General features: G+C 55.9%; 45 protein-coding genes and 1 pseudogene (1 of these 46 cut by a window edge). 14 read left to right on the forward strand and 32 right to left on the reverse strand.

All coding sequences use genetic code 11. The annotated features are described in order from the left end of the window. Both Q1B13_RS15760 and pyrF read right to left on the reverse strand, forming a co-directional pair. Positions 1-387, reverse strand: partial view of a DNA polymerase IV gene (locus Q1B13_RS15760; protein WP_299082147.1) — the start only. The gene continues 867 nt to the left of window position 1, outside the view; 387 of the gene's 1,254 nt are visible here — the first part of the coding sequence; its start codon is at positions 385-387; its stop codon lies beyond the left edge, outside the window. Between the two features lie 343 nt (positions 388-730). Further along, positions 731-1,435 carry an orotidine-5'-phosphate decarboxylase gene (gene pyrF / locus Q1B13_RS15765; protein ID WP_299081912.1) on the reverse strand — a complete coding sequence of 235 codons (705 nt, stop codon included), beginning with the start codon at positions 1,433-1,435 and terminating at the stop codon, positions 731-733. A 141-nt stretch (positions 1,436-1,576) separates the two neighbouring features. On the opposite strand from pyrF, the gene Q1B13_RS15770 reads away from it, so the two are divergent. Then, positions 1,577-1,894 carry a hypothetical protein gene (locus Q1B13_RS15770; protein ID WP_298937979.1) on the forward strand — a complete coding sequence of 106 codons (318 nt, stop codon included), beginning with the start codon at positions 1,577-1,579 and terminating at the stop codon, positions 1,892-1,894. A 128-nt stretch (positions 1,895-2,022) separates the two neighbouring features. Beyond that, entirely contained in the window at positions 2,023-4,641 is a 2,619-nt protein-coding gene (clpB, locus tag Q1B13_RS15775; RefSeq protein WP_299081909.1) for an ATP-dependent chaperone ClpB, read from the forward strand. Between the two features lie 206 nt (positions 4,642-4,847). Here clpB and Q1B13_RS15780 read toward each other — a convergent pair whose 3' ends face one another. From Q1B13_RS15780 to Q1B13_RS15815, 8 genes are read right to left on the reverse strand one after another with little or no spacing between them, the layout of a single operon-like run. After that, positions 4,848-6,143 carry an aminotransferase class III-fold pyridoxal phosphate-dependent enzyme gene (locus Q1B13_RS15780; RefSeq protein ID WP_299082145.1) on the reverse strand — a complete coding sequence of 432 codons (1,296 nt, stop codon included), beginning with the start codon at positions 6,141-6,143 and terminating at the stop codon, positions 4,848-4,850. 52 nt (positions 6,144-6,195) lie between these two features. After that, entirely contained in the window at positions 6,196-7,758 is a 1,563-nt protein-coding gene (locus Q1B13_RS15785) for a trimethylamine methyltransferase family protein (protein ID WP_299081906.1), read from the reverse strand. Beyond that, positions 7,751-8,983, reverse strand: a complete 1,233-nt coding sequence (locus Q1B13_RS15790; protein ID WP_299081903.1) for an aromatic ring-hydroxylating dioxygenase subunit alpha — start codon at positions 8,981-8,983, stop codon at positions 7,751-7,753. Before Q1B13_RS15790 ends, Q1B13_RS15785 begins: the two co-directional genes overlap by 8 nt. Continuing rightward, the gene (locus Q1B13_RS15795) at positions 8,983-11,058 is read right to left on the reverse strand and encodes an FAD-dependent oxidoreductase (protein ID WP_299081900.1); all 2,076 of its coding nucleotides are present in this window, start codon (positions 11,056-11,058) and stop codon (positions 8,983-8,985) included. The genes Q1B13_RS15790 and Q1B13_RS15795 overlap by 1 nt, the downstream gene beginning before the upstream one ends. Before the next feature lie 56 nt (positions 11,059-11,114). Next, positions 11,115-12,176, reverse strand: a complete 1,062-nt coding sequence (locus Q1B13_RS15800; RefSeq protein WP_299081898.1) for an extracellular solute-binding protein — start codon at positions 12,174-12,176, stop codon at positions 11,115-11,117. A 22-nt stretch (positions 12,177-12,198) separates the two neighbouring features. After that, a complete protein-coding gene (locus tag Q1B13_RS15805) occupies positions 12,199-13,293 on the reverse strand; it encodes an ABC transporter ATP-binding protein (RefSeq protein ID WP_299081895.1) in 1,095 nt (364 codons plus the stop codon). After that, positions 13,293-14,078, reverse strand: coding sequence for an ABC transporter permease (locus tag Q1B13_RS15810; protein ID WP_299081892.1), 786 nt, complete (start codon positions 14,076-14,078; stop codon positions 13,293-13,295). Before Q1B13_RS15810 ends, Q1B13_RS15805 begins: the two co-directional genes overlap by 1 nt. Then, positions 14,075-14,878: an ABC transporter permease gene (locus tag Q1B13_RS15815; protein WP_299799983.1), complete on the reverse strand. Its 804-nt coding sequence runs from the start codon at positions 14,876-14,878 to the stop codon at positions 14,075-14,077. The genes Q1B13_RS15810 and Q1B13_RS15815 overlap by 4 nt, the downstream gene beginning before the upstream one ends. Positions 14,879-15,054: 176 nt before the next feature. On the opposite strand from Q1B13_RS15815, the gene Q1B13_RS15820 reads away from it, so the two are divergent. Further along, positions 15,055-15,708 (forward strand): TetR family transcriptional regulator C-terminal domain-containing protein, encoded by a 654-nt coding sequence (locus Q1B13_RS15820; protein ID WP_299081888.1) that lies wholly within the window; start codon positions 15,055-15,057, stop codon positions 15,706-15,708. A gap of 650 nt (positions 15,709-16,358) precedes the next feature. Here Q1B13_RS15820 and arcC read toward each other — a convergent pair. From arcC to Q1B13_RS15845, 5 genes are all read right to left on the reverse strand, one after another. Beyond that, positions 16,359-17,270 (reverse strand): carbamate kinase, encoded by a 912-nt coding sequence (gene arcC, locus Q1B13_RS15825; protein ID WP_299081885.1) that lies wholly within the window; start codon positions 17,268-17,270, stop codon positions 16,359-16,361. Between the two features lies 1 nt (position 17,271). Beyond that, positions 17,272-18,273 (reverse strand): ornithine carbamoyltransferase, encoded by a 1,002-nt coding sequence (gene argF / locus Q1B13_RS15830; protein ID WP_299081883.1) that lies wholly within the window; start codon positions 18,271-18,273, stop codon positions 17,272-17,274. A 20-nt stretch (positions 18,274-18,293) separates the two neighbouring features. After that, on the reverse strand, positions 18,294-19,523 hold the full coding sequence (locus tag Q1B13_RS15835) for an arginine deiminase (RefSeq protein ID WP_299081881.1): 1,230 nt from the start codon (positions 19,521-19,523) through the stop codon (positions 18,294-18,296). Positions 19,524-19,546: 23 nt separating this feature from the next. Next, positions 19,547-20,998 carry a YfcC family protein gene (locus Q1B13_RS15840; RefSeq protein WP_299081879.1) on the reverse strand — a complete coding sequence of 484 codons (1,452 nt, stop codon included), beginning with the start codon at positions 20,996-20,998 and terminating at the stop codon, positions 19,547-19,549. Positions 20,999-21,421: 423 nt separating this feature from the next. Next, positions 21,422-24,154 (reverse strand): cation-transporting P-type ATPase, encoded by a 2,733-nt coding sequence (locus tag Q1B13_RS15845; RefSeq protein WP_299081877.1) that lies wholly within the window; start codon positions 24,152-24,154, stop codon positions 21,422-21,424. A gap of 413 nt (positions 24,155-24,567) precedes the next feature. Here Q1B13_RS15845 and Q1B13_RS15850 point away from each other — a divergent pair, with 413 nt between their 5' ends. Next, entirely contained in the window at positions 24,568-26,361 is a 1,794-nt protein-coding gene (locus tag Q1B13_RS15850) for an alpha/beta fold hydrolase (RefSeq protein ID WP_299081875.1), read from the forward strand. 30 nt (positions 26,362-26,391) lie between these two features. On the opposite strand, the gene Q1B13_RS15855 is transcribed toward Q1B13_RS15850, so the two are convergent. The 10 genes from Q1B13_RS15855 to Q1B13_RS15900 form a co-directional block, all read right to left on the reverse strand. After that, positions 26,392-26,820, reverse strand: a complete 429-nt coding sequence (locus Q1B13_RS15855; protein WP_299081873.1) for a phasin family protein — start codon at positions 26,818-26,820, stop codon at positions 26,392-26,394. Between the two features lie 130 nt (positions 26,821-26,950). Continuing rightward, on the reverse strand, positions 26,951-28,075 hold the full coding sequence (locus Q1B13_RS15860; protein WP_299081870.1) for an ABC transporter permease: 1,125 nt from the start codon (positions 28,073-28,075) through the stop codon (positions 26,951-26,953). Further along, positions 28,076-30,769 (reverse strand): ribosome-associated ATPase/putative transporter RbbA, encoded by a 2,694-nt coding sequence (gene rbbA, locus Q1B13_RS15865; protein WP_299081868.1) that lies wholly within the window; start codon positions 30,767-30,769, stop codon positions 28,076-28,078. After that, the gene (locus tag Q1B13_RS15870) at positions 30,766-31,761 is read right to left on the reverse strand and encodes an HlyD family efflux transporter periplasmic adaptor subunit (RefSeq protein WP_299081865.1); all 996 of its coding nucleotides are present in this window, start codon (positions 31,759-31,761) and stop codon (positions 30,766-30,768) included. Before Q1B13_RS15870 ends, rbbA begins: the two co-directional genes overlap by 4 nt. A gap of 578 nt (positions 31,762-32,339) precedes the next feature. Beyond that, the gene (locus tag Q1B13_RS15875; protein WP_299799971.1) at positions 32,340-33,050 is read right to left on the reverse strand and encodes an energy transducer TonB; all 711 of its coding nucleotides are present in this window, start codon (positions 33,048-33,050) and stop codon (positions 32,340-32,342) included. 113 nt (positions 33,051-33,163) lie between these two features. Beyond that, positions 33,164-33,556, reverse strand: a complete 393-nt coding sequence (locus Q1B13_RS15880) for a biopolymer transporter ExbD (protein WP_299081860.1) — start codon at positions 33,554-33,556, stop codon at positions 33,164-33,166. Next, on the reverse strand, positions 33,556-33,978 hold the full coding sequence (locus tag Q1B13_RS15885; RefSeq protein ID WP_367180708.1) for an ExbD/TolR family protein: 423 nt from the start codon (positions 33,976-33,978) through the stop codon (positions 33,556-33,558). Before Q1B13_RS15885 ends, Q1B13_RS15880 begins: the two co-directional genes overlap by 1 nt. After that, positions 33,917-34,585 (reverse strand): MotA/TolQ/ExbB proton channel family protein, encoded by a 669-nt coding sequence (locus Q1B13_RS15890; protein WP_299081853.1) that lies wholly within the window; start codon positions 34,583-34,585, stop codon positions 33,917-33,919. Before Q1B13_RS15890 ends, Q1B13_RS15885 begins: the two co-directional genes overlap by 62 nt. A gap of 4 nt (positions 34,586-34,589) precedes the next feature. After that, positions 34,590-35,036, reverse strand: coding sequence for a hypothetical protein (locus Q1B13_RS15895; protein WP_299081851.1), 447 nt, complete (start codon positions 35,034-35,036; stop codon positions 34,590-34,592). Between the two features lie 20 nt (positions 35,037-35,056). Continuing rightward, positions 35,057-37,081 (reverse strand): TonB-dependent receptor, encoded by a 2,025-nt coding sequence (locus Q1B13_RS15900; protein ID WP_299799974.1) that lies wholly within the window; start codon positions 37,079-37,081, stop codon positions 35,057-35,059. Positions 37,082-37,375: 294 nt separating this feature from the next. Between Q1B13_RS15900 and Q1B13_RS15905 the strand changes: the two genes are divergently transcribed. The 5 genes from Q1B13_RS15905 (at position 37,376) to Q1B13_RS15925 (ending at position 42,004) form a co-directional block, all read left to right on the forward strand. Then, positions 37,376-38,431 carry a ChuX/HutX family heme-like substrate-binding protein gene (locus Q1B13_RS15905; protein ID WP_299081846.1) on the forward strand — a complete coding sequence of 352 codons (1,056 nt, stop codon included), beginning with the start codon at positions 37,376-37,378 and terminating at the stop codon, positions 38,429-38,431. Continuing rightward, positions 38,428-39,294, forward strand: a complete 867-nt coding sequence (locus Q1B13_RS15910; RefSeq protein ID WP_299081843.1) for a hemin ABC transporter substrate-binding protein — start codon at positions 38,428-38,430, stop codon at positions 39,292-39,294. Before Q1B13_RS15905 ends, Q1B13_RS15910 begins: the two co-directional genes overlap by 4 nt. After that, positions 39,291-40,367: an iron ABC transporter permease gene (locus Q1B13_RS15915; protein WP_299081840.1), complete on the forward strand. Its 1,077-nt coding sequence runs from the start codon at positions 39,291-39,293 to the stop codon at positions 40,365-40,367. Before Q1B13_RS15910 ends, Q1B13_RS15915 begins: the two co-directional genes overlap by 4 nt. Positions 40,368-40,370: 3 nt before the next feature. Next, on the forward strand, positions 40,371-41,159 hold the full coding sequence (locus Q1B13_RS15920) for a heme ABC transporter ATP-binding protein (RefSeq protein ID WP_299081838.1): 789 nt from the start codon (positions 40,371-40,373) through the stop codon (positions 41,157-41,159). 209 nt (positions 41,160-41,368) lie between these two features. Further along, positions 41,369-42,004, forward strand: coding sequence for an exonuclease domain-containing protein (locus Q1B13_RS15925; RefSeq protein ID WP_298937986.1), 636 nt, complete (start codon positions 41,369-41,371; stop codon positions 42,002-42,004). A 179-nt stretch (positions 42,005-42,183) separates the two neighbouring features. On the opposite strand, the gene Q1B13_RS15930 is transcribed toward Q1B13_RS15925, so the two are convergent. The 5 genes from Q1B13_RS15930 to Q1B13_RS15950 all read right to left on the reverse strand — a co-directional run bounded on the left by Q1B13_RS15930 (position 42,184) and on the right by Q1B13_RS15950 (position 46,287). Then, positions 42,184-42,792: a dihydrofolate reductase family protein gene (locus tag Q1B13_RS15930; protein ID WP_299081835.1), complete on the reverse strand. Its 609-nt coding sequence runs from the start codon at positions 42,790-42,792 to the stop codon at positions 42,184-42,186. 12 nt (positions 42,793-42,804) lie between these two features. Next, the gene (locus Q1B13_RS15935; RefSeq protein WP_299081832.1) at positions 42,805-43,296 is read right to left on the reverse strand and encodes an SRPBCC domain-containing protein; all 492 of its coding nucleotides are present in this window, start codon (positions 43,294-43,296) and stop codon (positions 42,805-42,807) included. Further along, a complete protein-coding gene (locus tag Q1B13_RS15940) occupies positions 43,289-43,627 on the reverse strand; it encodes a helix-turn-helix transcriptional regulator (protein WP_298937948.1) in 339 nt (112 codons plus the stop codon). The genes Q1B13_RS15935 and Q1B13_RS15940 overlap by 8 nt, the downstream gene beginning before the upstream one ends. A 478-nt stretch (positions 43,628-44,105) precedes the next feature. After that, positions 44,106-45,185: an alpha/beta fold hydrolase gene (locus Q1B13_RS15945; protein WP_299081830.1), complete on the reverse strand. Its 1,080-nt coding sequence runs from the start codon at positions 45,183-45,185 to the stop codon at positions 44,106-44,108. A gap of 274 nt (positions 45,186-45,459) precedes the next feature. Next, positions 45,460-46,287: a LysR family transcriptional regulator gene (locus Q1B13_RS15950; protein WP_299081827.1), complete on the reverse strand. Its 828-nt coding sequence runs from the start codon at positions 46,285-46,287 to the stop codon at positions 45,460-45,462. A 66-nt stretch (positions 46,288-46,353) separates the two neighbouring features. On the opposite strand from Q1B13_RS15950, the gene Q1B13_RS15955 reads away from it, so the two are divergent. From Q1B13_RS15955 to Q1B13_RS15965, 3 genes are all read left to right on the forward strand, one after another. Further along, positions 46,354-47,550, forward strand: coding sequence for an MFS transporter (locus Q1B13_RS15955; protein ID WP_298937945.1), 1,197 nt, complete (start codon positions 46,354-46,356; stop codon positions 47,548-47,550). Then, the gene (locus Q1B13_RS15960) at positions 47,532-47,915 is read left to right on the forward strand and encodes a RidA family protein (protein ID WP_299081824.1); all 384 of its coding nucleotides are present in this window, start codon (positions 47,532-47,534) and stop codon (positions 47,913-47,915) included. The genes Q1B13_RS15955 and Q1B13_RS15960 overlap by 19 nt, the downstream gene beginning before the upstream one ends. A 198-nt stretch (positions 47,916-48,113) precedes the next feature. Continuing rightward, the gene (locus Q1B13_RS15965) at positions 48,114-48,620 is read left to right on the forward strand and encodes a GNAT family N-acetyltransferase (protein ID WP_299799978.1); all 507 of its coding nucleotides are present in this window, start codon (positions 48,114-48,116) and stop codon (positions 48,618-48,620) included. A gap of 5 nt (positions 48,621-48,625) precedes the next feature. Here Q1B13_RS15965 and Q1B13_RS15970 read toward each other — a convergent pair whose 3' ends face one another. Both Q1B13_RS15970 and Q1B13_RS15975 read right to left on the reverse strand, forming a co-directional pair. Continuing rightward, entirely contained in the window at positions 48,626-49,039 is a 414-nt protein-coding gene (locus tag Q1B13_RS15970; protein WP_299081818.1) for a class I SAM-dependent methyltransferase, read from the reverse strand. A gap of 267 nt (positions 49,040-49,306) precedes the next feature. Continuing rightward, complete coding sequence (locus Q1B13_RS15975; RefSeq protein ID WP_299081815.1) at positions 49,307-49,714, reverse strand: RidA family protein; 408 nt, start codon at positions 49,712-49,714, stop codon at positions 49,307-49,309. Between the two features lie 101 nt (positions 49,715-49,815). Here Q1B13_RS15975 and Q1B13_RS15980 point away from each other — a divergent pair, with 101 nt between their 5' ends. Together Q1B13_RS15980 and Q1B13_RS15985 are read left to right on the forward strand one after the other, a co-directional pair. Then, on the forward strand, positions 49,816-50,724 hold the full coding sequence (locus Q1B13_RS15980) for a LysR family transcriptional regulator (RefSeq protein ID WP_299081812.1): 909 nt from the start codon (positions 49,816-49,818) through the stop codon (positions 50,722-50,724). A gap of 210 nt (positions 50,725-50,934) precedes the next feature. Next, positions 50,935-51,138 (forward strand): annotated as a pseudogene (locus Q1B13_RS15985) (BCCT family transporter); the annotation flags it as partial. Between the last annotated feature and the right edge of the window lie 85 nt (positions 51,139-51,223).

The raw sequence follows: 51,223 nt of genomic DNA on the forward strand, positions 1-51,223 counted from the left end.
TTCCACATCCGGGGTCAGCTCATCCATCATCGCCCGGATATCGCGGGACACTTCGGCATAGACCGACATGCGCGGTTTGATCACCACGGCCTCGGGGCAAAGCTGCAAGGCCTTGAACATCGGCATGGCCGATCGCACGCCCCGAATCCGCGCCACGTAACAGGCCGTCGACACGACACCCCGTTTGCCGCCCCCGATGATGACCGGTTTATCCGCCAGTTCAGGATTGTCGCGCTTTTCGACCGAGGCGTAGAAGGCATCGCAATCCATATGCGCGATAGACAGATCAAACAATTCGGCATGCAACGTTACGCGGGGGCTACCGCAGGACGGGCAGCGCCGTTCGTCTGTCAGAGAGGTCAGGCAATCTCGGCAAAGACCGGGCATCTGCGTTCCCACACGTTCCGCGGATAGTTCGGGCAGCCCTTTATACCATCGATTTCCAGCGATCAAAGGTCCTGTAAATCTGCTCATAAAGAAACCCCCCGCAAGTGTGCGGGGGGAAAGTAACGAACCTCAGGAAGAAACGGTTCGTTGGGGAGTGTCTCAAACCCAGACTCCCGTAATTCTCAATATTTAGATAGGTTTAAGCTTTGTGACCCTAAAAGTTGGGTTTCTCATGTGTATTTTGGGGCACAGGGGAAATCCGGCGTGAATCCCCTGAGATTGACGTAAGGTCAAGATTTCGTGGATATTTCCCGGCTTGCCGGCCTGCGATTCCCAAAGGCGCTCAGTGCCGTGTCAAAGAATTTAACTCATTAAGAACCGCCTGTGCCGCCGCCTTCGGGTCGTCCGCCTGATAGATTGGGCGTCCGACAACGATGTGGTCTGCCCCGTCGCTGATGGCACTGGCGGGGGTCGCCACACGCTTCTGATCGCCCAATGCAGCACCTGTCGGTCGCACGCCGGGGGTGACGATCAAGCGCCCTTCGGATTGTGGCAGGGCGCGGATCAGTGCAGCCTCTTGCGGGCTGGCAATGACGCCGTCCGCACCTGCCTCCAACGCTTTGGCGGCGCGCTCGACAACCAGGTCCTGCACGTCGCCTGATTTCAACAGGCTGGCATCCAGATCGTCGCGGTTCAGAGAAGTCAGGATCGTCACCGCTAGAATTCTCAAGTCTTTGCCTGAGGCCCCTTCTTTCGCCGCGCGCACCACATGCGGATCACCATGGACTGTCAGAAAATCCAGATCAAACTGCGTCAACCCGCGCACCGCGTTTTCGACGGTGTTGCCAATGTCGAACAGTTTCATGTCTAAGAAGATGCGCTTGCCGTGGTCTTGTTTCAGTTCATTGGCCAGCGCCAAGCCACCACCGGTTAGCATGCCCAGCCCGATCTTGTAGAACGAGACGCTGTCACCCAGCCGCTCGGCCATGGCCAGCCCCTGCAGCGCGTTGGGAACATCAAGGGCAACGATCAGACGGTCATCGGACATGGGGCAGGCTCCTTTTGGCAAACGCCTGCGTCCTAGCCGGTTCAGGCAGATGTGTCCATGCAGGTTGGCTGCCGCAGCGGATTTGGATCTGTGCTATGGTGGCGCAAATTCAAAGTAAAAACTCACAAAAAGGGACAGGATATGAAAAAACTGGTTTTGCTGGGGACAGTACTTGCATTGGCCGCGTGCAACGAAACCCCGACCGATCCGTCGGACACAGGTGCGGCGCCTGCACCCACAAATGATGACCTGCGTCTTGTGGGGGGATATCGGTCCGAAGATGATTGGTGCCAGCTCACGGGTGAAACCGCCTTTACAGGCAATTTTCTAGATCACACTGCAGACCTAGTATCTTGCCCTACAGGCAGCAACGCGGCGCAGACACTAGTGGACGATCAGGGTGCGGCACAGGTGGCTGAAACCGGTGGTTACACGGTATATACAATACAGCGCGAATAAGGTCTGATTCTGTGCCCTAGCCTCTTGAACCGGCAAAGATATCTCCCAGATTGAATGTGAGGCCCAGACAGGAGCGTGCTGCCAAGCGGGCGCTTCGCATTTAGGGCGCTTGGAAAAGGAGAATAGCAATGGACTTAAACAAGTTCACCGAGCGGGCACGGGGATTCGTGCAAGCAGCGCAGACAATTGCGCTGCGTGAAGGGCACCAGAGGCTGGCACCCGAGCATATTTTGAAAGCATTGATGGATGATGATCAGGGGCTGGCGAGCAACCTGATCACACGCGCCGGCGGCGCGCCCGGCCGCGTGGTCGAAGCGTTGGATGCCGCGATGGCCAAGATTCCGAAGGTCAGCGGTGATGCGAGCCAGATCTACATGGACGGCCAGACCGCAAAGGTTCTGGACGAGGCCGCAAAGATCGCCACCAAGGCGGGCGACAGCTTTGTGCCGGTCGAGCGCGTGTTGATGGCGCTGTGCATGGTGAAATCCAAGGCCAAAGAGGCGTTGGATGCCGGTGCCGTGTCCGCCCAGAAACTGAACGAGGCGATCAACGATATCCGCAAGGGCCGCACTGCTGACACCGCATCGGCGGAAGAAGGCTATGACGCGCTCAAGAAATACGCGCGCGACCTGACCGAGGCCGCAGCTGAGGGCAAGATCGACCCGATCATCGGACGGGATGAGGAAATCCGCCGCTCGATGCAGGTTCTGTCACGCCGCACCAAGAACAACCCGGTCCTGATCGGGGAACCCGGCGTCGGTAAAACCGCGATTGCCGAGGGTATGGCCCTGCGCATCATCAACGGTGACGTGCCGGAATCGCTGAAGGACAAGAAGCTGCTCGCGCTCGACATGGGTGCACTGATCGCGGGTGCGAAATATCGCGGTGAGTTCGAAGAGCGCCTCAAGGCTGTTCTAACCGAGGTGACCGAAGCCGCCGGTGAAATCATCCTGTTCATCGACGAGATGCACACGCTTGTGGGTGCCGGTAAATCCGACGGCGCAATGGATGCTGCCAACCTGATCAAGCCCGCGCTTGCCCGGGGGGAGCTGCACTGTATCGGCGCGACCACGCTGGATGAGTATCGCAAGTACGTGGAAAAAGACGCGGCCCTTGCACGACGATTCCAGCCCGTTGTGGTGCAAGAACCGACCGTCGAGGACACGATCAGCATCCTGCGCGGCATCAAGGAAAAGTACGAGCTACACCACGGTGTGCGTATCTCAGACTCGGCTTTGGTGTCGGCAGCGACCCTGTCGCATCGCTACATCACCGACCGCTTCCTGCCCGACAAGGCCATCGACTTAGTCGATGAAGCGTCGGCTCGCTTGCGGATGGAAGTGGACAGCAAGCCAGAGGAACTCGATCAACTGGATCGCCAGATTCTGCAGATGCAGATCGAGGAACAGGCGCTGAAGCTGGAAGACGATGCAGCCTCCAAAGATCGTCTGGAAACCTTGCAAAAGGATCTGGCCGATCTGCAGGAGCAATCTGCCGAGATGACTGCCCAGTGGCAGGCAGAACGCGACAAGCTGGCTGGCGCACGGGATCTAAAAGAACAGCTCGACAAGGCGCGCGCTGATCTCGAGATTGCCAAGCGTGAAGGCAACCTCGCCAAAGCGGGGGAGCTGTCTTACGGCGTCATCCCAGAGCTTGAGAAAAAGTTGACCGAGGCCGAAAATGCCGAAAGCAGCCAGATGATGGCAGAGGAAACGGTGCGTCCGGAACAGATCGCTTCAGTGGTTGAACGCTGGACTGGTATCCCGACCTCGAAGATGCTGGAAGGCGAGCGCGAGAAGCTGCTGCGGATGGAAGACGATCTGCATTCCCGCGTGATCGGTCAGGATGCGGCGGTCACTGCTGTGGCCAATGCTGTACGTCGTGCGCGTGCGGGCCTGAACGACGAAGGCCGCCCGCTGGGCTCGTTCCTGTTCCTCGGGCCCACGGGTGTAGGTAAGACCGAGCTGACCAAAGCTGTGGCGAACTTCCTGTTCGACGACGACAACGCGATGGTGCGTATCGATATGTCCGAGTTCATGGAGAAACACGCGGTTGCCCGTCTGATCGGCGCCCCTCCGGGCTATGTCGGCTACGACGAAGGCGGTGTGCTGACCGAAGCCGTGCGGCGCCGACCCTACCAGGTGGTGCTGTTTGACGAGGTTGAAAAGGCGCACCCGGATGTGTTCAACGTGCTGTTGCAGGTTCTGGACGATGGCGTGCTGACCGATGGCCAGGGTCGCACCGTGGACTTCAAACAGACGCTGATCATCCTGACGTCGAACCTTGGGTCTCAGGCGCTCAGCCAGCTGCTCGAAGGCGCAGACAGCGCGCAGGCGCGGCGGGATGTGATGGATGCGGTCCGGGCGCATTTCCGGCCCGAATTCCTGAACCGATTGGACGAAACCATCATCTTTGACCGGCTCAAGCGGGCCGACATGGATGGCATAGTTGATATCCAGATGGCGCGTTTGCAGAAACGCTTGGCCGCCCGCAAGATTGAGCTGGTCTTGGACGGCGCCGCCAAGGAATGGCTGGCCGACGAGGGCTATGACCCGGTCTTTGGGGCTCGCCCGCTGAAACGCGTGATCCAGCGCGCCCTGCAGAACCCGCTGGCCGAAGCGCTGCTCGCTGGTGAGATCAAGGATAGCGAGACGGTGCCGGTCTCAGCCGGACCCGAGGGTTTGATCATCGGTGATCGGTTGGGCACATCCGAACGACCGCGTCCGGACGATGCCGTCGTACATTGATCGGGGCTTGAAAACTGAAGAACCCGCCTATTCGGCGGGTTTTTTTCTGTTGACGACCACCTAACGTGACAGTTGACCTTACGAATGGTTTGTCGCGAACTTTGGTGTGCTGAAAGCTACGGCTTTGACTGCACGTCATTATACAGTGAGCTCTGCAAATTGACGGAATCCGCTTGTCGAAGAAGCTTGGCCTGCTCAAAACCTTGCTAAGGGTTCTTAGCCAGGCTCGTTGCTGCCTCGATCCCTTCTTTCAATATGTCAAACATCTGATGGATCTCGGCTTCCGTTATTATCAAAGGTGGCGAGAAAACACACATATTGATGATCGGACGAAGGATCAGGCCGCGCTTTTGACATTCTTGATCGATCAATGCGCCGATCTCATAGTCTCGTCCCAGGTCGCCGCGGGCCTTGCCTTTTTCCGAACATTGCACACATCCCATCAATCCCATTCCGCGCACATCAGCAACGATGTCGATGTTGCGCAACTCCTCTAATCGGCCCTGAAAAATGGGTGTCACGCGGCGCACATGTTCCAGAATTCCGTCATGTTCTATTATCTCCATGCTCTTCAAACCAGCAGCAGCGCTAACGGGGTGGCCTGAGTATGTGTAACCATTTGAAAAAGCAGCGTCCCCGCCCGCCACATCATCAATCAACCGATCTGAGATGATCGCGGCTCCCATAGGCGCATAGCCCGAGGTGAGGCCCTTGGCGCAGGTGATGATGTCCGGCTCAATGCCAAAGACGTCTTTAGAGGCGAACCAATGACCGAGACGGCCGAAAGCGGTGACCACTTCGTCAGAGATATAGAGAACATCGTGCTTGTGGCAGACCTCAAGGCAGCGTTTGTGATAGCCTTCGGGGGGCACGATAACGCCGCCTGAGGCGAGGATCGGTTCGGCGATAAAGGCTGCTACTTTGTCCGCGCCGAGTGATTGAATTGCTTCTTCCAAGTCCGCAATTTTTTCATCGAGAAATGCATCGATGCTTTGACCTTCGCCCCGGTGCAAGGGGTTCACATCGGGCAGAAAATGCGCCAGGTGATCGGCCTTATCCAGCCAAAGACGGTCCCGTTCTTTGCCGCTGACGCTGGCAGCCAGATACGTGCTGCCGTGATAGGCTTTTTGGCGTGAGATGATGATTTTCTTCTTTGGTTTGTTCAGCAGGTTGTTGCGGAAGTGGGTGAACCGAATGGCGGTATCCACCGCTGTTGATCCGCCGGTAGTGAAGAAGACGTTGTTCAGATCCCCCGGCGCGCGTTTGGCGATCTCACGGGCAAAGTGGCTGGCAGTAGAATTGGTGGCATTGAATGGCGAGAAATAAGCAAGTTTACGAGCTTGCTCGGCCATTGCTTCGGCCATCTCCTCACGCCCATAGCCGATCTGAGTACACCACATGCCGCCAGGCCCATCGATCAGCCGTTCACCCTTGTCGTTCACCACATGAATGCCGCTGGCCCCTTCCATAAACGTGCGATCGTTCTGACGAAGCGTTTGCATCCCCTCCCACGGGTGGAGGAAATGGTCATTGTCCCATTGTTTGGCGTCGGAGTTATCCACGGCGAGCCATATCCTCAGTGCTCATGACGATCGAAAACTCTTCACGCACCTGCGCGTCGGCAGCTCCGAAGTAGTTGGGGAAGTGAGTGTCGAGGATGGAATTGGCCTTATCTCGGGCGCGATCCAGCAGGTCAGTTTTACCTTCATTTTCCCAAGTATCTGTGCGTTCTCGATCCATCAGCTCGGGGTAGATGAATTCGCTCGTCATATAGTTCAAAGTGTGAGGGTTCCCTAAAAAATGGCCCGGGTCGATGGCGCATTTGTGGATGATGTCAACCGCCATGGTCTCGTCGGTCACTTCGATGCCACGCAAGGAACGCAAAATCATTCCACCCGCCTCATCGTCGATCACCATGCTTTCAAAACTGCAGCCCATGAGTGAACCGATCATGCCGCCGAATTCACAAAGGCGATTGGCACCGGCATGGGCGGCCAGGGTAAAGGTCAACGCCTTTTCCAACCCGTATTGGGCGTCCGGAATTTTGGCGTCGGTCATACCCGCGCCCACAGAAGTGGGCAGGTTATAGAAATTGCCCATTTGAACGGCTGCCGCTGCGATCAAGGCCTGTTCGCCGCTGCCGCCGGTGAACGACCCGCTGCGCAGGTCGGTTATAAAGGGCCATGCAGCAAAGCAGATTGGACAGCCAGGTGTGATCAGGTTGACGATGGCCACGCAGGCGAGCGTTTCGGCGACGGTTTGCACCAGCGTCCCGGCAAGGGTTGCGGGCGCAGTAGCACCCGCCTGAGGTGGAACGGCCAGATCGACGGTCAAGCCCAGTTTAGCGGTGTCGATCATTATCTCCATGTTTTCTTTGCCGATCCTTAGCGGCGAGACCATGGGGCAGCCGCCAAAGATGACGCTGGGCTTTTTCATGAAACTGCCTTCACCACCCTGGGCGAGATCAAACATACGGATGGCATGGGGGATATGGCTGCGGTCGCGAAAGGTCAGACAGGCGGGTTTCTGACTGCCGGCCAGCATCGCATAGATGGTGTTCATATCGTGCGAAAGGTCGTCAGTTACATCGGTCGCCAGCACCGTGTCACCCAGCATATGAATGTTTTCCAGGCGGTCCACCAGCCGGGTGAAATCATAAACATCACGCAATACAGAAGGGCGATAGCTTTTGGTCTCAGAATCAAACGTGGTCACGGCTGTACCAGAGTTGGCGAAATAAACGCTTTCCGCCGTGCAATGCATATCGTCTTTGCCTTCTCGCTCACCACGGGCATAAACATAGAACTCGTTGCCAGCTCCGGCGAGGATGTCTTCAATCAGGGCGCGCGGGAAACACAGGCGGTTATGTTCATTCATCACCGCGCCTTTGGGCAAGACGAGGTCGAGGAGTTCCGGGAAATGATCGGAGACACCGGTTCTCTCCAAAACTGTCAGGGCAGCATTGTGGATGTTTTCAATATCAACCTGCATCAAAGGCCGATAGCGCCCTCCGCTCAAGCCGCCACCAACGGCTTCGTTGCCGGTTGTCGCCTCTTGCACCTTGATGCGCGCCGCGCGCCCGCCGCCGCCCCGGCGTCGTGTTCTAGCTTCAGCCATGGATCGCGATCCTTTGTTCTTGTTCCGATCCGATCATGGCGAAATAGAAATCGTAAAAAGCCTGTAGCGAGGTTTCCATTTCGCCCAATGGCCCAGGTTGGAAGTGGTGAGAGTTTACGCCCGATTGGTTGTGGCGAATGATGCGTTCGTCGTCCAGCGATGTGACATGCCACAGCCAGGCCAGAACATCCTTGTCATAGTCAGCGCCATCTTCAGCATCGCTGCGCACGAACCAAACCACCTGAATATCTGTTTCCTGCAGCTTGCGGGGAATGAAACGATAACCGACCATGTGATCGGAGTAGATGAGGAACCAGTTGAGCGGGCCGATGCCGAGATCGGTTGCGCCGCCGTCGAACGACATCAGCGATCCCAAAAGCGGTGCAAGGGCTTCACCCGTTTTGCTGCCGGTTTTGTAACCTTCGTAAAGGGGATAGCGGCGGTAATAGGCACTGGTGAAGGGGGTTGTGGCCGCTGCCCCAATCAGCTCCAATTCATCTGCCGAAAGACCCGCGTCTTTCGCGCGTTCCCTCAATGGCCCGACCAAACCCTTCATTTCCTGCGGTGATTTCAGGCTGTGTGAGCGGGAGTATTCCTTGTGTGCCGGGCCGCAGTGATAGCATTCAAGATAGTTTTCAACCGCTAGTTTCCAGTTGGCAGGCACAGGGAACGATGCTGTGTGAGCGATTTTAAGATCATTCAAACCATAAGGCGCCGTGAGCGGAGCAAGCTGCGCTAAGACAGTGTCTAGGGCTGGTGTTGCGGCGTCAGCACAGGCAAAAATCAACCCTTGAAAAACGGAGATCTGTACCGGGAACAATCCGTATTTCGATGGATCGAAATCGGCTCCCATGTTCTGACCTGCACGCAGCTTTCCAGAAAGCTCAAACGTCCAGGCGTGATAGGGACAAACGAAAACGCGCGCGCGGCCCTCCGCTTTGGTGCAGACCCGTGATCCCCGATGTCGGCAGACGTTTTGATGGGCGCGGATTTCTCCATCAAGGTCGCGAACGACGATTATTGATTCTGGGCCATAGTCAAACAGGAAATAGTCGCCCGGATTGGGAATTTGGCTTTCATGCCCGACCCACAGCCAATTGCGATTCCAGACCTGAGCTATGTCATAGTCATAGATATCTTGCGACGTATAGAACCCACGGGGCATGGCATGGCCGAGCCTATGCGAGGCGATCAGATCATCCAAGTCAAGTGTACGGTTGGGCATTACGCCTCCTCCAGATCGATGATTTCACGACGGAACCAATCTTTTTCGGCCTCATTCTTGGGGCGTTCGAAATTCCGCGCCGCGCGGTGCCCTGAGAAAACGGCGTCGACGATTAGACCGGGTTGGGCGGCGTCGCCGATCAGTTCCAGAGTTTTGAGTTCCAGAGTTTTGAGTTCCAGGGGTTTCAAAGCGTCGTATAGCGCAGTTTCGCGCGTACGCTCGGTGATCAAAACAACCGATGAGCAGACGATTTCAGTTTCGCGACCTGAAAACATGCAGGTAAGCGTCGCCGTTTCACCAGAGAGAGCTCCCAAGGATTGATTGCATCGAATGTCCACACCCAATTCAATGAGCCGCGCTTGAATTCGGTGTTGCTCAAGCGTGTAAGTCGTAAAGCTGGAGATCAGGCTCTCAGGTGTGGCAAAAACAACGTCGTGGCCTGCCCTCGCCAGTTTTTCAGCGAGTACGCCAGCGATGTAAATATGATCATCGTCATAGATCAGTACCGGACCATTGGGGGGAATTTTGCCGGACAATATCTCGTCTGGCGTCAGAATGTTGGCGCTACTGTCGATCTCAGGCGCATTGCGCATGGTGTTGCGTCCTACACCGTCACGTCGCCACTTTGATCCCGTGGCCAAAAAGACATTCCGAATGCCCAACTCCATGACTTGCTCTGCGCCCAATGCACTCTCGGTGAACATCTCAACATTGCTACGTTGTGCTAGATCGTTAAGCCGGTAATCCATCACGCGGCCCCAGGCGGAAAGTCCGGGCAACTTACTTTCTTTCGCAACCCGCCCGCCAAATTCGCTGGCGCCCTCTGCCAAGGTTACACCATAGCCGCGACGGGCTAGCTGCATGGCGCATTCAAGGCCTGCTGGACCACTACCAATGACCAAGGCTTGCTCCTCGGACCCTCGCTTCTGAATAATCTCCGGGTGCCAGCCGCGCCGCCATTCTTCACCCATTGTGGGGTTTTGGGTGCAGCGGATCGGGATACCGATGTTGTCTGAGGCCACGCAAATGTTGCAGCCAATGCATTCACGGATTTCGTCGATGCGACCTTCTTCGATTTTCTTCGGAATGAAAGGGTCGGCTATGGAAGGGCGGGCGGCTCCGATAAGATCGACAATGCCTTTCTTCACCATCGACAACATCATATCGGGCGACGTCAGGCGGCCCACACCAACCACCGGTTTTCCGGTGACTTTTTTGACGAAAGACAGATAGTCATTTTGATACCCGTCTTGGGGCTGAAAGCGTGTTGTGGCGCTGTCGTTTTCCCAACCTGAAACGTTCACGTCCCAAAGGTCCGGCAGGTCTGACAACAACTCCACAACCGCTCGGCCTTCCTCTGCCGCCTGCATCCCATCTGGGCCTTGCATTTCGTCAATGGCAAACCGGAGGGCGACGGCGCAGGTATCTCCGACAGCCTCGCGCGTATCTTCCAACAACTCACGCGCCAAACGCACGCGGTTTTCCAGAGAACCGCCATATTCATCGGTCCGGCTATTCATGTGTGGCAGCATGAAATGCTGGGCAATGGACATTGAGTGACCAGCATAGACATAGATGATATCGGCGCCCGCAGCCTTCGCTCGCAGCGCGGCGTCCCGATGCCAGCGACGAAACACGCGAATGTCTTCTTTGTCCATGGCGCGGGCCTGTTTGGGCATGGCGGAATCGGAGCTCATTTCGGAGGGCGCGATCAGGGGCGCGCGGCTAAGATGATTGGGCGCATGATTGCCATTGTGCACCAATTGAATGGCTGCCAATGCGCCGTGTTTATGAACGGCATCGGTCATCAGGCGCAGGGCAGGAATATCGCGCTCGTCCCAAAGACGCCCTTCTGGAAATGGAGACAGGTCAGAACTGGGGTGGATTTCAGTTTCCTGGTTCGCAACCACCGCCCATCCGCCTTCCGCCTTCATTCCCCGAACCGCCGCATCTGCGCGCGGGCGCATGTGCCCTAAGCCGGTGCAATGGGGCACTTGGTAGAAGCGGTTCTTGGCCTTAACTGGACCGATCTGTACCGGTTCAAATAGCAAGGCGTATGGGTTCGCGTCCGACATTTCGCGCGTTTCCTGTGGTTTAAGGGCCCGGGCCGTAGCCCCGGCCGATTTGCTGTCTAGAAACCTGCTTTGATCCGCTCGAACTCGGCCAACATCTTGGCTTCCAGTTCAGGGTTCACAGCATCAAAGAACAAGCTGCCTTTAAAGAAGCTTTTTGGATCGGCAAAACCGTAGGCCTCAATGCTGGCTTGATCGGCAATTTCAAACGCTCTTGCATTGGCATGGGGATAACCCCAATTCTCGATGATGTACTGACCAGAACCTGGTTCGGTCAGGGCGTTCAACAGGTCATAAATCTGTTCTTCATCTGTGGTCGAGGACTTCAGATGCACATACCCGCAAACCCACGTAGCAATGCCTTTGTCTACATCACGCATCATGGCAGCGGGCACTTCGTTCCAGATCAGGTTCAGTTCCGATTGGTTCCAGGCCCAGCCCATCTCAATCTCACCACTGGTCATTGCCTGGTCCAACTGACCTGCATCGGACCAGTAGAAGCGCATGTTGGGGTGGATTGCACGCAGGAAGTCGGAGGCTTCCTTGAACTGTGCATCGGTCAGGTTGGTATAGTTGTCAGCGTTGCCGGTTGCGAGCGAGGCTAAAGCATAGGCGGAAGAGGCCGCGTCTGGGATCGAAATTTTTCCTGCATAGGCCGGGTCCGACAAAAGCTGCAGCGAGATATCATCGCCTGAGATTTTATCGGTGCGATAGATCAATCCGGTGTTACCCCATTCAAAAGGCAACATGTACAGGTTGCCGTCGATGACAATGCCGTCGACCTCCTTGATTTCGGGCAACATGTCCGCCCAGTTGGTCAGCCTGCTTTCGTCCAAGGGCTGGATCAGGTCCGCTGCCACCCATTTGCGCACGGCGTCCGAGCAAGGGTGTGCCAGGTCGGCTGTGAAGCCGGACATCAGTTTGGTGAATGCCTCTTCCTGGCTGCCAAAGTAGGAATAGCTTGGCGCTTCATTTCCATGTTTGGCCATGTAGTTGGCGAAAAAACCCGGGTCTTCATAACCCGACCAGTCAAATACGCTTAGATCAGCGCCACCAGCGCTAACACTGCCAGCACTGGTGACGGTTGCAAACGCAAACGCCGCAATTCTCTGAAGTTTCATTTTTTCCTCCTGTTGGTTGTATTCATTTGCCGCGGCCAAGGTCGATTGCGCTAGCAGCTTGCAAGCCCAGCCAAACCGCGTCACCACGATTGAAATCGACGGTGTGAAAGTAGTTGGGAACAGAAACAGCGATTGGTTTGTCATGGCCATCGACCGTGACGTGATAGTGAATGTTCTCGCCATAGAAGGCGACGTTGATGACCTTGCCTTGTACTGTCGCGGGGTAATCCGCGGGCTTTTCGGATTTGATCTCCAGCTGCTCAGGTCGGATACCGATGATAATGTCTTTGCCCGGGTTCGTGGCGTTGGGATTGCGGTCGATCTGCATGTTTCCAAATGCAGCAACATTGACTGAGAGAGCATTGTCTGATTCGCCGGCGACTGAAGCGGGAAGGATGTTCATTTCACCAATAAAACTCGCCACCTCTTCGTCACATGGGCGTGCATAAAGTGAAGCGGGGGTGTCGACCTGCGCCAAGCGCCCGCTGAACATGACACCGATGCGGTCGGACATTGTCATTGCTTCGTATTGGTCGTGAGTGACCATCACGAACGTGATCCCGAGCGACTGCTGTAAGTTGCGCATTTCAAACTGCATTTGTTCGCGCAGCTTTTTATCAAGCGCTGAAAGCGGTTCGTCGAGCAAGAGCACCTTGGGCCGCATGATGAGCGCGCGCGCAAGCGCTACGCGCTGCCGTTGCCCTCCGGAAAGCTCATTCGCGCCACGCAACTGCAGCCCGCCAAGTTCGACCATCTCCAGCGTTTCCGCCACTCGGTTTTCGATTTCGGCTTTCGGGGCGCGACCGCGAAGACCATAGGCTACGTTGTTTCCAACATTCAGATGCGGGAAGATAGCGTAGCTTTGAAAGACCATGTTGGTGGGGCGGTTGTTTGCGGGGACCCCTTCCATGTTTCGTCCGTCGATTGTGACTGTGCCTTGGGTTGGGTCCTGAAACCCGGCGATCATGCGAAGTACAGTGGTCTTACCGCAGCCTGATGGCCCGAGGAGTGAGAAGAATTCACCTTCCTTCAGGTCCAGATTGATACCCGATGCTGCTGCAAAGCTGCCGTAGCGTTTCTCGACCCCGGAAAGTTCTATGATATTTTTTTCGATCATCAGGTTCCTTTCCCGGAGGAGCGGCGGCGGAAATATTCGGCCAAAACGAGAAGCAGTACCGATGTGAAGAGGAGAATCGAACCTAGCGCCAGAACGTTCGGGAGTTTGGCCGGGAAGCGGATTTGGCTCCAAATATAGACCGGCAGAGTTGGTTGGTTGCCGGATAGGAAGAAGGCCAGGACGAACTCATCAAAGCTGACAGTGAAGGTCACAAGAATGCTGGCGATAATCCCTGGGGCGACGACCGGAAGCGTCACGCGCCGAAAGGTTTCGAAAACGCCAACGCCTAGGTCGTATGAGGCTTCCTCCAGTGAGGCGTCGAAGTCGTCGAAGGCGGATTTTAGGATTGAGACAGCGAAAGGCAACGCCAGGAAAATGTGGCCAAGCGCCACTGTTACAAGAGACGGTTTGAGGCCCAGGAATAAGAACAGAACCAGCATTGAAGATGCGACGATGATGCCGGGAATGACGAGGGGCAGCATGACCAACCCCTCCGCTGCGCGCTGGCCTTTGAAACGGTAGCGTACGAATGCGCGAGCGGCGAATAGGCCTATGGCGGTGGAGAGCAGCGCGGCAACAAAGCCGACGCCGATAGAATTCCACAGCGCTTGAATAAGCGTGTCCTGTTCACCCAGTTTTCGGTACCAGTCCAGCGTCCAACCCTTGATCGGGAATGCAACAATAGTACCAGAATTGAAGGAAAACAGCGGCAGGAAGAGAACGGGCAGATAGAGAAATGCCAGATAAAGGAGGGCATACCCAGTGAGGGTTGAAGGGCGTTTCATCTTATGCGCCTTCCCAAACGGTTTCCGGTGATGACGAAGACGATGGCGACAAAGCCAACCGAGAGCATGGCTAAAAGCGAGAGCGTTGCTCCAAGTGGCCAGTTATTGGCCGCGCCAAACTGTACCTGAATGAGGTTTGCGATCATCTTGCCGTCACTACCGCCCACCAAAGCGGGGGTAACATAATCGCCAACAGTTGGGATGAAGATGATCAGGCAGGCGGCGATGATCCCGGGGATCGTCAGCGGCAAAGTCACCCGCATGAAGCGTTGAAAAGCGTTATTGCCAAGGTCAGTAGCAGCTTCCAAAAGGCTCGGGTCGATCTTTTGCAAGCTCACATAGATCGGCAAAATCGCGAAAGGCGCCCATGCATGAGCAAGAGTCAAGACCACTGCGAACTCGTTGTAGAGAAGGAAACTCAGGGGTTCATTGATTAGCCCGAGCCCCAGCAAGGCTGAGTTCATCACGCCATTGAAGCCAAGGATGAGCTTCCATGCAAAGACGCGCAGGAGATAGCTGGACCAGAAGGGAATGGTGATCAGCAAAAGCCAGATGGTCTTTTTGTGTGCCTTCATCGCGATGAAGTAGGCAATAGGATACGCGAGCGCGACGGTAACAATGGTGACGGCCCCAGCGATCCAGATCGAACGCAGCATGAGATGCTGAACCAGGGGGTCGGTCAAGGCTTCGCGGTAGTTATTCAGTGTCATGCTTTTGTCGAGCGTGACGTAGGTCTGCGTCCAGAAAGAATAGGCAATCAATATCGCCAAAGGTGCAGCCACCAGAAAGCCCACGTAAATCGTGGCGGGCGCGCTGAGGCTATAGCCTTTGGCAGCATCACTTCTAAAAATCACCGACCCTCCCTTTCCGGTCGCGCGATCATCACTAATGGACGATCGTCCATTAATTGTTGCACCGAAGGGGGCTTTTGTGTCAATCTTCCTCTTGAATAATCGAGAACCGAAAATTTAAGTGCATGACAATAAAAGATAAGCTCCCCGAGGGACTTCGCGAAAAGCCCGCTGCAAAGCGAGATCCGGCGGCGAAAAAGCAGGCGTTGATTAAGGCAACACTGGATACAATCGCTGAAATTGGAATCACCGATACCTCGGTAAGTCGGATTATTGAGCGCGCGGGCCTGTCCCGCGGAATGATCCATTTGCACTTTGGCGGAAAGGACAATTTGCTGACAGTTGCGGCCCAGCAGTTCAGTGAACAGTACTATGCGGAAATGGATCGAATGACCGATCTTGGTCCGAATGCGTCGCCAGAAGATCGGGTGATGGCTGTTATCGAGGCTGATTTATCTGAAAGCTTGCTCAACCCGCGAAGTACGAAAATTTGGCACGCCTTCCGGGGCGTCTCAAGCTCACACCCTGGGATTGCCCGCTATAGCAGCACTCAAGACGAGAGACTGGTGTCCACACTGCGCCAGGCATTTGACGAGCTTGAAAAGGTAGGGTGCTATCCCCCAAATCACGCGGAAGATGCAACAAGCGGAACGTTGGCCCTTCTAGAGGGCATGTGGGTGAATTATCTGACTGATATGGCTGGATTTTCACGTGAACGTTCGGTGGATTTGATACGCAGATTTTTGTCAGGCTTGTTTCCAGGTAGTTTTCTGAGATGAAAACCTATGGATTTGAGAACTGCCAACAGTATTAGATTGGTCAAGAGCATTGCTGAGGGTGTTGTCGCCAGTCAATTGTGTGTGCTCATCACTTCGATCCGCTAGTCATAGTCGCGATTGAGATTTGACGTTGCTAGCCAGATGCCCTTGATCCGAATGGCAACGATCCTCCCCCACTGAATTGGTCCGACCCCAAGGCTAGGAAACAGAGGATCAAATATGGGAAGCAAGCGACCTAAAACGCGGCGTCTTCCGAAATCGTACGGCCTAACGTACGGAGAGGTAGCGATATCTGCGTGTCGAGAATATGTATTTGTCAGTCTGTCGAGCATGGAAATCGAAAGCGGTGTGGCTAGTGCCCAGAGTTACTCGTCAATGCGAGCCTCGAATGATCTTTGTACAGTAACCTAAGATATACCCTCAGAACATCACCCAAGAAGTCATCAGGGGACGGTTTTACTAGCGGCTTCTTTTCAGGGGCCTTTCTGAAAACTAGTGTCATTGACGATAAGCGAACAATCCTTCCAACATCACTACAATAATGCGGGCTCCGCCAGATCGAGTACACAATCCAACCTATCTGAGCGCAAAGCTTGCGACAGATATGCTTCGGATTGGTTTGGCAAATGAACGTCGCACCATTGCGACCGTCATCCCACACCCGAGATACAAGTGCCGGCCCGATTTTCGAGAATGGCAAATGCATCTGTCAATTTCCCGATGCCAGAAAAACCGCCTTTGGCGGCGAATGTCGCGGCCGCCGCGACCTTAGGACCCATAGACCCCGATGGCAGTTTCAGAGCCCCGGCCGAGTCTGGAGTCAAGTCTCTGATGACGCGGGCTTCGGGCATGCCGAACCCCTCATAAACCGCATCCACATCAGTCAAAAGCAGCAGTGCGTCGGCGCCTAGCTGTTGCGCAAGCATGGCACTGGCGGCATCTTTGTCGATCACCGCCTCGATCCCGATCAGGTTGCCATCATCACGTCGCATCACTGGGATACCTCCGCCGCCGGCACAAATCACGACTACTTTATGGTCCAGCAGCAATTGCAACACTCGCAGATCAGGGATTTCTTGAGGCTTGGGCGAGGGAACGACACGCCTCCAGTTGTCCCCATCGGGTGCGATGTTCCAACCTGCCGCCTTGGCGCGCGCTTCGGCCTCGGCGCGCTCATAAACCGGACCAACAAGTTTCGTTGGATTTTGGAATGCCGGATCACGCCCGTCCACCAGGATCTGCGTTAGCAACGTTGCAACAGATCGGTCGTGACCCAGCACGTTTTCCAGTTCCTGTTCGATCATGTAGCCAATCATGCCCTCGGTCTCGGCCCCGAGGACGTCAAGTGGACTGGCGGTCGCTGGATCATAGGCGGCGCCCTGCAATGCCAACAGGCCAACCTGCGGGCCGTTGCCATGGGTGATGACAAGCTGATGGCCGGCATTCAGGATTTCCGCCAAAGCCGGCATTGCGGAACGTACGTTGTCACGTTGAACCTCCGCGTTCAACGGCTCACCACGTTTCAACAGGGCATTGCCGCCCAAGGCCGCTACAACCAACATCTCAACCTCCCAAAGTGGCGACCAGAACCGCCTTAATTGTATGCATCCGGTTCTCGGCCTGATCGAAGACGATCGAGGTCGGACCTTCGAACACCTCTTCGGTCACTTCCATGGCGTCGATCCCAAACTCTTTGCTGATATCTGCTCCCACCGCGGTCTCGGTGTTGTGAAAGGCTGGCAGGCAATGTAAGAAACGCACCCGAGGATTGCCGGTTTTGGCCATCACGTCGGCATTGACCTGATAGGGCAGCATCTGATCAATGCGCTCGCGCCATTTTTCCTTGGGCTCACCCATCGACAGCCAAACATCGGTATAGACGAAATCAACACCCTTCACGGCCTCGTCCAAATCCTCGGTCACCGTGATCTGCGCGCCCGTGGTTTCGGCGATTGTCCGCGCTTCGGCCTCGACCACGCGGTGGGGCCAGCAGCCTTTCGGGCCGCACAACCGCACATCCATGCCCATCTTGGCCCCGCCCAGCATCAGGCTGTCGCCCATGTTGTTGCCAACATACCCCAGAAAAGCGAAGGACACCTCGCGCAGCGGCTTTTCCACGTGCTCTTGCATGGTCAGGAAATCAGCCAGAATCTGAGTCGGGTGAAACTCATCCGTCAACCCGTTATAGACGGGTACACCCGCGTGTTCGGCGAGTTCCTCGACGATGGTTTGGCCGAAGCCCCGATATTCGATCGCGTCATACACCCGACCCAGAACCCTGGCGGTATCCTTGACCGATTCCTTGTGACCGATATGCGTGCCGGTGGGCCCCAGATAGGTCACGCGCGCGCCCTGATCATAAGCTGCGACCTCGAACCCCACGCGGGTGCGGGTGGAATCCTTTTCAAAGATCAGTGCGATGTCCTTGCCTTTAAGCACCGGCACCTCGGTGCCCGCGTATTTTGCGGCCTTCAGATCGGCTGCCAGTTTCAGCAGAAAGGCGATCTCGCCAGGCGCGAAGTCACGCAGTGTCAGGAAGTGCCGGTAGCGCAGGTTATAAGCCATGTCGGTGTCCTTTCTAGGTCTCAAACCGCGTCGCGGATGGTGGGGCACGTCATGCAGTGACCGCCGCCACGACCGCGGCCCAACTCGGCGCCGGGCATCTCCAGCACCTCGATCCCGGCGGCTTTGAGCGCGGCATTGGTGTCGTCGTTGCGGTCATAACCGACCACCACGCCAGGGCGCAGGGCGATCACGTTGTTGCCGTCGTTCCACTGCTCGCGCGCGCGCTCCTCCTCGGTCTCGCCGCCGGTGGGGACCAGTTGCAGCCGCTTGTAGCCCAGCACCTCGGCCACGATGTCGAAGATCGGGCGCGTGTCCCGGCGGAATTCCAGCGGGGCCTTGCTTTCGCCGGGCCGGATGTCATAGCAGATCAGCGCATCGGCCACTTCCTTGAAGGTGGTCACCACATCGCCGCCGCAAAGGGTAAAAACCGTGTCGAGATGCATTGCGGCGCGTGATTTCGGCATCTGGAACGCTAGCAACCGTTGCGCCGCGCCGGTGTCGAACAGCGCCTCGGCCAGCAGGCCGATGGCCTGCGGCGACGACCGCTCGCCCATGCCGACAAGAACCGTGCCATTGCCAATGGGCATGATGTCACCGCCCTCAAGCGTGGCAAGCCCGTGATCGCGGGTCGGATCGCCCCAATGGATCGTCGTCTGGCCAGCAAACTTGAGGTGGAATTTGTAGATCGCCGCGTTGAGCAGGGTTTCAGGACGCCGGGCGGGCCAGAACATCGGGTTCACGACGACCCCACCATAGATCCAGGCGCTGTTGTCGCGGGTGAACAGTGCGTTGGGCAGGGGCGGCAGAACAAAACCGTTGTGGCCCAGATATCCGCCGAAGAGGCCGGTCGGCGTGAACGGTAGTTCGTTAACCGCCAGCCCGCCAATAAGGTGTCTGGCCAACACCTCTGCCGGGATCTCATTCATCCAGCCTCGCAGTTCGGGCAGCATGCCGACCCCGATCTGATGCGGGGTGATCCGGTGGTCCAGCACCCAGGCGCGCGCTTTCGTATCCTCCAGCGTCTCGGCCAGCAGATCGTTCACGTCCAACACTTCTACCCCTTCGCCACGCATAAGTTCGCAAAAGTCATCGTGGTCTTTCTGCGCCCGCTTGACCCAGAATACGTCGTCGAACAGCAAGTCCTGACAGTTGGCGGGAGTCAGACGGCGATGCGCCAAGCCAGGTCGGCAGACGATGACCTGCCGCAGGCGTCCGGTTTCCGAATGAACGCCAAGATTCGTGTCGGCCATATCCAAAGCTCCTTTCCGGCAGATCAAAGAACTGCGCCGATGCTGAGCACGGCCATGACAAACACCGTAAGCACGATCAGCAAAGGCCAGATGAAAGCGATCCAGCGGTCATAAGACACGCGCCCGATTGCCAACCCGCCAATCACCACTGCCGAGGTCGGGGTGATCAGGTTTACCAGCCCGCTGGCCGCCTGATAGGCAGTGACCACCAGATCGCGCGATACACCGGCGAAGTCCGAAAGCGGGGCGAGGATCGGCATCGACAACACTGCAAGCCCAGAGGTGGAAGGCACTAAAAAGCTCATCCCAACCTCGATCCACATCATCAGATTGATGAAGGCCAGTTTGTGCAGCCCGCCCAGACTCTGCTCGGCACTGTGCAGGATCGTGTCAGCGATCAGCCCCTGTTCCATGACGACCACGATGCCGCGCGCCAGCCCTATGATCAGCGCAACTCCCAGCAAGTCGCGCGCACCGTCGACGAAATGGCCAGTGAGAGCCTTTTCGCCCATGCGGGCAACAATCCCGACCAGTATTGCAGATCCAAAAAACAACGCGCCCATGCGAGCCATCCACCAGCCCTGAGACGACACGCCCCAGATCATGACCAGAAAAGACAGCGCGAAAATGAGCAGCACGATCTTTTGGTTGCCTGTCAGGACATCGGCCGCTTTACCGGTATCCGATCGATCTTGCAGGAAGATCCGGCGATGCTCGTCAAGTTGTTTTGCCACGATAGACGCGCCTGGGTCCGCCTTGACCCGCCGGGCGTAACGCATGACATAAGCCGTACAAATCGCCAGCCCGCCGAGTAACAGAACGAAGCGTAGAACGATCCCTTCGGTGAAGGGAACACCGGCAGCATTCGAGGCAATGACAGTGGCAAATGGGTTGATGGTCGAACCCAATACCCCTACCCCGGCACCGATAAGTATGATTGCCACGCCAGTAACCGCGTCATAGCCCGCGGCGATCACGACCGGGATCAGAATGGCATAGAACGCGAGGGTTTCCTCGGCCATACCATAGGTGGTGCCGCCCGCGGCAAAAAGCGCCATCAGGATCGGGATCATCCAGATCTCACGCCCCTGCAGCTTGCGCATGGCTGCACGAATGCCAGTATCGATGGCTCCGGTGGCGTTGACAACGCCCAGAAAACCACCCAGCAGCAAAACGAACAAAGCAACGTCGATAGCCCCAGCCTGATAACTGTCAGGATTGTAGAACCCGGCGATCGGCGCGAGCATGATATCGACAAAACCCTGAGGGTTTGGCTCAACCGTTCGGTAGGTCCCGGCGACCGCGATCTCGCGCCCGACTGTTTCACTCATGATGCGTTCATATTGTCCGGCGGGGATGACCCAGGTCAGCGCCGCGACCAGAACGATGAGCAGGAACAGAATCGTATAGGCGCTTGGGAATTTTGAGGAAAAGCGCTGATCCGACGCTGCTTGGTGTTTGGTTTCGTCAGACATTTTATATGCCTCGCACGGGTTGTGAATGGTCGGAGTCAACCGCTTTGGACCTGCTTGAACGCAAAAGCTCGAAACGAGCCAAAGTGTAAGAAGTACGCCCAAACTAGCAGGCCGGCGACCTCTTGCCTTTGACACGGATCAACCACCGTCATCTAAATCTGCGTGTTTCTGACCGCGCCATCAAAGAGGTTGAATCAGAGCAACAGCGGATGACCGACTTATGTCGCTTGCTGCTCATTTTGATCCTCCGTCGCCCAACTATTGGGCCGGATCACCATGTTTTTCAGGGCATTGATGTACGCCCGTTTGCTGTGAAGAGGATCCCTTGGCCAATGGGCTCGATGAAGTTGGTGAGGCGGGAATACCTAAATAATTTCGCCGAACAGGATCACCGGCTCATCAAAAAGGCAAACTCGGTCCATGTTAGACCTCTGCTGAGCTCCGCGCCCCTAAAGTCAGTGCGAGTTGTTTTTCCAGCTCAAGCAGAACAAACAGCGCAATTCCCAAGACAATTATATAGACCCCATCTTTGAAACCGACCGCGGCGGTTCCGAGGATATTCTGAAGGCCCGGCACATATGTTGCCGCGAGTTGTGCAGCAGAGACAGAAATCACGCAGAACCAGACCATCGGCGTGCCCCGGATCGCTTTCCACGTCAGCGAGGTGCCATAAATGTTGCGCACAAAGAACAAATGAAAAATCTCCATCACCACCAATGTGTTCAAAGCGAGGGTTTGGGCCAGTTCCAGGGGATAACCCTGTTTTAAAGCGTAGGTGAAGATGCTGAACACACCGGCCAGAAACAGGCCTGAGACCAGCACAATATGCCAGACCAGTTCGCCCCCAAGGATTGGCGCATCACGCGGTCGGGGCGGGCGTTGCATGGTGCTTTCTTCGGTCGGCTCAAACGCGAGCGCAATGCCAAGGGTGATAGCAGTAATGAGATTGATCCAAAGTATCTGAATCGGCGACACCGGAAGCGTTAGTCCCAAAAGAAGCGCGACGATGACGACCAGCGCTTCTCCCCCGCTTGTGGGAAGGAGCCAGCTAATCACTTTTTTGATGTTGTCAAACACCGTGCGCCCTTCGCGCACCGCCGCCGCTATGGTGGCAAAGTTGTCATCAGCAAGAACGATATCGGCGGCTTCTTTTGCCGCTTCGGACCCTTTTCTGCCCATGGCAATGCCAACATCGGCACGTTTCAACGCCGGGGCATCGTTGACACCATCACCCGTCATGGCAACGGTCAGGTCACGGGCTTGCAGTGCATTCACAAGCCGCAACTTATGCTCGGGGTTGGTGCGCGCGAAGATATCCGTTTGCAGGACGGCGACCGACAACGCCGCATCATCCATCTGGTCGATCTGTACACCCGTAAGAACCCCGCTGGTATGGGCAAGCCCGATGTCACTGCCGATTGCTGCGGCTGTGCCGGCATGATCCCCGGTGATCATTTTGACCGTTATGCCTGCATTCTGGCAGTCAGCTATTGCCAGTTTCACCTTCTCTCGCGGTGGATCCATGAGGCCGACAAGACCAAGAAAAACCAGATCTCCCGATATCTCGGGCGGCGTCAGGTTCATCTCATCGTCGCGGGCCGGGCGGGAGGCGAAGGCCAGCACACGACATCCCTCTGAGGTAAAACGATCTTCGGCCAAACGCCACGTCTTCGGGTCGATTGGCATCGGGTTCCCATTTGCGTCAGACTGGGTTTTACACAGTGACAACAAAGTTTCAGGCGCACCTTTGACAAAGACCATACGAGCACCGGCCTCATTCTCGTCCAGCGTTGCCATAAAGCGGCGTTGCGAGTCGAATGGCAGAACAAATTGGCGGTTCCAACCCTCGGCTGCCGCGCCGAGTCTGCCAGCAACCTTTGCAGCGAAGCACAACAGTGCTCCTTCCATCGGGTCGCCGTTGACACCCCAAACCCCGGATTGTTCTTCAAGCGTCGCGTCATTGCAGCGCGCCGCAACCACCGCCAGTTCTTGCAGCGCAGGTGATGCCACTTCTTCTACATCATTGCCTTCGGCGACAACAGTCCCGACGGGATCATACCCCGTGCCCTCAACGCGGTAGTAACTTCCGCCAGCGGCAACATCGGTAACAACCATTTCGTTGCGGGTCAGCGTTCCTGTCTTGTCGGTGCATATGACCGAAACCGAACCGATAGTTTCGATCGCTGGAAGGCGCCGCACAATGGCATCTCGTCTCGCCATCGACTGAACACCGATTGCAAGCGTAATAGTCAGCACCGCAGGAAGCCCTTCGGGAATCGCTGCGACTGACAAACCAATGACCGCCATGAACAGATCGATGAAACTGTATTCGGCAACGAAGTAACCGAAAGCCAGAATAATTGCAGCCACAGCAAGAATTAGAAGTGTCAACCAACGTGCGAAAGTATTCATTTGACGCACCAGCGGCGTCGTCAGCTTCTCAACGTCGGAAAGCATCCGGCTGATACGCCCGATTTCTGTCCGTGTTCCGGTGGAAGTCACGACACCACGCCCCTGTCCAGCGGTGATCAGGGTGCCACCAAACAACATGCTGCGCCGGTCGCCCAGCGGTGCGTCTGCGGCTGAGGGCACGTCGTCCTTGTCTACCGCAACCGACTCGCCCGTCAGAATAGCCTCTTGCGCCTGCAGGCCATGTGCTTCGATCAGGCGTATGTCGGCAGGTGGCTTGTCGCCTGCTTCGAGCAGAACGATGTCGCCCGGGACAACCTCGGAACCGTCGATTGAGACCCGTCGCCCATCGCGCAAGACCGAGGCCTTTGGCGCTAGCATCTGGTGAATCGCTTCCATCGCCTTTTCGGCGCGACCCTCCTGCACAAACCCGATGCAGGCATTGGCCAGAACAACTGCCAAAATGACGACTGTATCCACCATATGCCCCAGGAGAAACGTCACCACAGAAGAGCCGATCAGCACGTAGATCAGAACATTGTTGAAATGTGCAAGAAACCTGAGGATCACATTTTGCCGACGGGGTGGCGGTGGCGCGTTGCGCCCGTACTTCACAAGGCGGCGCGCCGCTTGATCCGATGAGAGCCCGTTTGCAGTTGTGTTGAGCGCAGTTAGAGTATCCGCACTGTCTTGCGTATGCGGTAGGGGTTCCAGCGCTTCGGGTGGAAATCCGGGATCATCCGGCATGTTACACTCCGTTTCAGGCAAGTCTGAGAGCGACGATCAATGTGCTGAAGCACTGGTTCGATATACGTTTGAGTTTCTTAATCAACGCTGCACTGACTGTTTTCGATGAGACTGTCCCAGGCGCTGACCCTCTTACGATCGGGGGCCTGGCCACGCCATGTCTAAGCGCCCCTCTTTCGCGTGTATTTGATATGGGTCAGATCGCCGGCGTGTATTTGGTGACAAACTCCAGCCGCAAACCCTAGTCCAGTGCCGCTGGGATGCGCCTAAGACTACCAAAGATATCTCATCGCGAACGGAACAGGACGTTTTGTGAAGAGAGGGCAAAACTCAAAGGGTTCGGCCCGAGATCACATCATCGGGCATGACGCATAAGCCACTAACCCGCGAGGGGCCCAGAACGGAGAAACCAAATGACGGAACTGTCTCCGGACAAACTAACGTCCGATGATCAAGCCTCTGCCTCGGAACCCCGGCAGCAAGCCCCCGGGCATCCATATGAGAAACTTGACCGCGCCATGCGTGCCGCACTGGCCCGGGCCACGGCAGGGGTTTCGCCGCATTCGATCATGGCCACATGGTTGGATTGGGCCTTGCATCTCAGCCGCTCGCCCGGACGCCAGATTGAGCTGTCAGAACGTGCGGCGCGCGATGCTGTTAAGCTGTGGATCTATGCCAGCGAGCTGGCTGCGGGAACCGAGGCAATACCGCCCTTTGAAACCCGCGCTCAGGATCACCGTTTCAGCGCACCGGGTTGGCAAAAGGCCCCATTCTCGTTTTGGCAGCAAGCTTTTCTGAGCACGCAGGACTGGTGGCAGGCAGCTACCGACCAGATGCCGGGTATCGCGCCGCGCGATGCTGAACGCGCCCAGTTTCAGATCCGTCAGGCCCTTGATCTCATCTCTCCTTCGAATTTTCCATGGTCAAACCCCGAGATTATCAGCCGCACCATCCAGGCAAGAGGTAAGAACCTAGTCGAAGGAAGCGCGCATTTTCTTGAGGATGTTGCCCACACCGCAACACAGGGACGTGAGCCAGCTCCCGAAGGCTACCAAGTTGGCAAGGATCTGGCGGCAACGCCCGGTCGGGTTGTGTTTCGCAACACGCTGTTCGAATTGATACAATACACGCCCACCAGTAAAAAAGTACACGCAGAACCGATCCTTTTTGTGCCTGCCTGGATCATGAAGTACTATGTGCTGGATCTTTCACCGGAAAACTCCATGGTGCGCTATCTGGTTGACCAGGGGTTTACCGTTTTCATGGTCTCTTGGATCAATCCCACGGCGGATCAGGCCGATCTCAGCCTCGAGGATTATCGCCTCAAGGGCATCATGGCCGCGATCGATGCCGTTGAAAAAATTGTCCAGGGTCAGAAAATCCATGCCAATGGCTATTGTCTTGGTGGCACACTTCTGGCGATTGCCGCCGCAGTGATGCAGCGCGATGGTGACGACCGCTTGGCCAGCGTTACACTGATGGCCGCGCAGGTTGATTTTGCCGAGGCGGGCGAGCTGTTGCTTTTCATCGACGACAGTCAGGTGGCTTTTGTCGAGGATCTGATGTGGTTGCAGGGCTGTCTGGACCGACCGCAAATGACGCGCACCTTTACCACCATCCGCGCCGAAGATCTGATCTATGCGCGGGCGGTACGGCGTTACTTCCTGGGCGAAGACGACCTACCGACCGACCTGACCGTGTGGAATAACGACACAACACGCATGCCCGCGCGCATGCATTCCGAGTATCTGCGGGGCCTGTTCCTTGAAAACCGGCTGAGTGCTGGGCGGTTTGCAGTTGAGGGCCGTGTTGTTGCGCTGAAAGATATCCGAGTCCCGATGTTTGTAGTGGGAACCGAGTCCGATCACATCGCGCCATGGCGCTCGGTTTACAAGATCAGATTGTTTACTGATGGCGAACTGAGCTTCGTGCTCACCAATGGTGGCCATAACGGCGGCATCCTGAGCGAGCCAGGACATAAGCACCGCCACTACCGACAGGGTCACAGGGCTGCAGACGCGCTCTATACCCCTCCGGATGAATGGCTTGAAACCAGCGAAGTACAACAGGGATCATGGTGGCCAGCCATGGCGGATTGGCTAAAGGATCACTCAACAGACGAAACTACGCCCCCGCCCATGGGCGGCAAGCGTAGAGGGGTCGATAAGCTGCCCAGAGCACCCGGCAGCTATGTCCATCAAACCTGAGTGAGACGGTCCAAAACGAATTGGGTTCCTTTATTTTTTGGACCTACCCGAGACTTTTGATGTCGCTTCCATGCTTTCACCAATGGCTTCGGCTTCCGTTTCGATGACGTGCTTTGAGCAGCGCGATACCATTTCGAACCATTCACGGGCATCCTCGACCATGCGCTCGATTGAATGGCGCTGCCATTCAGCCATCTGACGCACCGCTTTGGTGGGCTCTATCTTGTCGCCGGACGTGGTTTCCCGCGCGGTTTCGATCGCCGTGCGTGCCGCCTCGTGTCGACGTTGGAACCAGAGACGGGAATACTCCTCGGCTTCATTCAGCAGACGGTCCTGCGCCCTCCAGAACTGTTCGACCTGTGGCATGATCGTCGGGTTCAAAGACATCATTCCCTGCATGGATTTCAAAACCTCAGTAAAGGTTTCCTGCGTTTCGGGTTTTGCGGAGGTATTGGGCATAACGGACTCTCCCTAAAAAGATGACGGTGAGACGATTCTACCATAGGTGCAGGCAATCACATTAACCGAGATCAATGCTGACTCCGACGATCTCACACGCGGCTCTGTCGGGGCTATATCGGAGGTCAGCTTAGCTCAATTGCGCCACAGACCGCCGGAAGAGAACCAGACTTGTCGCCAACAGGGCAGCGCCCAGCAAAGCCATCCAGGCGAATTCAGGCCAGACAGTTTCAAGCCCGGCCCCCTTGAACACAATCGCCTGGCTGGCCGCCATGTAGTGGCGGGACGGCAAAAGCAGCGTGCCAACCTGCAACCAGTCGGGCTGACCCTCAATCGGCGTCTCGCCTCCGGAGAGCATCAGCATGGGCAGGACAACCAGCATGACCAAAAGCGCAAACTGTGCCATTGAGCGCGCGATTGTCGCCAGAAAAACCCCCAGTGCCGTCGCTGTGAACAGAAACAGAGCAGTACCAAGCAGAAACAACCCTTTTGAACCAGCGATTTCTATTTGTAGTGAGCCTTGCATGACAAAGGTCAGCGACAGGCTGGCGGCGACCAGCACAACCGCTGCGTTGGCCCAGATTTTGGCCGCTGCTATGTCAAAGGGGGTCAGCGGCATTGCCAACAAATGCTCGATCGTCCCGTGTTCTCGCTCGCGGATCATCGCAGCGCCGGTCAGAATGGTCGTCAACCACATGATCTGGCCGATCAGCGCGACGATCCCAGCAAATCGCACAGTATCGCGGTTTGGATTGAAAGCGCTTCTAAGGATGACATCCACCGCCGGCGGCGCCACAAGATCGATCCCGATTGCAAAGCGGCGAATTTCGGCTCCCAGAATGTTGGTGATGTAATTGGCACCGATCCCGGCCTGTTCCATCGCCGTGGCATCAACCAGAACCTGTATTTCAGGTTTGCGCCTTGCTCTAAGGTCTTTCTCGAAGCCCGGCGGTACGGCCACTACAAATATGAACTCGCCCGCGTCCATCAGCGTTGGTCCGCTTCCCGGCTCGATCTGCACCACTGGTTGGAACTCAGGCGGAAAAAAAGCCGTGGCAAGCGCCCGGGACAGCGGGGAGTTGTCTTCATCCGCAAACGCAATCGAGGCGTTGTTTACCGAGTTTGCTACACCCGTCGCCTCCATGACCGGCGACAGAGTGAATGACCAGACCAGCAATGCCATCATTACCCAGTCGCGGCGCAGGCTCATCACTTCTTTCAGACCCAGCCAGAATATGCTGTACAGTCGCTGCATTCACTTCTCCTGCGCGCGAAGACAAAGCGCGGCGATCAGGGTCAGCACTGGCCCGAAGCAGGCCAGCGCCAGAATGTCCGGCGCAAGGGCTTCCCACCCCAGCCCTTTGGTGAAAGCACCAACATTGAGATGCAAAAAATAGGATGAAGGCCAGAGCGATCCGATCATCTGGGCACCAGGCTCAAGCGTCGAAACGGGTTGCAACAGGCCTGAAAACTGGATCGTGGGAACCACGGAGGCGATGGCCGTTGCAAAGGTCGCGGCCACCTGACTGGACGTCATGGTCGCAATCAGCAACCCATAAGATGTTGTCGCCCAGACATAGAAAAACACGCCCAACGCCAAGGGAAGAGGATCCCCTTTGAGCGGCACATCGAAGACAAAGACAATCATCGTGGCCAGCAACAGGAAATTCAAGAATGCGATCACGATATAGGGAATTTGCTTGCCGATCAGGAACTCTAGACGCGTGGTCGGGGTCACGTAGAAATTGACGACCGACCCCAGCTCGCGCTCGCGTGCGACGCTGACTGCGGTCAATATGGCCGGCAGCATGATCAGCAGAATGGCAGGCATCGCCGGAGCCATTGCAGCTATACTTTCAAAACTCTGGTTGTAGCGAAAGCGTGGCTCGATGCGAGCGATCTCGATTTCGTGCTCACCGTTTTCACGGGCCTGTGCGTCAAGAAAAGTCTGGTGCAGCCCCGCGATGTAACCTTCGACCGTTTCACCCTTGAACGGAATAGCGCCGTCCACCGTGGCAAGCACTTCCGTTGGTTCAGCCGTCCTCAGCTTGCGGCCGAAGTCAGGCGGCAATTCGACTACCATCGAAACGTCGCCTGCCCGCAATCGGTTGCGACCTTCAGCAGCACTGTTCAGCGGTGGTGTCGGCCTGAAATAGGTTGATCCGCCAATTTCGTCTATATAGGCCCGGCTTTCCGGGCTCTGAGATAGGTCCAAAACCGCAAAATCCAGTTCATCAATGTCGAGCGTAATCCCAAAACAGAAGACCAGCATCAGAATGGCTGATCCAAGAAACGCAAAGGCCAGACGCACGGGATCGCGCGCCACCTCAATCGTCTCGCGCCGTGTATAGGTCAACGCGCGCCCAATGCCGCCGCCGGTCGCTTTGGTTTTGGTCCCAACATCAACTTTTGGCGCGACGACGGGTGCGGGTTGTTCTGCGGTTTCGAGAACCGAAATGAACGCATCCTCAAGGCTTTCGGCCTCCTCAGAAGCAATCAGTTCGGCTGGTGTCCCCTCGGCCAGAACGCGGCCCGCATGCATGAAGGACACCCTGTCACAACGCTCTGCTTCGGCCATGAAGTGGGTCGAAACGAAGATAGTCACGGATTCTTCGCGCGACAGCTCAACCAGCAAAGCCCAAAACGTATCGCGCGCTTCTGGGTCCACACCCGAGGTGGGTTCGTCAAGAATAAGAACTCTGGGGCGATGGATCACCGCCACAGCCAGGGACAATCGCTGCTTGATCCCAAGAGGCAGCGCGGCTGCCAGCGCCTCGTGATGTGCGTTCAATCCGAAGCGTTCCATCAGTTCCGCGATGCGAGCCTCTCGATCAGGAATCGCAAAGACGCGGGCATGAAGCTGAAGGTTCTGATGAACAGACAATTCGCCATACAGCGAGAAGGCCTGACTCATATACCCAATCTCGAGGCGCATTTTGCGATCACGAGCGTCAACCGGCTTTCCGAATAACAATGCCTCGCCCGAGCTAGCAGGGAGCAAGCCGGTCAGCATCTTCATCGTCGTGGATTTGCCGCACCCGTTTGACCCGAGGAAGCCAAATATCTCTCCGCGGTTGATCGAGAAGTCGACACTGTCAACCGCAGTGAAATCGCCAAAGCGCCGCGTCAGCCCCCGCGCAATGATCACCGGGTCCGGCTCGATCTGTCGAACCGATGCCTGACCCGGTGCTGATCCGGGTGCATCACGCGTCCGCAATTGGCGGTAGGCGGTCTCGAGGTCTCGGTACTGTCCCTTCAGTTCCGCGGGCTTGCCCTGAAAGATGACGCGACCCGCATCCATGGCAACTATCCAGTCGAAGCTTTCTGCCTCCTCCATGTAAGCTGTCGATACCAGAACCGAAAGCTTGGGATGCTCGCATCGTATCGCGTCGATCAATGCCCAAAACTGACGACGCGACAATGGGTCGACCCCGGTTGTCGGTTCATCAAGAACTAGCAGTTTCGGATCATGTATCAGCGCACAACAAAGTCCGAGTTTTTGCTTCATCCCGCCCGAAAGCTTTCCCATCAGGCGGTCTTCAAACGGCGCCAGCCCCGTCGCTGACAACAATGCATCGATCCGGGTGTCACGCTCATCGTGCCTCTGCCCAAAAAGACCCGAGAAAAACTCGAGGTTCTCTCGCACCGACAATTCTGAATAAAGATTTCGACCCAGACCCTGAGGCATGAAGGCGATGGCGGGACAGATGCGACGTCTATGGGCTGGATGATCTATCGAGCCACCTAGGACGTTGATCGTGCCGGTCTGCAGTTTCTTTGCACCCGTGATCAGGCCAAGTAACGTTGATTTTCCCACCCCATCCGGCCCGATGAAACCGACAAGCTGGCCGGATGGCAGGTCCAGCAATACCGAATCCAGAGCAACATGTCTTCGATACAGGTGTGTGACACCCGCTACGTGAAACTCAGAGGCAGCTTCGGGGATCATTCGAACAGCTCGGGTGGGATGCCCTGCTTCAAAGCCTCTGGCCATGCGCTGTTGGGGTCGATCTGGATTACGGCGATACCGCGAAGCCCTGTCTTTACATGCTCAATTCGGCTCTGAACCAAGTCCTCAGGGATGCGAACGCGGACGCGGAACACCAGCTGTTCGCGCTCTTCCAGTGTCTCAACCTGTTTAGGTGTGAACTGCGCTTCGGGAGAGACAAAGCTCACGTAGGCGGGAACTGAATAATCTGGTAACGCGTCGAGCACGATGCGGGCCTCGGCACCGATCGGCAAAAGCCCGGCTTCGCGCGCAGGGAGGAAAACCTCCATATACACATTCTCAAGACTCAGCAGGGTCAGGATCGGGTCACCCGCACCAACAACTTCGCCGGGTTCTGCCAGCCGGTAAAGCACCCGTCCGGGCATCGGAGCCAACAAAATGCTATCTTCGATCTGCGCTTCAATACGGCGCGCTTCAGCCTCGGCGGCGGCAATCCGACTTTCCGCTGTTGCTACCCGGGCTTTTGCAGCACCTAGTACTGCAACTGCGACCTGATGAATGGTTTCGCGTTCCTCGAACACCGTTTCAGAGATGTTCTGGCCGGTTAAGAGCGCTGTTGCGCGTTCAAGCTCCTGCCCGGCCCGGCGCAGTTCGCTCTGGCGTTGCAAAACCAACGCTTCTGCCTCTGCCTTGGTCTGATGCGCCAGTGCCACTTCGGCGGTGGCACGATCCAGTGCCGCCGACAGCTCATCAATATCCATTGCGGCCAGGGTATCGCCGGCGGAGACCATACCTCCCTCAACGGCCACGACCCTGTCTACGCGACCGGCTAAGGTGGGCGCGATCTCGACCTGTTCCGCCTCAATCCGACCATTGCCCTGCACAAACCCGTCGGGCAATTGATCGCCATTTTTGGAGATCACTGAATACCCCAGAGCGCCCGCAATCACGAGCGCCACTAGAGCAAGAAATACACGCAAATTCTTCTTCATAGTCAGCCACCAGATGGTTCGCTTCGACTATGGAGTTTATCTTGCTGCCGAATCCTAAGCCTTGCTTTGGATCAAACCAATGACCCAAATCCTCGTGCCAGGGCGCGATGTATATTTAATGGTCCTTTATGCTCTCCCATGACTTCTTCCCACTCTTGTTTTCAGTTTCGAACAACTTTGACTCAGCCACTCCGACATCCTTCCAACTGGGTTTGCCACCGGCGCGGTGATTTCAGGTGTCTGATGCCAGAAAGCGCCTTGGCAGCTACTATGAGGGCGTAAGCCCTGCCCGGCGACATCGCGTTGCTAGCGCTGATCCACATATCGACCGAGCCGGTGACCGTAATAGTCTGTTGTATGCTGGCAGACAGCTAAACTGGTTGCTGGTTCTGATGGCGCGAACATCCCCTGAACTTTCGTCTGATAGGTCTTGGAGATGGAGGCCATCAAGGGGGTAGCAAAATGGCCGACTTGGGTCTTGTCGGCGTAGATCTGGCGAAGAGGCGTTGCCAGGCGAGCAAACCTTCCAGCCTGAGTTTGGACCCGGTAACCGCTACTTTTTGACTTGGACACAACAGCTATCGCTGTCCCATGATTTCGAAAGTATAGTCCCGTCTCACCGCTGCCGGTGGTGGTGGGAACGGGGCTGCAGCTTTTACTTGGGCAAGAGCGATCTGGTCCAGTCTTTTTGATCCCGAACTACGCACGATGCTGACTGTCTGCAACGTCCCGTTATCGGCTATTCGAAAAGCCACCAGGGCGGCACCTCGGATATTGGTACTCTTTCTCCGAGCGCGGAATATTTTGCGTTTTATCCGTCCGGCGTAATTACTGGCCTCGGCGTTTCCGGATCCGGTGACGGCTTGTTTGGACGTCTTTGCCTTCGCCGCACCTTCGGGAGTTTTCCCGGTCGCCTCACCCTTTCTTTCGCTTTGCTTGGCGTTTCCTTTTGGTGTCGCAGTTTGATTGGTTGTCTGTTTCTCCGGCCGAGGCCGTTGGGCATCAATGATCGGCGGACTCGATGCAACATCAACTTGCGTTTTTGCAGTTTCAGTTTCTGCAGGCTTCCGTGGTGTTTGAACAGCTGTTCTCGTGAATGCGGCTGTAGTTCCGGCTGGGATCGGGTTGAGCGTCGGCGGCGTCGTCGCTCGCTGCTGCAAGGTAGGGCTGGCCTGGGGCTGAAACTGGTGCGGCACGGCTGATTTTTGGCGGGTTTTGGCGGGCGCAGGTGCATTGGTTCCCGCAACAAAGTCTTTGAATGTGGATCCCAGCGCAGCGGCTGTTACCACTCTGCCACCCTCGACTTCCGCTGTTTCTTCGGGCGAATAATCTACAAGCGCCAGACTATGTGTCGCCACAGCGATTGCGACGGCGATGGCAACCACGCTGCGGGATTTTGGTATCACCGTAAACCCCTTTCCGTCACTACATAGACCTTGCTTGCACCCAGCCCACGCAAGGCATCACTGACTTGTTTGAGCGCAACCGCAGGCAAGGATTGATCCGGCACGATCCGAACCGCATCAAGCGGCAGATCAATAGAAGCCCGTTCGACATAGGCCTCGGCATTGGTCAGTTTTGACCCGCGATATTCAAGTGTGCCATCAGCGTGAATAACTAACGCATCAGGTGGTTCGCGCCCTTCCAGATCCCGCGTTTCAACAAGCTGAACCGATTTGCTGAGCGGCGGTGCAAGTGAGCCTGCTATCATGAAGAAAATGAGCATCAGGAACACGACATTGATCAGCGCGATTGTCGGTTCCCTGCTTGGTCTGGTTTCGGATTTAAGCTGCATCAGCCCAAAACCTGAGTGCGCAATTGTTCGACAGAGGCGAGCGCCGCGAGCAGATCGATCAATTGCTGAGAGGTGGCGTGCGGACTTAGGCTGATGAGCGCGGTCTGGGATTTGGCGGTGCCAAGCTTCTGCGCCACCTGCGCCAATGACACCGGCGAGCCATCGACCAGAATTCGGTCGGCATCCAGTTTGATAAAACGGATGACTTGATCTGTTTCAGCGCCACCAATGGATGTCTTCGAAAACTCTATCTCGCCGAATTTCGAGAATGTGGATGTGAGCATGAAAAACAGCAGCAGCAAAAAGATGACATCTATGAGCGATGTCATCGACAGGCGTTTGCGCCGCTTTCTCTGAACGTCAAGCGCCATGGACGAGTGCGGTAGTTGACGCCCCAACCGTTTGTGCCGTGTCATCAGCATGGCCCGGCGCAAAGATTGTTCTGAGCGCACGGTTGGCAAAGGTACGCTCGCGGTTCATGCGGGCCTCAAACCAGGTCAGGATCAGTGAGGTCGGCATCGCTACGGCAAGCCCCGCCGCCGTCGTCATCAGCGCCACCCAGATTCCCCCGGCGAGTAGCGACGGATCAACCGCGTTGCCAGCATCTTGCAGTGTCTGGAAGGCTTCAATCATGCCCAACACCGTGCCGAACAACCCAAGCAAGGGCGCAAGTTGTGAGACGATATCCAACACGTTGAGACCTTGTTCCAACCGCGCAAAACGCGCCTCGGCTTCGGCGTCGACCCTCTCGGACAACGCGCGCTCGCCACCCGACAGCGCCATCACAATCACAGGCACCAGATAACTGCGGCTTTTGTTCAGATGGGTTCTGGCAGCCATGTGGTCTTGTCGGTCCCACGCATCGATGGCCTTAGACAACTCGATGTGACGCCCGACCCCCGCCGCTTTGTATTGCCAGAGTTTGTAGATGACCAAAGCAAGGGTAGCTATCGAGGCGGCGATCAGGATGGCAACAACCGGGCCCCCCAATTGCAGTATCTCCATCAGTTTTTTCTGCATTTCGGACATGACTCTATCCAATTAAATCGGTTTCAAGACGGCTTTTCAGTTTGAGACCGGTCATGCAGGCGTCTTTGGTGTCGGTTTCAATTTCACATTCCTGCACGCCGTTGATCAGGATCCGGCTGATCTGATCACAGGCCAAGTCATTGAACTGAAACTGTCTGACCCTTGTGCGACCTGCGGGCAACTCTTCGAAATCCAGCAAGGTGAGCAGCGCCACCTCACCTGTGTTGCCGAACAAGACAGTTTCATAAACAACCCCGCTGATATCGGCGTCGTGTGTGTTTTCGACGACAAAACTCAGCAGACAGTTTTGCCCCTTTGCCTCTGCGGTGCTCAGTTCGATGGACACACCACCTGGTTGGCTGGTTTCTTCTGCACTGACATCCCCTGCCCCCAAATTTAGGGACAGGGTCAGCAGGACCACGCTGGTATTTCTTGTTATCGATTTTCGCATGACTGGTCCTTTCGGTTGGATCAGAATGTTTTTGCCAAGGTCAGCTTGAAGTTCCGACCCGGCGAGTTGCGGGTAGAAAGGTTCGGCAGATAGTTCTTGTCAAAGATGTTCTCGACGCCTGCGCGGACCTCGAAACCCTGGAACGCACCCTCTTGTGGCAAGTAAGTCGCGCGCAAGGTATTCACGCCGTAGCCGGCAACCGGATCGCCGCTCGAGTCGATGCCGGACCTGGCGCCGAACAGCTCCCAGCTGACGTCCAGCGTTTCGCCGAAACGTTTACCAACTGTTACACGGGCCGAGTCTGTCGGCTCATTGCGCCAGGGCGAGGCCTCACCGGCAGCGTTCGTCTCGGTCCCTTTCACAATGTTCGCGTTGAAATCGACATAGTAGCCGGCCGCGTTTGCGTAGGACGCCTCGATTTCCACGCCGCGTGTTTCAACTTCGCTCAGCGGAAGAAACGGGCGACCCGATCCATAAGACGTAATGTCCCAAAGATCTGTCTTGTAGAAGTTGACTTTTGCGCGAACCACATCACCCGCAGCAAAGATGTCACCTCGATTATACGAAAAGCCCGCTTCCCACGTGCGCGATTTCTCGGATTGGGTCTGGAATGCCGGAGTACCCAGATCGTCGAGGATCGGAAGATTCTCGGTGTATGCGCCACTCCCAAAAACGGCAAAGCCGCTGGAGAACTCATAGCGCGCGGACAAACCGCCCATCAGTGCGTTGTTGTCGTAGCTCGCATTTTCCGGAGCCGACGCATCGCTGTCGCCTTGGAGATCCTGCGTTTCATAGCGGATCGCTGGAGTCAGCGTCAAACCATCGCCAATCTGAATGTCATCGACCGCAAACAAGGCGATCCGTTTATCGGTGCCACCCGGCGCGGCAAATGCATCCAATCGCTCACGATTGATGAACTCAATTCCGGCGCGCAGGTCATGCGTGGCAGCTCCGGTTTGGAAGTAAGAGGTGTTTTTGATCGTCAGCTTTGTCGTCTCGTAGCGATGATCGGCATCCTGAAGTGAGCTATCAAACGGTGTACCTGGCGGCACTGGGCGACCACGGAGACAAGATGGGGCATTCGATTGAAACCCGTTAATGTCGCAAGATGCACTGCCCGCAACATAGTTGCTGTCAATTTTTTGGTCCGAATAGCTGAGGTTGACATCCAGATCGATCAAATCATTGCCTGCAGGGCGATATTGATACCGCAGAACCGCTATCTTCGTTTCAATATCGCGATCTACATTGCCAAATGAATCCGTCGTCGTACCAAACGAGTCATATGGCACGTCACGCTCTTCAGACGTGGACTGGTTGTATGAGGCAGTGATCGAGTGCTCGAGGTCGTTGCCGAATCTGTACTTCCCTTTGACCAGTAGCGACGGCAGCGTGAACGCGCTGTTGCCGATTGTGTCGCCGTTGCCGTCCTCTTGATCGCTCTGATCACGATAGGTGTAGTTGAACAGAAACTCGGTCTGACGATTAGGTTGCCACGCGAGGATCGATGACGACGCAAAGCCATTGCCATTTGAGTAACCCTCGAACGTCTGACGGAGACGGAAGCCTGGTTCACCGCCGGTGAAATCCGAGGCGTCTTTGGTTTCCAGTTGCACCACGCCGCCAACGACACCGGAACCGTACTCAAAAGACCCAACCGTGCCACGGATTACCGAAACGCTCTTATAGAGTTGTGGATCTGTGAACAGCTGGTTGCCAATTCGGTATAGCTCTTCTGCGCCGGTTGTTGCCCCATCGACCAGGGTCAACACCTTCTGGTCTGTCCCAAACGTGCCGTTGGCGCCAAAGCCGCGAATGTTGATGCCTGATCCTTGAGGGGTCGAGCCGTTCACCAGGCTAACGCCCGGAACCGAATCGATCAGTTCGGCGACCGTGTTTGCCTGCCGGTCATTGATCTCTTCCTGATCGATATTTGTGACGGGTACAGCGGTATCTGTCTGGATTTCCCGCTTGCTTTCCCCAAGAACAAGGGTGCCAAGGAAACCGTCATCCTGTTCCTGCGCCCAAGCGTTAGCCGCAATCATGCTGAGGCACGAAGCCGTTCCCAGCAATGCAATCTTTCGTATTTGCACACGCATTTCTGTCCCTTCGAAACAGTTAAGAGGACCGGAAATGCTTGCGCCGCGCTGGCTTTGGTCTGTCTGTTTTGTCGTTTTTTTGGAATCGCTTTTCGTTGCGACTTGTGCTCGTTAATAAAGGTTACTAAAATAGTCAACAATAAATGTTGATCATTTAGACAACATCCGCCAGCGGGTAGCCGAGCAATTTGGTGGCCCGGCCAGCACCTCAGAAAAATCAACTCGAAGATGGGAAAACCCATGACGGAACAGGTGTTTACAGCCCCGGATCAAATTCGTGCTGCCCATGCGCAAAACAGCGGTAAGCGTGACCGCGATCTGGCAGAATCGCTTGGCATTGCAGAAGGGCAGCTGGTCGCAGCCTTTGCCGGACACGACGTTACACGGCTGTCGGCAAACCTTGATGACCTCTTCCCAAGGCTCAACGCGCTGGGGGAGGTCATGGCTTTGACGCGCAATACGTCCTGCGTGATCGAAAAGGTCGGACAGTACGACAATTACCATTCGGGAGCGCATGCCTCGATGGTGCTGACGGAGGATATCGATCTGCGCATGTTTCCCAGTCACTGGGTTCATGCCTTTGCCATAGAACGCAACACCGACAGCGGGGCAAAAAGATCCCTGCAGATTTTTGATGCCGCCGGTGACGCCGTGCACAAGATCTTTTTGCGCGAGGGGTCGGATCTGACCCAATGGACGCAGCTTGTCAGCGCTCTGGCATCGGATGATCAGTCGCAAACTCTCGACGTTGCGCCCCGCAAGCCGACCGAAGCGCCCAAGGCCAACGCTGACAAGGCCGACATTTTGCGCGTGGAGTGGGCCAAAATGACGGATACACACCAGTTCATGCGATTGACTTCAAAGCTCAAGATGAACCGTCTGGGGGCTTATCGCATCGCCGGTGAGCCGCTCGTCAAGGAACTGACGCCAGCCGCCATAACCGCGATGTTCGAACAGGCGCGCGATAAGGAAATCGAGGTCATGATCTTTGTTGGTAACAGCGGATGTATCGAAATTCACGGTGGTCGCATTAAATCGCTCAAGCAGATGGGACCCTGGTTCAACGTTCTCGATCCGCGTTTCAACCTGCATCTGCGCACCGACCATATTGCAGAGGTTTGGGCCGTCACCAAACCGACGCAGCGCGGCCCCGCCGTCTCGGTCGAGGCGTTCGATGCCGAAGGTAGGCTGATCTTCCAGATATTTGGTCGCCGCTCCGGTGAAATTGACCATCGCCCGGTTTGGGATGAACTGGTCGCCGGGCTTGAACCCAAACCCGAGGCAGCTTTGATATGAACAAAATACGATTGATCTGGTCTGTTCTCGCCGCCCTGCTGAGCACGCAGGCCGTGTTGGCCGAAAACGACAGTCCAAAGCGTATTATCGCGATCGGCAGTTCAATCACCGAAATCGTGTACGCGCTGGGTCAGCAAGACAGGCTTGTCGGCCGTGACCGGACATCGACCTACCCGACAGAGGTGTTAGAGTTGCCCGATATCGGATATCGACGCTCGCTGTCGCCCGAGGGCGTTTTGTCGGTCGAACCGGACTTGATTCTGGCGCTTGAAGGCTCGGGCCCGCCAGACGCGATTGCGGTTCTGCAACAGGCCGGCGTGCAATATATCACGATCAAGGACGAGTTCTCTCTGGATGGCGTGATCGAAAAGATCCAAACAGTTGGTGCTGTGCTGGGTGTCGACGACGCTGCCGAAGATTTGGTAACGCAAACTAAGCGCCAGCTAAGTCAGGCTCAAACAGCGGCGCATAATGCGGCCGCGTCCGATCCGAAGCGGGTCTTGTTTATCCTGTCGACGCAGGACAATCGGATCACGGTTGGCGGCGTGGATACCCAGGCGGATAGCATCATTCGACTGGCAGGTGGGGTGAATGCCGCCGACAGCGTGACGGGCTACAAGCCATTGACCCCCGAAGCGATGGCGTCGGCCGCGCCGGATGTCATCCTCATGATGGATCGGCAAGGCAATCACGACACTGAGGACCACGCATTGTTTTCGCTGCCCTCTATAAAACTGACCCCGGCGGGCCGGAACAAGAGGCTTATCCGCATGCAAGGTGCTTTCCTGCTCGGGTTTGGTCCTCGAACTGCCAGTGCCATTTCTGATCTGTCAGCGGCCCTTCAGGATGTCGGTGACTCATGACGCTGGCATTGGATCATTTAGGCGCAGAAGCACCCAAACGCGACCGGCGGGCAACAGCACGGCGGGTCACGCTGACCTTAGCGGTTCTGCTTGGCCTGACCAGCGGCGTCAGCGTCTCTGTAGGCGCGTCAGACGCGTCGCTAAACACCGCTATGATAGACCTGATCAATGGGCAGTCCATGTCAGACCTGAACCGGATTGTTCTTTGGGACATACGCTTGCCCCGGCTTGCTATGGGGATTCTGGTTGGCGCCGCGCTGGCTGTGTCTGGGGTTGTCATGCAGGGACTTTTCCGAAACCCGTTGGCGGATCCCGGGATTGTCGGCGTTAGCGCTGGCGCGGGACTGGGCGCAATCTCGGCCATTATACTTGGTACCTACCTGCCCGCGCAGATATTGGTCTGGACTGGAAACGGATTGGTGGCCATCGCGGCCTTTCTGGGTAGCTGGGTGTCTGTTCTGATCCTGTACCGTGTCTCGACAAGACTGGGACAGACATCCGTGGCGACCATGCTGTTGGCCGGCATAGCATTGGGTGCCTTGTCCGGCGCGGCATCGGGCCTTTTAGTCTATATGGCCGACGATCAGCAATTACGAGACCTGACATTCTGGGGAATGGGATCATTGGCGGGCGCAACTTGGGGAAAGATCGTCACCGCCGCGCCAATCATTTTGATTGCACTGGCCAGCACTCAGTTCCTTGCGCGAGCGCTCAACGGTCTGGCGATGGGAGAGGCGGTGGCCCACCACATGGGCATTCCGGTTCAGCGCAGCAAGAACATTGCCATTCTGGCGGTCGCCGGTGCCACCGGGGCCGCCGTCGCCGTGTCTGGTGGTATCGGGTTCATTGGAATTGTGGTTCCACACTTGTTACGTCTCGCGACGGGTCCGGACCACAATAGGCTTTTGATGAATTCCGCCTTGTTGGGTGCCAGTCTGCTGCTTTGCGCCGACATGATCAGCCGGGTCGTGGTGGCCCCGGCAGAGCTGCCAATCGGGATCGTTACGGCAATTCTCGGCGCGCCGGTCTTTCTTTGGATCTTGCTGCGCCGGCACGGCACAATGGGGATGTAGGTCATGCAAGGTAAGAGCATCTGCGTCAACCTCAGCCGAAAGGACATTCTGCACGACGTGAATTTCAAGGCGGAATCTGGACAGGTCACTGCAATCATCGGACCCAACGGATCGGGCAAGTCGACCTTGCTTAAGACATTGGCCGGAGAAATCGGCACCTCGGGAACCGTAACCCTGAACGGCCACGACATTTCAGCGTTGAAACCTTGGCAGTTGGCTGCGATGCGGGGTGTATTGCCACAATCCACAAGCGTGGCCTTTCCTTTCAAGGTGTACGAGATTGTCAGGCTGGGCCTGGCAAATGGGCTGGCGGCAATCGATGACGAACTGACGGCCAAAGCCTTGGCGCATGTTGATCTTGCCGGGTTCGAAGATCGATCCTACCAAACCCTGTCTGGGGGCGAGCAACAGCGCGTTCAGCTTGCCCGCGTTCTGACTCAGGTATGGGGGACCCAACATACTGATCAACCCAGGTGGCTATTGCTGGACGAACCTGTTGCCAGCCTCGACATAGCGCATCAGTTTGCGGTTCTTCATATTGCCGGTGATTTCGCCGCCGCCGGAGGCGGTGTCGTGGTAGTGATGCACGATCTGAACCTTACTGCGCTATTTGCTGACTGTGTTTATGTTCTATCACAGGGCTACGTCTGGGGCTCTGGCACGCCATCGGAAGTGCTGAATATCGACCTGATGCAGCAAGTCTATGGCATCGACTTGCCAATCAGCAAAGTTCCGAAATCCTCGATCCCTTTTGTTCTACCTCAGGTAATGCGCAAACGCTTGGGCGCCTGATGCAACGCTCTTTCCCAAAACCTACTTTGGGAAGGCGGCACCGCGGCGTCGGCGACAATGGTCAACGATCGGATTGGGCCGTGAGTGAAGTGTCGTATGAGCAAACTGCGCTCCTCCAGAGCAAGAATTGCTTGCCAAGACCCATTCGGCCCGCAAAATTAGGATGCGCAGTTGTAGATCTGGTAGCGAGGGCTGAGGGAATCCGACAAATGCAGAGCGCCCAAACGGTGGATACGTTGAACAGATTTGGACATCTTAGTACGCCGCCTGCCGGACCTTTTCGATTTATTGCGTTGGACGTCGAAACGGCCGGCAAATCTATCAGTAGCATCTGCCAGATCGGACTTTGCTTTGTTAACGACGCAGGTTCTATGCAGACCTATTCTGTCCTGATTGACCCCGAGGGACCATTTGAGGTTTTTAATACCGAGCTTCACGGGATTTCCGCCGAAACCGTAATTGGGGCTGGAACATTCCCAACGGTCTACGCGTCCTTGTTTGAAGTCCTGAACACGCACAGTCTTGTGCAACACAGTACGTTTGATGAAAAGGCGATAACGGCTGCTTGCGCCCGGTATGACCTGCCAATGATCTCGTCGCATTGGACGAATAGCGTGTCGATTGCCCGTCGAGCATGGCCATCGTTGAAGGGCGCCGGTGGGCATGGGCTGGCAAATCTTAAGAAACATCTGGGCCTTGAGTTTCATCACCATGATGCAGGTGAAGACGCTCGTGCTTCGGCGTCTGTGATCTTAAAAGCAGAGGAGGCTTTAGGGACGCCGTTGTCTTATCTAAGGACAAACCGCCAGTTGAACTTCCAATTCGGAAATCCATCTGAGAGATAAGCGGTCAATGTCTGTAAGATCCGGCTGATCGACAAACTAACCGTCCGGTGTTAGGCAATGTACGGAGGCCAGCTCCGCGGAAGTAGCCATCCCAAATCCTGCTTTGCTCGAATGTCTGGAATGCGCTGCGAGCAACCCGTCGTTCCGAATAGATTTCTACTCTGGTATGAGACTCAGGATCACATGTATTGCTCCCCGATAGAATGGTCGTGTTCGGGCCTATAGAATTGCATCGTTGCACCATTTCCACAGTGCTCAAATCTGGTCAGCTTCAGTTGGCATGGCGAGCTGCCATTCTCAAAAAGACGCTTGCCGCCGCCGACAACCACTGGAAAAATCCACAGGCGGAACTCGTCGATAAGACTGTGGGAAAGAAGGGTTTGTATCAGCCGGGCGCTGCCGTGCACCTGCAAAAGAGGCCCATCTTGTGCCTTCAAAGTCAAGATTCCGCCAGCAACGTCATCGTTGATCGGGCGCGAGTTTTCCCAACGCAAACCTTCAGGTTGCGAAGTTACTACGTATTTCCTCGCGCTATTCATTCGGTTTGACAAAGCGGACTTTGGTGCGTTCGGCCAGTGACCCGCGAAGATGTCGTAGGTCTTACGACCAAAAACCATGTCATATGGCTCGGACATGGCGTGACGCTCGACCTGATCCATCACGCCGTCCCAATATGGCGTGGCCCAGCCTCCATTTGCAAATCCATCAGACGGGTCTTCTTCTGGCATACTCGGGGATTGCATCACGCCATCGAGCGTCACGAATGTCAGAATGGCAAGCTGTCGCATGTGTCCGACCTGTCAGCTAACTTCTCTTGCAGAAAGGTACTCAGCGAGCTTGTCAAAGGCCTGATTCCAGCCACCGGCACCAGCTGTGCCCGCCTCAACACCGATGTGGACCATGGTCATTAAGGTTTTGCCATTCACTTCAGAGAGTTCAACAATGATCTCGGTGATGTCAGGAAAGTCATCAGGCATGCCCATCGCCTGAGGTGTGATAAGAGTGCCATCCTCATCACACATACTCTCCGTATAGACGAGGCGGCGTGGTCGGGTGACTTCCTTATACACTCCGGTGAACCACATTTTCATTGGTCGCTCGGGTGAAGTCATTTCCATACAAACCTTACGCGTGCCGCCAACAACCACGTCCATTTCTGCTACCGGCACAGACATACCACGGGGTCCGTACCACGCACTAAACAAGGCCGGGTCAGTCCACATGTCCCAGATGGTGCCAATCGGGGCATCAAATTCTCGCTCGATCTTTACCCATTTCTTCTCTTCATTCATCTGGCGTTTCCTTCATTCCATTCAAAATTCTGTCCATGGCGTCGAACCGAGCTTCCCAGATGAAACGGTATTGGTCGGTCCAGCTTGCAACGGCCTCCAACGGTTTTGTGTCTAGTGCACAAGGGCGGAACTGGGCGTCCCTGCCACGGGAGACCAAGCCAGCGGCCTCTAGCACCCGGATATGTTTGGAAATCGCTGGCAAGGTCGCGTCGAAGGGCTCTGCAAGCTCATTCACCGTCGCCGTGCCTTTGGCCAATCGGGCCAGAATTGCGCGCCTCGTTGGGTGGGCCAGTGCGGAAAAAGCTGCGTCAAGTTGTTGATCACCTGTCATAGCGCAATATTACACCAGTTAGTTAATTAATCAACTGGTATAATGAAGCTCAGCGATTGCATGATTGCATTCATCGCTTCTGCGCGGACTACTCGAACCGAAATACGCTACTCAGTCGGTAGACCAGCATCGGTTTTGGGATGTTCCCCGACGAATGCTGAGTTCAACCTGTACTGTGAACTCGTTCGATCCACATGATGACGCGCCCGACATTTCCAAAGGCTGTTATCCTTAGCTTGCATGTCTCGATGCTCCAACATAACGCGCCCGAGGTTTTCGAAGTAATAGAGAATGCAAACCCCGATGCACCAGAAGTCACATAACGGTCCCTTGGTTTGGCATTCGAACTGAGTTCAATTGTGGAGGGTGCCAGCCTACAACGTGCCATTGACATGGCTATCTCTGATGAAAACTTGCAGGCTAGTGTCCAACCAGAGCAAAAAGACGCCGGCTACCAATCCATGGTTTCACCCTACAATTACTCGCCGAAGTCCAATCTTCTAACCACCCAGGGAATGACAGTCTCTTCCAATCGCTCACCAACGCGTTGCCGATGATCGCCTGCGTAAACATCCAGGCTGTGAGGAATACGTTCATCGCCGAGCTGCTGAGACAGTGCAAGTGTGCCCGCTGGAATATGAAGGAATTGGTCACCAAGCCCTACACCCATCCCGAGGCCTTTCAATTCACGCAGATTCTCGCGAGAAGCGCGCACCTGCCTGATCGGAAACGCGTCCGAATAGCTATCGAATGCTTGGTCATCGAGAACGACCTCCCCTTTCACGATCTCGAATGGGAAATCTCCATAGATCGGCTCATTGTCCGGATCAGGATTGAATGCGGCAATGATGCCAAGAATGGCAATCGGATAAAAGTCTCGGCTCTCTAAAAGAGCATCGGCATCGTTAAAATCTTCGATTTGCGACGCACGCTTCCAAGCGTCATTTCCGAAACCCAGATCTTCCGTCGGCGCAAGGCAGCACGGGCTGATGGCCCAAACAACCGAGAACACTCCGGGATGGTGCATGGCTAGGTGAAGTGCGCCATAGCCCCCCATGGAATGCCCAATCACAGCGCGGCTCTCTGGATTCGGCAGGGTGCTGTAGTTGGCATCTACGTAGCTGACAAGGTCATTGGTGATATAGTCTGCCCAGTTTCCGCTTACGGGAGAATTCCGATAGTATCCCCCGCCATATCGATTACCAGCATTTGGCATTACAGCGATGACTTCCGGTATAGCTTCTTCCTGGATCATTCGATCCAAAATCGAAGGGACGTTGTAGTTTTCGATCCACACCCCGTAATCATCGAAAATACCATGCAACAGATATAAAACGGGGAAGCGGCGGTTCGGGTGTTGTTCGTAGTCGGGTGGCAGGTAAATCGCGACATCTTGAATACCAGATGTTCCTAGTAGGTTTTCCTCAAGTGATGGGGCCGGAACCCTGAGCTCGACAACTTGTCCAGAACTCGGTTGGTCCGACTGCGCGGTGGCGCTTGTGGCGCAAACGAAAAGGCTGATAGCGAATACGGCTCTCCAACTTGACATATCGAGCATCAGAAAGATCCCCTATGTAAATATCTTTAACATGTTTCATTAAGGCTTGCTCTAGCGGAAATTCAAGGCGGTAGTGGTTTCAAGGCACGCAGAATCCAAATCAAACTATGGAAGTTTGCCTGTTGTAAGGGATAACGGGGCATCAAAAAGGCCGTACAGGGCTGCAACTGGTCACTTATGCGATTGGCGTTGAACAGCTGCTCAGTACCCAACCTAAGCCTTCGTCAAGCTGCGACAGACGTCTGGTTTCGTAGTTAGGCGCGTTGGCACCAATTCATGATCGGAGTCTGGTTATGCGGTTGATAACCCGGCGTATTTCCGGCAGATGTCTGTCATCGTCATGCGCAACCAGCCAGGCGTCGTGCGACAGTTCAGGGATTGCGTCGGAGCGCCGTTCGAGTCTCGCATCCCTGTCGCCTATGAATGTGGGTAGGACGATCTGCCCGGCGCCTTCCAACGCAAGATCAAGAGCCAGTCTTGGATGGCTGACTTCCAGACTGACATTCTGACCAGCACGCGCCCTAGCCCAATGGGAGGACGGCGTATCGACATCGTGGATGATCCAGCTTTCTCGCGCGTCGCGCACCGAAAAGACTGCAAATTCATTGCGGGCCAGCTTGCGCCCTGCGAGCCCATGCTCAGTCGGGCGACTGTTACGTATCGCAATCGACGCTTCGCGCCGTGCAATGCTGAGGACTGCCTCGGAAGTCATGAAGCGCAGCCTGACATCGGCGGGATCGCCAGTGATGTCGCGCCACTGTCGCGTCAGCGCAAGCGATGTCCACGTCCCCGCTGACACCTTGATCAACGGTAGCTGGCCATCGTTAGCCTTTGTTGTCACCCGCGAGATGTTTAAGGCCACGTCTTCCAACTCACGCATCAATTCAATGCCCGCGTCCGTCAGGTCATAGCCATGGCTGCGACGGACGAACAATTCACGACCCATGGCACGCTCTAGCTCTCGCATCCGCCTGCCTAGGGTTGGGGCGCTGGATGTTACATCCTTGGCAGCGGCAGCAAGACCGCCGGCGCGCGCAACCGCCAAGAACGCCGCAAGGTCGTCCCAGCGGATGTGGTCACGAGGTTTCGGATATTCGTTCATGTATGAAATGATGGCTTCAAATCGAGTTGTTTTGCAACTGAATGATGCTGGCTAGCCTTAGAGCGCATGACCAAATCCATTCCCGTCGCATTTCTGTCTCTCCTGTTTGTCGGAACCGTCTGCAATTCAATGGCGGTCTCGTTCATGGGCTTCTACATCGTCGAGAGCCTTCAACGAGCACCTTGGAACATAAGCGTCTACACAGGTGTCTTCGCACTCGTTGTCATCCTCTCCAATCGCATTTTCGCCAAACAGATGGACCAGGGAGCCAACCCGTTCCCAATGATAGGCTTGGCTGCGCTTGGCTATTGCATGGCCGCATTTGCACTGTCCATGTCGCCCAGCTTTCTGACTGTCGCGACCGCAGGTGTGATCGGCTTCGGCCTCGGCTCCAGTGCCATGTCGACCATGTTCTCGCTTGGCGGTGACATTGCCGAACGCAACAGCATAAAGCGCAGCACGTTTAACGCATATATGCGCGCGACCACGTCAACATCATGGATGATTGGACCGGCGTTAAGCTTCATTGTAGCCGACCAATTCGGCCCTGAAGTCGTCTTTCAGGCTGCTTTCGCGATTGGCCTTATCTGGCTTGCTTTGTGGTGGCGAACGGCTCCGCGTGATGCGGCCAGAATACCGGTCTCCGCCGCTCAGGAAAAAGTAATTAAGGGGGACAGACATCCGGAGCTTTGGGCGGCTATCCTGTTCGTATTTTGCCTCGCGCTCGCTCATTCTTTGACGTTTTCGGCCCTTCCGATCTTTTTTGTTCGGGAAGTCGGGCTGCCAGCTTATGCGCCGGGCCTGGCATTCAGCATTAAGACGTTCGCCGAGCTTTTCGCGATTTTCACCACACCATATCTGATTGCCCGTTTTGGGCTACGCACAGCGTTGATGGGCACAGCGCAACTCGCCATCGTCGCAATTCTGGTTCTCGCGACGGTTCGCTCCTTCCCACACATGTTTTTTGGTGCTGCCGCGGAAGGGGTCTACTTCGGCCTGTTCTCAACACTCGCGATCAGCTTTGTGCAGTCTCTGTCAAAGAACCGGCCAGCCCACGCAACAGCGATGTACTGGAATACAATGATGGTTGCCCTCGTCATCGCCGGGCCCGCAGCAGGCCTAATTGCGCAGGTATCGGACTTCCAATCCGTCATATTCACAGGATCGGCGTTCGCTGTTGCGTCCGCCGCCATACTTGGATGGTCCTCTTATCAACGTTCAGAAAGCCAGAAGAGAGACAAAACATGCCAATCAGACAAATAAATGCGGAAGATGGACCTGGAGCCGTCGGCGCCTATGCACAAGCAGTTGAGGTAACAGGCACAACACGACGTCTGTACGTGAGTGGTCAGGCACCGATTACGGCAGACGGCACTTTGCCAGAGACCTTTGAAGAACAGGCAAAGGCTGTGTGGACGAACATCCTGGCACAACTAAAAGCCGCAGATATGACCGCCAAGAACATCGTGAAGGCGACTACTTTTCTGGTTGATCGCAGACACCGCGAAGCAAACAGGGACATTCGGATGGCAATGTTGGGCGGTCATACTTTTGCGCTTACCGTAGTATTGGCCGGGATGTTTGAAGACGGTTGGCTTTTGGAAGTCGATGCCATTGCCGAAAAATAACCGCTTTGGTTCCGGCCTTCTAATACGGCGTTAGTGCGAATGGCATCAAAGCCCTGCATCTCGGATACTGCAAGCTTGGCAATTATGGCCTGCTAAAGACTGCCTGCTTTCATCGCCCCAATCCCTGCAATTCGATGCGATGCCGATCCAAGCGATGCAACTCTGCAAGGCGGCTTCAAGCCATACCGCCCGGCGCTGATGTGCTACAGTGATGGTATGACAACCAACAACAATTATACATTTCGAAAGGCGACGATAGCTGATCTCGATCTGTTAGCGGGATGGCGATCGAGACCACATGTCCGTGAATGGTGGGATTCAGATGAACCCCATGATGCGGAGGAATTCGAAGACCTTCGTGTGGCCCGTTGGATTGTTTCGACGGCCGGGCGCCCCTTCGCATACATGCAAGACTACACTGTTCATGGCTGGGATGGGCACCATTTCTATCAACTTCCGAAAGGCTCTCGGGGCTTCGACCAATTCATCGGCGAACCGGACATGATCGCGCGAGGACACGGTTCAGCGTTCATCACACAGCGGCTGAGTGCGTTGTTCGAGGAAGGAGCCCCCGTCGTTGCGACGGACCCGCACCCGGAAAACGCACGCGCCATCGCTGCATACAAAAAATCGGGTTTCAAAGAGTTCAGCGCACCTATGGATACCCGGTGGGGCCTGATACTGCCGATGAAGGTCTGTCGCTAAGAGGGTCATTCGATTTCTGTCCGATCGGCGCCCCGCATGCCTCGGTGTGGGCGATGCATCATCCATTCAGTAGGCGATACATCGAGGGGTGAGCAGATCAGGGAAAGCGCGTGATTTCCGAGGAACACCAGCCATCCGCCCGTGCGCAGCAATCGCCAATCCTCTGGCAGCCATCTATCTGGCGGACACCAGATCGATGCCCCATATTCCGATATCGCGAAGTCGAACGAGACATCCGGTAGGCCTGTCGCTTCGGCGTTGCCCTCGATGAAGGTGATGTCTGCACGGTGCTCTGCGGCCAACTCACGTGCGGTGGCCAATTGTACGATGGAAACGACAATCGCCGTGACCCTCGACCCACACCGAGATATCCAGCCCGAAACGTATCCTATTCCGGAACCTGGTTCGATCCCATTCATGCCTGACATGTAGTGGGGCGGCAGGCTCAGGCCCTCGTCGGAATTTTCCCAGTTGCCTCAGTCCGGAGTGTCGAGGCTCCAAAGACGTTTGCCCGCGATAATCCAGTTGGCAGCATCTGCATTCCGAAAGGTGGTCAAAAGGCTCACCGGTATGACGCCAAACGCGTACCGGCTGCGTTCTGGTGTGACAGCTTAGCTTTGAGAGTAGAATGAAAGCTGCCACTGGCTGAATGTCATCATTGCAACTGATCCCGTCAGCAAGCCTGTTTAGCCTGAGACCTTAACGACCATCTCTACTTCGATCTGTAGATCGGGCGCTGCAAGAGCGGCCACACCGATCCCGGTCAGACTTGGCTGTGCCCCATCAAGAAATTTCAGGATCTCGCTCATGGCGATGCCCTGCGTCTCATCCGTAAGCTCCGTCATGTAAATGCGCATCTGGACAATATCGTCGGTTGTCGCGAGGATTGTATCCAACGCGCCTTGCAGATTGTCGACCACGATAGCCGTTTGATCCGCCAACGAGGCCGGTGTGGCCGCCCCATCCGGGCGCCATGCCACCTGACCCGACACGAATGCCAAAGGGCCTGGCGGAGCGATGGAAATCTGCGAGTATCCGATCTTGCCAGCGTCCGGCAAAGCCGATGGATTGATCCGGTCAATAGCAGCGGACATGTGTGTCTCCTTTGTTATACTTTCATGTCGAGAGACTTAATGCTTGAGTGAGGCGAATGGGGATCGCTTCACTCACGATCATAGTGCTACAATCTCGATCTATGATCGGATCAAAAGTGATCGACATCCTCGTCTTCTTATCGGTTGTCGAAACCGGAAGTTTTGTCGCCGCCGGCAAATCATTCGGGTTGTCGAGATCAACCGCGGGAAAGGCTGTGGCGAGATTGGAGGAGGCTTACGGCGCTCGCCTTCTGAACCGCACCACCCGTGCACTCGACCTGACCGAAGAAGGCCGCAGCCTTTACGAGCATGGTCTGGCTATCAGGGACGCAATTGAGGCGGCTGATAGCAGCATCAAAAGCGATCAGGGTGTGCCGCGCGGGACACTTCGGGTCACCGCACCTGACGCCTTAGGGCGCAGATTGCTTCTGCCAACCGTTCAAAAATACCTTGAGACCTGGCCTGAAACTCAGATCGAGCTGTCGCTGTCAGATCGGGTGGATAACATCATTGAAAAAGGCTTTGATCTCGCCATACGGATCGGAGTGAACTCGCCTGACCAAAGCTTTGTCACAAGAACACTCCTGCGCGACGAGACCATGCTGTGCGCTGCTCCTTCCTACTTTGAGACGCGAGCTACGCCCCTGAATATCGAACAGCTTAGCCGTCACGACCTTCTCCAATTCGCAACTCGCAGCGCAAGGCAGGGTTGGCATTTGCAAGATGAGGATGGCGCCTGGGTTCGTGCTCAGGGGCGTGTACGCCTGCGGCTCGACAGCGCGGAAGCGCTACGTGAGGCGGCCATTCAGGGGCTTGGGATCGTCCTTTTGCCGAGACTACTGATCGGCCCAGACTTCTCAGAAAGACGTTTACAACAGGTGTTACCTCACGTTTCTTCTGGTCGCATTCCCATCGTTGCACTTTACCCGCACAAACGTCTTCTAGAGCCAAAGGTTCGCCGCTTCATTGATATGCTCAGCAGTGATCTGAGGAGGCTACCTGACCAGTAGTAAAACTTGCAAACAACTGGCCCGAGGCCAGCCTCTCTAGGATCAGGATTCACAACCAATAGATGACGGTTGCTGCGCGCGCGGCGGTTGTGTGGAACCACTCGGCATCAAGAACTTCCCCGCGCAATGCGCCACTGAAGCGCTCGTTGCACCCACTCTCGCAGGTCGACCTGGGATAGATTTGGATCACTTTAGCGGGCTAAGACAGGCGTCGTTTTGCTCATGACCTTCCTGGTAACGTCAGCTGTCTCGGCCGTTTTGATCGTCAACACGATCAACGCTGCAGGCGACGAAGGTCCCAAGGCGCGTCCGCACATCGTGTTCTGGGGCGCTGCGCTGGCTTTGGTTGTCGGTGGGTTGCTGATTTCTGGCGGCACTGGTGCCATTCAAACCGCGATGGTGATCGGGGCGTTGCAGGCCTACGTCATGGCCGAGACAAGCGAGAACTCACAGACTGTTCAGCCTGTGTTTTTCAAGTATTCCGCACAGCACTTCTTTG

It is taken from the genome of uncultured Ruegeria sp. (genome assembly GCF_947489545.1).
Lineage (GTDB): Bacteria > Pseudomonadota > Alphaproteobacteria > Rhodobacterales > Rhodobacteraceae > Ruegeria.

What these genes read in the sequence shown, in the direction of transcription:
- pyrF (WP_299081912.1), bottom strand. Translation starts at nt 1,435, where the DNA reads ATGTCCGATGACCGTCTGATCGTTGCCCTTGATGTTCCCAACGCGCTG.
- Q1B13_RS15770 (WP_298937979.1), top strand. Translation starts at nt 1,577, where the DNA reads ATGAAAAAACTGGTTTTGCTGGGGACAGTACTTGCATTGGCCGCGTGC.
- clpB (WP_299081909.1), top strand. Translation starts at nt 2,023, where the DNA reads ATGGACTTAAACAAGTTCACCGAGCGGGCACGGGGATTCGTGCAAGCA.
- Q1B13_RS15780 (WP_299082145.1), bottom strand. Translation starts at nt 6,143, where the DNA reads ATGCAAACGCTTCGTCAGAACGATCGCACGTTTATGGAAGGGGCCAGC.
- Q1B13_RS15785 (WP_299081906.1), bottom strand. Translation starts at nt 7,758, where the DNA reads ATGGCTGAAGCTAGAACACGACGCCGGGGCGGCGGCGGGCGCGCGGCG.
- Q1B13_RS15790 (WP_299081903.1), bottom strand. Translation starts at nt 8,983, where the DNA reads ATGCCCAACCGTACACTTGACTTGGATGATCTGATCGCCTCGCATAGG.
- Q1B13_RS15795 (WP_299081900.1), bottom strand. Translation starts at nt 11,058, where the DNA reads ATGTCGGACGCGAACCCATACGCCTTGCTATTTGAACCGGTACAGATC.
- Q1B13_RS15800 (WP_299081898.1), bottom strand. Translation starts at nt 12,176, where the DNA reads ATGAAACTTCAGAGAATTGCGGCGTTTGCGTTTGCAACCGTCACCAGT.
- Q1B13_RS15805 (WP_299081895.1), bottom strand. Translation starts at nt 13,293, where the DNA reads ATGATCGAAAAAAATATCATAGAACTTTCCGGGGTCGAGAAACGCTAC.
- Q1B13_RS15810 (WP_299081892.1), bottom strand. Translation starts at nt 14,078, where the DNA reads ATGAAACGCCCTTCAACCCTCACTGGGTATGCCCTCCTTTATCTGGCA.
- Q1B13_RS15820 (WP_299081888.1), top strand. Translation starts at nt 15,055, where the DNA reads ATGACAATAAAAGATAAGCTCCCCGAGGGACTTCGCGAAAAGCCCGCT.
- arcC (WP_299081885.1), bottom strand. Translation starts at nt 17,270, where the DNA reads ATGTTGGTTGTAGCGGCCTTGGGCGGCAATGCCCTGTTGAAACGTGGT.
- argF (WP_299081883.1), bottom strand. Translation starts at nt 18,273, where the DNA reads ATGGCTTATAACCTGCGCTACCGGCACTTCCTGACACTGCGTGACTTC.
- Q1B13_RS15835 (WP_299081881.1), bottom strand. Translation starts at nt 19,523, where the DNA reads ATGGCCGACACGAATCTTGGCGTTCATTCGGAAACCGGACGCCTGCGG.
- Q1B13_RS15840 (WP_299081879.1), bottom strand. Translation starts at nt 20,998, where the DNA reads ATGTCTGACGAAACCAAACACCAAGCAGCGTCGGATCAGCGCTTTTCC.
- Q1B13_RS15845 (WP_299081877.1), bottom strand. Translation starts at nt 24,154, where the DNA reads ATGCCGGATGATCCCGGATTTCCACCCGAAGCGCTGGAACCCCTACCG.
- Q1B13_RS15850 (WP_299081875.1), top strand. Translation starts at nt 24,568, where the DNA reads ATGACGGAACTGTCTCCGGACAAACTAACGTCCGATGATCAAGCCTCT.
- Q1B13_RS15855 (WP_299081873.1), bottom strand. Translation starts at nt 26,820, where the DNA reads ATGCCCAATACCTCCGCAAAACCCGAAACGCAGGAAACCTTTACTGAG.
- Q1B13_RS15860 (WP_299081870.1), bottom strand. Translation starts at nt 28,075, where the DNA reads ATGCAGCGACTGTACAGCATATTCTGGCTGGGTCTGAAAGAAGTGATG.
- rbbA (WP_299081868.1), bottom strand. Translation starts at nt 30,769, where the DNA reads ATGATCCCCGAAGCTGCCTCTGAGTTTCACGTAGCGGGTGTCACACAC.
- Q1B13_RS15870 (WP_299081865.1), bottom strand. Translation starts at nt 31,761, where the DNA reads ATGAAGAAGAATTTGCGTGTATTTCTTGCTCTAGTGGCGCTCGTGATT.
- Q1B13_RS15880 (WP_299081860.1), bottom strand. Translation starts at nt 33,556, where the DNA reads ATGCAGCTTAAATCCGAAACCAGACCAAGCAGGGAACCGACAATCGCG.
- Q1B13_RS15885 (WP_367180708.1), bottom strand. Translation starts at nt 33,978, where the DNA reads ATGCTGATGACACGGCACAAACGGTTGGGGCGTCAACTACCGCACTCG.
- Q1B13_RS15890 (WP_299081853.1), bottom strand. Translation starts at nt 34,585, where the DNA reads ATGTCCGAAATGCAGAAAAAACTGATGGAGATACTGCAATTGGGGGGC.
- Q1B13_RS15895 (WP_299081851.1), bottom strand. Translation starts at nt 35,036, where the DNA reads ATGCGAAAATCGATAACAAGAAATACCAGCGTGGTCCTGCTGACCCTG.
- Q1B13_RS15900 (WP_299799974.1), bottom strand. Translation starts at nt 37,081, where the DNA reads ATGATTGCGGCTAACGCTTGGGCGCAGGAACAGGATGACGGTTTCCTT.
- Q1B13_RS15905 (WP_299081846.1), top strand. Translation starts at nt 37,376, where the DNA reads ATGACGGAACAGGTGTTTACAGCCCCGGATCAAATTCGTGCTGCCCAT.
- Q1B13_RS15910 (WP_299081843.1), top strand. Translation starts at nt 38,428, where the DNA reads ATGAACAAAATACGATTGATCTGGTCTGTTCTCGCCGCCCTGCTGAGC.
- Q1B13_RS15915 (WP_299081840.1), top strand. Translation starts at nt 39,291, where the DNA reads ATGACGCTGGCATTGGATCATTTAGGCGCAGAAGCACCCAAACGCGAC.
- Q1B13_RS15920 (WP_299081838.1), top strand. Translation starts at nt 40,371, where the DNA reads ATGCAAGGTAAGAGCATCTGCGTCAACCTCAGCCGAAAGGACATTCTG.
- Q1B13_RS15925 (WP_298937986.1), top strand. Translation starts at nt 41,369, where the DNA reads ATGCAGAGCGCCCAAACGGTGGATACGTTGAACAGATTTGGACATCTT.
- Q1B13_RS15930 (WP_299081835.1), bottom strand. Translation starts at nt 42,792, where the DNA reads ATGCGACAGCTTGCCATTCTGACATTCGTGACGCTCGATGGCGTGATG.
- Q1B13_RS15935 (WP_299081832.1), bottom strand. Translation starts at nt 43,296, where the DNA reads ATGAATGAAGAGAAGAAATGGGTAAAGATCGAGCGAGAATTTGATGCC.
- Q1B13_RS15940 (WP_298937948.1), bottom strand. Translation starts at nt 43,627, where the DNA reads ATGACAGGTGATCAACAACTTGACGCAGCTTTTTCCGCACTGGCCCAC.
- Q1B13_RS15945 (WP_299081830.1), bottom strand. Translation starts at nt 45,185, where the DNA reads ATGCTCGATATGTCAAGTTGGAGAGCCGTATTCGCTATCAGCCTTTTC.
- Q1B13_RS15950 (WP_299081827.1), bottom strand. Translation starts at nt 46,287, where the DNA reads ATGAACGAATATCCGAAACCTCGTGACCACATCCGCTGGGACGACCTT.
- Q1B13_RS15955 (WP_298937945.1), top strand. Translation starts at nt 46,354, where the DNA reads ATGACCAAATCCATTCCCGTCGCATTTCTGTCTCTCCTGTTTGTCGGA.
- Q1B13_RS15960 (WP_299081824.1), top strand. Translation starts at nt 47,532, where the DNA reads ATGCCAATCAGACAAATAAATGCGGAAGATGGACCTGGAGCCGTCGGC.
- Q1B13_RS15965 (WP_299799978.1), top strand. Translation starts at nt 48,114, where the DNA reads ATGTGCTACAGTGATGGTATGACAACCAACAACAATTATACATTTCGA.
- Q1B13_RS15970 (WP_299081818.1), bottom strand. Translation starts at nt 49,039, where the DNA reads ATGAATGGGATCGAACCAGGTTCCGGAATAGGATACGTTTCGGGCTGG.
- Q1B13_RS15975 (WP_299081815.1), bottom strand. Translation starts at nt 49,714, where the DNA reads ATGTCCGCTGCTATTGACCGGATCAATCCATCGGCTTTGCCGGACGCT.
- Q1B13_RS15980 (WP_299081812.1), top strand. Translation starts at nt 49,816, where the DNA reads ATGATCGGATCAAAAGTGATCGACATCCTCGTCTTCTTATCGGTTGTC.